Genomic DNA, 41,316 nt, shown 5'->3' with positions numbered 1-41,316 from the left:
AGGTACAATTGCCTTTCGTCATGGGCGTGATGAGCGATCTTGCCGGCAAATCAGAGGTCGAACAGCCTGCCGTCGCCGACCGCAAGTTCCTTGAGATCGACGTTGACAACTTTGACGACCGGATGAAATCGATTGCCCCGCGCGCCGCTTTTACCGTTCCCAACACCCTGACGGGTGAGGGTAATATGGCCGTTGATATTACGTTCGAGAGCATGGACGATTTCTCGCCCGCAGCGATTGCCGCAAAGGTGGAACCCTTGGCCGAATTGCTGGATGCACGTACGCAGCTTAGCAACCTTATGACATATATGGACGGCAAGACCGGTGCGGAGGATCTGATCAGCAAGATCATGCAGGATCCCGCATTGCTCAAGACTTTGGCAGCCCAGCCAAAGCCCGCCACCACAGAGGAGGAATAATTCATGGCTGAACAAGAAGCCCAAGTCGCAGAAGCCGGTGGCGCAACGGCATTCGGTTCCTCCGAATTCGAAAGCCTGCTGCAGAAAGAATTCCGCCCCAAGTCCGATCAGGCGAAAACGGCAGTTGAATCTGCCGTAAAAACACTGGCTGAGCAAGCGCTTAGTAACACTGCGTTGATTTCTGATGATGCATTGCGTTCAATCGAAGGGATCGTGGCCGAGATTGATAAGAAGCTGACGGAACAGGTAAACCTGATCCTGCACCACGAAGATTTCCAGCAAATGGAAAGCGCGTGGCGCGGTCTGCATTATCTGGTGAACAACACTGAATCCGATGAGATGCTGAAGATCCGCGTCATGAACATCGGCAAGAAAGAAATGCACAAGACCCTGCGCAAGTTCAAGGGCACCGCTTGGGATCAGTCGCCGATCTTCAAAAAGCTGTACACCGAGGAATTTTCACAGCTTGGTGGTGAACCCTATGGCACATTGGTCGCCGATTATCATTTCGATCATTCGCCTCAGGACGTTGAATTATTGGGCGAGATGGCAAAGATTGCGGCGGCGGGTCACGCCCCGTTGATCACGGGTGCCAAACCGGAATTGTTCCAGATGGACAGTTGGTCAGAACTCAGTAACCCACGTGATTTGACCAAGATTTTCCAGACGCCTGAATATGCATCCTGGAAATCGCTGCGCGAATCCGAGGACTCCAAATATGTCGGTCTTGCGATGCCGCGTTTCCTGGGACGTTTGCCTTATGGTGCCAAGACCGAACCGGTCGAGGCGTTTGCCTTTGAAGAGGACACTGACGGATCAGATCACAGCAAATACGGTTGGGTCAACGCCGCCTATGGCATGGCAGTGAACATCAACCGTTCCTTCAAAGAATACGGATGGTGTTCGCGTATTCGCGGCGTTGAATCCGGTGGTACGCTGGAAAGCCTGCCGTCGCACACCTTTCCGACGACCGATGGCGGCATTGACCAGAAATGCCCCACTGAAATTGCCATCGACGACCGGCGTGAAGCGGAGCTTGCCAAAAACGGCATGATGCCACTGATCCACCGGAAAAATACAGATCAAGCCACGTTTATGGGCGCTCAATCTCTGCACAAACCGGCAGAGTATGACGACCCGGATGCGACGGCTAACGCAAATCTCGCAGCCCGGTTGCCATATCTTTTCGCAACCTGTCGTTTCGCGCATTACCTGAAGTGTATGGTGCGCGACAAGATCGGTTCTTTCAAGAGCCGGCAGGATATGGAGCACTGGCTGCAAGAGTGGATCAACCATTATGTTGATTTCAATGCCGACGTTTCGTCGGAAGCTGAGAAGGCGCGGAAACCTCTGGCGGCGGCACAAGTCGTTGTCGAAGAGGTGGAAGGCAATCCTGGATACTACACTTCAAAGTTCTTCCTGCGACCACATTACCAGTTGGAAGGTCTTTCGATATCATTGCGGCTTGTTTCCAAGCTCCCTTCTGAAAAAGGTGCCTAATCCCTCGAATTACCTTGGGGTCGGCCCACTACTAAATGACGTCATAACGTAAACAACTTTTTGAAAGGAATAGCACAATGGCTGCTAATATGTTCTGCGAAATCTCGGATATTCCGGGCGATGCAACCGAAACGAACCACAAGGACTGGATTGTTCTCAACTCCATGAGCTTTGAAATGGAACGCGCCGTTGACATGACGGACCTGGGATCAAACCAGCGTGCCCACGCCAACACCAACTTCCAGAAAATCGAAGTGACAACCCAGATCGGCAAAGCGTCGAACGAACTGGCAAAATCAGTGGCAAACGGCACCGTCCGTCCCGAAATCAAGATCGAGATGTGTCGTTCCGGTGACAGCGCGTCAGAAGGCCTGAAGGCGTTTTCCATCTGGACACTCAAGCACGTGATCATCGACAAATATTCCATCTCCTATTCCGAGGACGGTATCCCCGAAGAGACATGGGCGATGGCCTATATCAACGTCGAGCATGAGTATAAGGCGACAGACCAGCAAACGGGTGTTCTGGGCACAGAGAACGTGTTCAAATGGAACCTGCGCGAAGGCAACGTCAGCTAAGCGATCAGATTTTGCCGTGCGCGGGACATCTGCGCACGGCATTTTATTTTATCATCATTGTATTCTGACCCGGCGGAGGCAGTCGTATGACGCCCGAAGAGCATCTGAAATCCGGCGATTTGACCGCCACTCTTACGGCCTTGCAGGACAAGGTACGCGCAGATCCGGCAGATTCAAAACTACGTATCTTCTTGTTCCAACTGCTATGTGTTTTGGGCGATTGGAAGCGCGCGATCACGCAGTTGAAACTGAGCGGTGAAATGGAACCCTTGGCCTTGATGATGGCACAAACCTACCGCGAGGGGATCATCTGCGAAGTTTATCGCGAAAAAGTCTTCAAGGGCGAAAAGGCCCCGATGATTTTTGGCGAGCCTGAACCATGGCTGGCCTTGCTGATTGAAGCCCAGAAAATGTTGGCGACCGGCAAGGCAAAAGAAGCTGCCGAACTGCGTGCCAAAGCCTTTGATGAGGCACCGATGTCGTCGGGGACTGTCAATGGCACTGCCTTTGAATGGATTGCAGATGCGGACATGCGCATGGGGCCAGTGCTGGAGATTGTTATCAACGGTCGCTATTTCTGGCTGCCTTTTGCGCAAATCTCCAAGCTGGTGATCGAGGAACCAGCCGATCTGCGCGATTATGTCTGGACCGCTGCGACCCTGACCCTGCGCAATGGCGGTGAGGTGGTGGCACTGATTCCGACACGCTATACCGATACCCCTGCCAATGGCGGTGATGCCGAAAAACTGTCGCGCGCGACCAACTGGGTTGATGCAGGCGACGAAACCTTTGTGGGTGTTGGTCAACGCCTGTTTGCCACCGACAAGGATGACATCGCTCTGCTGGACGTGCGCGAATTGATCTTTGATCACGGCGCGGACGACGTCGCTGGCGATACCCCGGACGAGGCTGCTGAAGATGGCTGACAATATGCTTGCCGAACGGTTGCAGCCATCTCTGCTTGACAGATTGACTGATGACGCACCAACCGAACGGCAAGAAACCCGTGCACACCGTGCCATCGACCTTGGACGGCTGCGCGAGATTATCCAGCGTGATCTTTCTTGGCTGTTAAATACGAATAACCTTGGGGCGATGCTGGATCACGAACGGTTTCCCAATGTCGCCCGGTCGGTTTTGAATTATGGCGTGCGTGAGGTTGCAGGCGAATTTTCAACATCAGGGCGCGCGGAATTCATCCGCAAGTCCATTCACAACGCCATTGCAATGCACGAACCGCGCATCATCACCGGATCAACTGCCGTTGAACTGCGTACCGAGGAAGCCCGCGGGGAAACCCAGATCGCATTCGATATACATGCCGACATGTGGGCGCAACCTGTTCCGCTCGAGCTGTATCTACGCAGCAAGGTTGATACAACCACGGGCGAAGTTACCCTCGACAGGGTGGGATAACCGCCATGGATACACGGCTTCTCAGACATTATGAAAACGAACTTGCCTATATGCGTGATATGGGTGCCGAGTTTGCCGATGCCTATCCGAAAATCGCAGCGCGCCTGGGTATGGAAGGCGTCGAGGTTCTTGACCCCTATGTCGAGCGTCTGCTGGAGGGTGTTGCCTTTCTGTCCGCGCGTGTGCAGCTCGAACTTGAGATGCAATTCCCGGTTTTCACTTCGCATCTACTTGAAATCGTATATCCGCACTATCTTGCCCCCACGCCGTCGATGATGATTGCCCAGTTCAAACCCGACCTCGCCAATGCTGGGCTGAAAAACGGTTATGTCCTGCCACGGCATACAACGATACGCAGTCGCTTGTTGGATGGCGAACAAACCGCATGTGAATTCCGCACCGCTCATGCCGTAAAAATGTGGCCGGTCGAAATTTCAGAAGCTGAATATATTGATAGCCGTGGGGGCCTGATCGCCGCGGGTGTCGGGGCCAATACGCCTGCCCGTGCCGGTATTCGCCTGCGATTGAAGCGGATGGATGGGGATCCGATTTCTGATTTGACCCTCGATGACTTGACTCTGTACCTGGATCGCCAGTCAGGTCGCAATTGGCAAATCCACGAACTATTATGCACTCAAACCGTCGGTCTTGCGGGGCGGTCTGCGAACCGGCGTGCGGATTGGACATTGTCGTTGCCTGATGGCGCGCTGACCCAGGTTGGTCTCAAACAGGATGAGGCCTTGTTGCCGACACCGCGCCGGTCCTTTGACGGTTATCGCTTGTTGCAGGAATATTTCGCGATGCCAGAAAGGTTCATGTTTGTGAATCTTGCCGGATTGAAACCCGCGATTAACAAGGCCGAAGGCGATGAAGTCGACATCTATATCCTGTTGGGAGATGGCAACAAAGACCTTGCTTCGGCCATCAGGCCTGACGCCTTTGGGTTGAATGCCACTCCTGCGGTAAACCTGTTCAGAAAACGCTGCGACCGGCTGCATGTGACCGCCCGCGACACCGAACAACATGTTGTTCCGAACCGGACAGCGGGCCTTGATTTCGAGATCTACAATATCGAATCCGTCACCGGCATAAGCGGGGATGGCGCAGATGATGTTGAATTCCGGCCGTTCTATTCCGCGACCGATTTCACTGCCGCTGGCGATGTTCATGCGACCTACTACACCCAAAGCCGCAAGATGCGACAGCGCAGCGAAAAGGAACGCCTGCGCGGGGTGCGCACCTCTTATCTTGGCTCAGAAGTCTATCTTTCGTTGGTAGATCGCAAGCAGGCACCCTATTCAGCGAAACTGGACCAACTGGCTGTGACAGCCCTCTGCACAAACCGCGATTTGCCGATGTTGTTGTCGGTGGGTGATGAAAATGTGTTTCAATTGCCTGACGGCGGTCCCGTTAAATCCATCCGTACACCGATTTCGCCAACGCGCCCGCATCCGACCCTTGCACAGGGTGACACGGCCTGGAGGCTGATAAGTCATTTATCCCTGAATTATCTGTCAATTGCCCAGACCGATGAGGGCAGTTCGGCCGAGGCGCTGCGCGAATTGATCGGCATTTATGCGCCTTTGGGCAACCGTGTCACCGAAAAGCAGCTTGAGGGCATCACAGAGGTCTCCTGTCGTCCGATTGTGCGCCGGATGAGCGACGAAGTGTTATCAACGGCGGTGCGCGGTTTGGAAATCACGATTGAGTTTGACGAGACATTTTTCGAAGGCACCAGCGTCTATGTCCTGGGTGCCGTGATGGAGCGGTTTTTCCGCAAATATGCCACCATCAACAGTTTTACTGAAACAGTTTTAAAGACCGAGCGACGGGGAGAAATCGCCAGATGGCGACCAACAAGCGGATTGGGCCAGATACTCTAGACCATTTCGCCAGACTGGCGGAAAGACCTGAAGAACATCATGTTTTTCAGGCGATGCGTGTTATCGATGCCGCCTATCCCGATGCTCCGCGACTGGGTGAATCGCGCCGCCCGCGCGAGGATACGGTGCGGCTGGGCCAAGAGGCTGAATTGGCGTTTCCGCCTTCGACGATCCGCAGTTTCAAACCCGGTACCGCCAAGGCGCCTGGCACATTGATCAGCCGTTTCTTTGGTCTGTTCGGGCCGCAAGGGCCGCTGCCGCTGCACCTCACCGAATATGCCCGCGACCGCCAGCGCAACCATCGCGACCATACAATCGTCGCATTTGCCAATATGCTGACCCACCGGATGATGAGTCTGTTGTATCGCGCATGGCGCAGCGGCAATCCGGCAGCCAGTTACGACCGTGGCAATGATCAGTTCGAAAAACGTGTTGCTGCGATTGCCGGCTATCGCGGCGAAGGCTTGCAAAACCGCGATGCAATGCCCGATGTCGCACGCCGACATTTCGCGGCCTATATGTCGCAGGGATCCAAGAATCCTGATGGTTTGATTTCATTGATCAGCCATTTCTTTGAAGTGCCGGTCGAGATCGATCAGTTTGTCGGTGCCTGGCTGCAGCTTGAGCCGGACGATTGTTGGGAACTTGGCGGCAAGGTCGGCCTCGGCCAGACCACCAGTGTCGGCAGCAAGGTCTGGAGCCGCGCCTCCAAATTCCGCATCCGGATCGGGCCGCTCAACCGCGAACGCTATGAACGGTTCTTGCCAGGCTCTGAAGGGTTTGACCGGCTTGAGGCAATTGTGCGCACCTATGTAGGTGAAAGTCTGGATTGGGACGTGCAACTGATCCTGAAAGGCGACGAAGTACCAAGATCCGTGCTCGGCGGTGCCACCCGACTGGGACAAACTTCTTGGGTAGACATGAAACGCAACGATGACGCGCCACGTGCCGACGCGAAGGATCTTTTCCTTACGCCTCGAAGCAGGTCAGCGTGAAATATGAATATTAAGGGGACATCAACATGAGCGAGATCAGCAGAATCGCATTGTTCGGCAAGCTGAACAGTCTGGGGTACAAGGCCGTCGAGGGGGCCACGGTCTTCTGTAAGATGAGAGGCAACCCCTATGTTGAGGTGGTGCATTGGATGCACCAGATTTTGCAAGGTCAAGACAGTGACCTGCACCGCATCGTCGATCACTATGATCTGGATGTGGGCAAGATCGCCGCCGAAATGACCCGCAATCTTGACGGGCTGCCCCGGGGTGCTACCGCCATCTCCGATCTGTCGGATCACTTGATGGATGCAATGGAACGGGGCTGGGTCTTTGGTTCATTGCTGTTCAGTTCTTCGAACGTGCGCACCGGCCACTTGTTGCTCGGAATGTTGAAAACACCTGCGCTGCGCAACATCCTAAGCAGTATTTCGCCGGAGCTGGCCAAGATCAAACATGATGATCTGGCCGAGAATTTTCATGACGCAACTGCCGGTTCTCCAGAAGAACGTATGGGCGCACAGGATGGGTCAAACACCGGCGGCGGGGCCGAACCGGGTGAAGCCTCCGGTGCGATGTCGCCTGCACAGATGGGTAAGGGCGAAGCCCTTGAACAATATTGCACCGACCTGACAGAACAGGCCCGAAACGGCGAAATCGACCCGATTGTCGGACGCGATGAAGAGATCCGTCAAATCGTTGATGTCTTGATGCGGCGGCGCCAGAATAACCCGATCTTGACCGGTGAGGCTGGTGTCGGCAAGACCGCTGTTGTCGAAGGTTTCGCACTGCGCATTGCGCGCGGCGATGTGCCACCGGCCTTGCATGACGTGCGTTTGCTGGTGTTGGATGTGGGCCTGCTTCAGGCGGGGGCAAGCATGAAGGGCGAGTTCGAGAACCGCCTTCGGTCAGTCATTGATGAGGTTCAGTCAAGCGAAACGCCAATTATCATGTTTGTCGACGAGACACATACGCTTGTCGGTGCAGGAGGTGCGGCGGGAACTGGGGATGCAGCGAACCTGCTCAAACCCGCGCTGGCACGGGGCACCTTGCGCACGATTGGCGCAACAACTTGGGCCGAATACAAGAAATACATCGAAAAAGACCCTGCTTTGACTCGGCGTTTCCAGGTTGTGCAGGTGGACGAACCCGATGTGCCCAAGGCGATCATGATGATGCGTGGCATCGCGTCAATGCTGGAACTGCACCACAAGGTACAGGTTCTGGATGAGGGGATCGAAGCGGCGGTGGCGCTTTCTGCGCGCTATATTCCTGCACGGCAGCTTCCGGATAAATCCGTAAGCGTGCTTGACACTGCCTGTGCCCGCGTCGCCGTCAGCCAGCATGCGGTCCCCGCTCAGGTTGACGACGCCCAACGCAAGATAGAAAGCCTGAATACGGAGCTGGAGATCATAGGTCGTGACGAAACCGCGGGTTTTGTGGTTGACGAACGCCGCGCCAAGGTCGAAGCGCAAAAGGCCGAAATCGAGGAGAGGCTCGCCGGGCTACAGGCCAGATGGGATGTCGAAAAGGAGATCGTCGCCGAAATTCTCGATCTGCGTGCACAATTGCGAGCAGGGGGCGCGCCGGTCGAAGAAGGATCGGATCTTGCCCCGGAAGGGGGCGAGGATGCTCTGGATGACGCCGCACGCGCCGAAGTCATGGGCAAGCTGCGCGCTGCCAATGCCAAGCTGAGCGAAGCCCAGGGCGAAAGCCCGTTGATCCTGCCGATTGTGGACGAGCAGGCGGTGGCAAGCGTTGTAGGCGACTGGACCGGTATCCCCGTCGGTCGCATGGTCAGTGACGAATTGGCGACCGTTCTCAGCCTCGAAGAACATCTGGGAAAGCGGGTGATTGGTCAGGATCACGCCATGGCGATGATCGCCAAGCGTATTCAAACCAGCCGCGCCGGGCTGGATAACCCCAACAAACCGATCGGCGTTTTCATGCTGGCCGGTACTTCGGGGGTTGGAAAGACCGAAACCGCACTCGCACTGGCCGAGGTGCTCTATGGTGGTGAGCAGAATGTTATCACAATCAACATGTCAGAATATCAAGAGGCACACTCTGTCAGCTCCCTGAAAGGGGCCCCTCCCGGTTATGTCGGCTATGGTGAGGGTGGTGTGTTGACCGAGGCCGTGCGGCGCAAGCCGTATTCCGTCGTCTTGCTGGACGAGGTCGAAAAGGCACACCCTGATGTGCATGAGATTTTTTTCCAGGTCTTTGACAAGGGCGTGATGGAAGACGGCGAAGGCCGTACCATCGATTTCAAGAATACGCTGATCCTGCTGACGTCAAATGCCGGTTCTGATCTGATCATGGACCTGTGCAGCGATCCTGACCTGCTGCCCGAACCCGACGGCATCGCCAAAGCCCTGCGCGAACCGCTGCTCAAGATCTTTCCTGCAGCGCTTCTGGGGCGTCTGGTCACAATTCCCTATTACCCGCTCAGCCCACATATGATTGCGGAAATCACCAAGTTGCAGCTGGGTCGGATCAAAAAACGCGTCGAAGCCACCCACGATGTACCCTTTACCTATTCTGATGCGGTGGTCGATCTGATCGTCGATCGTTGTCAGGAACTGGAAAGCGGTGGCCGGATGATCGACGCGATCGTCACCAACACCATGTTGCCCGATATTTCGGCGGAATTCCTGCGCAGGATGATGCAGGGCAAGCCGGTGAATTCGGTAAACATCGACGTCACCGACAGTACCTTTACTTATAATTTTGACTAAGCTCTGATCCCGTCGGAACAACCGACCTGCACAACAAGATGAACTTTGCAAGCAACCCCTAACTTGCCAAAGAAATAAAGAAGACCGCATGATGGTGAATGGGACGTAACTGGCAGAGGCCGAAAAACGATAGACAATTGAGGGTGCCGGATTGGCACCCCTACACAAAGACAAAGCGCTGAACGGAGAAACATACCTTGGAAGTTCTCGACAAAAGCCAAATGGATGCAAGCCGGGCTTGGGTGTTCAATCTGGTTGAAAGCAACTGGTTCAAGAACGCCATTCTGGGTGTCATCATCTTCAACGCGGTCACATTGGGGATGTCGACATCCGGTTATCTCATGTCACGGATCGGCGGTGTTTTGTCGGTTGTGGACAACGTGGTCCTGACGATTTTTGTTGGCGAACTCCTGTTGAAATTTTACGCTTATCGCATGGCCTTTTTCAAAAGTGCCTGGAACATCTTTGACCTTTTGGTGGTCGGGCTTGGCCTGATGCCACGACAGGAAGGCCTGTCAGCGCTGCGCGGACTGCGTGTGATCCGTGCAATGCGCCTGCTTTCGGTGGTGCCGCAAATGCGGGCGGTTGTTCAGGCGCTTCTGGACGCCTTGCCGGGTATGGGTGCGGTGATTGTCATGATCTCGATCGTTTTCTACGTCTTTGGTGTCATGGCAACATTGATGTATGGCGCGGCTTTCCCCGAGTGGTTCGGTACTTTGGGTCGTTCGCTTTATTCACTGTTCCAGATCATGACCCTCGAAAGTTGGTCAATGGGAATAGTACGTCCCGTGATGATTGAATTCCCATCGGCCTGGGCCTTTTTTGTACCCTTTATCATCATCACCGCCTTTTCGGTTCTCAACCTGTTCATCGGTTTGTTGGTCAACACCATGCAGGACGCTGTTGAAGAAGAGACCGAAGCCGAATTTGACAACCTGCGCCAATTGGTGCGCGATGAAACTGACACAGTGGACCGCAATGTACTGGCCCTCATGGAAGAGGTCAGGGCAATGCGTGCCGAATTAAACGCAATCAACGGCAAGGGAGGCTCCTGACACCATGGCTGGCAGTTCCCAGAAATTCATCGCCCGAAACCGGGCCCCTCGCGTTCAAATCGAATATGATGTGGAATTGTACGGTGCCGAAAAGAAGGTACAATTGCCTTTCGTCATGGGCGTGATGAGCGATCTTGCCGGCAAATCAGAGGTCGAACAGCCTGCCGTCGCCGACCGCAAGTTCCTTGAAATCGACGTTGACAACTTTGACGACCGGATGAAGTCGATTGCCCCGCGCGCCGCTTTTACCGTTCCCAACACCCTGACGGGTGAGGGTAACATGGCAATCGATCTTACGTTCGAAAAGATGTCGGATTTTGAACCCGGTGCCATTGCCGCACGCGTCGACAGCTTGCGCCCGCTGTTGAAAGCGCGCCAGGAACTGTCCAATCTCATGACCTATATGGATGGCAAGGCGGGTGCAGAGGCCTTGCTTGAAAAGGTCCTGGGCGATCGCGCGCTTCTGGCCGCGCTGGCCGCCGCACCCAACACACAATCTGATGCACAAACCGACGCGCTTGATGCCCTGAGGGCGGTCGAAATACCCGAAACCGCCGAGCATGACTCTGCTGCGACAGCCCTCGATGCGCTGCGTGCAGTCAAGATTGATGAAATCCCAACAGATGACGGCAGTGCCACGCTGGATGCCTTGCGCGCAGTTGAGATTTCGCAAACGCCGCCACAGGACACCTCTCAAGCTGCGCTGGATGCGCTAAAGGCCATGGAAGTCTCCGCAACGGAGAACAGCAATGAAGATAATTCTGCGCAGACTCTTGATGCTTTGAGGGCCGTTGAAATTGTCGAAGAAGAAGATACTGACACAGCCCAGGCCCTCGACGCCCTGCGCAGCTCTGACGTTGCCGAGCCAGAGAGCATAGATCAGACTGACGACATCCTCGCTGGCATCCAGGCGGTTGAGGACATCGAAAAAGAAGATACCGCAGCCGCGGTTCTTGCCGGTATCGAAGCCGTTGAAGCCGTCGAAGAAACCGACACCGCTGATGACATCCTCGCCGGGCTGGAAGCTGTCGAAGAGGTCGAACAGACTGACGACGTCGCCCATGCCCTGGCCGGGCTGGAAACGCCCGAAGAAATCGAGGAGGGCGAAAACCCTGACGACATCCTCGCTGGCATCCAGGCGGTTGAGGACATCGAAAAAGAAGATACCGCAGCCGCGGTTCTTGCCGGTATCGAAGCCGTTGAAGCCGTCGAAGAAACCGACGCCGCTGATGACATCCTCGCCGGGCTGGAAGCTGTCGAGGAGGTCGAACAGACTGACGACGTCGCCCATGCCCTGGCCGGGCTGGAAGCACCCGAAGAAATCGAGGAGGGCAATGCCGCCGAAGATGTCCTTGCCGGCCTTGACGCTTTACCCGTCAAAGAAAATGCGCAGGACGATGTCGTTGCCGCCACTCTGGCTGGATTGGAGGCCGCCGAAGACGTCGAGGAGGGCAATGATGCTGATGATATTCTCGCAGCGCTTGAAGATGTCGTAGAGGTCGGCGAAGACAACAGGATTGATGACGCGCTCTCGGGTCTGGAAGCACCGACAAACATCGCGGCAGCCGACGACGTAACTGACACTCTGAACGATCTTGAACAACCGGATCAGAATGGCCCTGTTGCCAAAGAACCGGATGATCTTGACGCGCTGCTTGATGACATTGGCGGGGCCGATGATGACGATCTTGACAGCCTGTTGGGTGATCTGGAGCCTGAGGCACCGCAAGCCCCGGAACATGTGGTCGAACCGTCACCTATCGCCGATACGTCCGAGAACGAGGACGATCTGGAAACCCTGCTTGACGATTTGACGGTAACGGATGATGCCGATGACCTTGACGCTCTGTTGGCGGATCTGGAACCGGAAACCGCGCCTGTTGCGCCAGAGACGGCAGCGCCGGAGGCGGAAAGCGATAGCGCCGGATATAGCAATGACGATCTGGATGACCTGCTTGCTGGCTTGGAAGATGATCCAGCCCCGCAAATCGCAACAGATGAAAATGACACCCCTTCGGACAAGACAGTGGCCCCGTCTCCGGAAGATGCGGAGGACGATTTGGATGCTTTGCTCGCGGGTCTGGACGATGACGATGCAACAGCGTCGGCCGCGACGGAAGAGAGCCTTGATGCACTACTGGGCGGACTCGACGACGAGGGAGAACTGGCGCAGGCAAACACACAGACGTCAAGTGAACCAAAGCAGGCCAAGCTGAGCGAAGAGCCAGAGCTTGCCTATGGTACGATGACCGGAGAACGGCCCGCTGCACAAAAGCTCGAACGGCGTCGGTTCCGAATTGCGATCATGGGCGATTTTACAGGACGTTCGGCCCATGGTCAGATTGAAGTAGGTGACTCTCTTGCAAACCGCGCAGCTGTCGTTCTGGATCCCGACACCGTCGAAGATGTGATCGAAAGCTTCGCCACCACGCTGGTCTTGCCGATTGGCAAGGATGGTGCCGGGGTTGAAGTGAAACTGGGCGGCCTCGATGATTTGCATCCTGACGAATTATACGAAAATGTTGAGCTGTTCTCGGCGCTCAAGAGTTTGAAATCACAGTTAAAAAATGGGGGTACCGCAGAAAGCGCAGGCAAGTCTCTGGTGGCCTGGGGTGAACAACATGGGCGGGCGGTCGCTCCTGCGCGGGCGGTGTCCGGTGGTAATACGGTACGCGCGGATCTGAAACTCAGTGATTTTCAAAAGCTGATTGGCGATACCGAACGAAAGCTGGCGCAACCATCGCCCGTCGATGATTTGCTGGCCCGTGTTGTTGGTCCGCATATTCGCAAATTGCCCGACCCAAATGTCACGGCCATGGCCGATGCAGTAGATGCGGCACTTTCTGACGCGATGCGGATGGTCCTGCATCATCCCGAATTCCAATCGGTTGAATCGCAATGGCGTGCCCTTGATCTGATTGCCCGCAGCATCGAGGTCGATGATACGCTGGAAGTCATGTTATATGACATCTCTGCCGAGGAAATTGCGGCAGACCTCACTCAATCGGATGATCTTTCATCCAGTGGCCTTGTCCGCTTGCTGACCGAAGATCCGATGGACGAAGAGTTCGGGCGCGGCGGCTATTCGGCGTTGATCGGCATGTATACCTTCGAGGAAACACCGCCTCATGCGCAGCTGCTGGGCCGCATTGCGCGGGTTGCCGCCCATGTTGATGCGCCGTTCTTTGCCGCGATAACACCTGGTTTCATCGACGTTGCCAAACAGGACCGTCATCCGTTGGTTGCCAATGAATGGGATACCCTGCGGGCCATGCCTGAGGCAGGACATCTGGCTCTGGCCACGCCGCGGTTTCTCATGCGCCGGCCATATGGTGCAAAGACCGAGCCCATTTATGAATTTGATTTTGAAGAATTCACCCAAAGTGTCGGATTGTCTGGTATGCTTTGGGCGAACCCAGTGGTTTTGGTCGCTATTTTGCTGGCCAGATCCTTCAAGGAAAACGGTCCCTCGATGGAGTTGGGGAAAATCATGTCGCTTGGCGATATGCCCTATCACTTTGTGCTGGACCGGTACGGCGATCAGGTTGCACTACCGTGCACTGAACGAAACCTGACGTTGGACAAGGTCGAAACTGTATTGGGGCGGGGGTATCTGCCTGTGGTATCGATCAAAGGACGTGATGAAATTCGGCTGGGTTCTTTCCAGTCGCTTGCGGGGGGCGAAATTTTGGGCCCTTGGAGCGGTGTCGCACCGCCGCCGCCATCACCTCCCAAGCCGCCTCAAGCCGCGTCAGCGGCTTTGGGTACTGACGACGAAAACGCTGCAACGAATGACGATGATCTGGACGATTTGCTGTCAGGTTTTGATTTGGATGCAGATGATAATGAAGAAGACATTGATAATGATGAGGACATGGATGCCGAACTGGCAGCGCTGCTGGCCGATCTTTGAGCAAGGGAAATTACGCCCTGCGACGGCCGCGCCATATTTGAGGAACATTAGATGACGCTTAGTAAACCAAGAGAAGATGCCTCGACCTGGATGTCAGGCACATATTCAACCGACAAACTACAACTGAACAAGGCTGTAGTGCGTGAAAAACTTTCAACCTTAACAGAAACCACAATCGAATTTGTTGCCGACAACACCGACGTCAAGCTCAACGATATCGTTGGTGAGATCATGACATTGCACATTCGTAACGACGGACCGGGGCCAGAGGAACGATTGTTCACCGGGACCTGCATTTCCGTTGAAGCGCTGGGACTGCGGGACGGGAAGGATTTGTTCGCCGCCCAGGTCAGGCCATGGTTCTGGATGGCAACCCTGACACGCGAAACCCGCGTGTTCCAGGAAAAGACGGTCAAACAGATCATTGACGAAGTGTTGAAGGAAGGTCTGGGGTTTTCAGACTATAAATTCAAAACGTCTGGCAGTTTCGAGACTCGGGAATATTGTGTACAATATCGTGAGTCCGATTTCGATTTCCTGTCACGCCTGATGGAAGAAGAAGGGCTTTATTACTTCTTCGATCATACTGATGCGAATATGAAAAACGAACAGATGATCATTGGTGACAGTCTCTCTGCCCATTCGAATGTCGAAGGGGACAGTGAGATCAAGTTCAAGGCGCGAGATGGCAAGGATACCAAGTCCGGCGGCACAATCGGTGAATGGTCCGCCGCGAATAATATCACCCGTGGTAAGGTCAGCCTCGCAGATTATGATTTTGAAAAGCCGTCTGTGCGCCAAATGGCAAGTACCAATACCAGCAATACCAAATACGGCGACAAGAAACACGAATTCTATGATCATCCCGGACACTATCGCGGAAAACAGGATCTTGGTAACACCCGCACCCGTATTCGCATGGAAGCCGATGAGGTACGCCATGTCATGCACCGTGGGGCAGGGGATGCACGCCATTTTGGAACCGGCTCTCTTTTCAAATTGCTTGAGCATCCCGAAGCCAAGAACAACATCGAATATCTGATCTGCGAAACGGTGCATTATATCCGCGACGCAGAAGAACAGAAAGACAACGGCACCTGGCTGGCATTGCAGCCACAAAATATCGAAATTCCCGACGAGGTAACAAATGACTATTCGTTTACCTTTGGCGCGATCCCCAAGAAGGTCCAGTTTCGCGCACCATTTGTGACGCCTTGGCCTGAGATCCCCGGCATCCAGATTGGTGAGGTCGTGGGGCCGGATGGTGAGGAAATCCATACCGACGAATATGGCCGTGTAAGGGTTCGGTTTCGCTGGGACCGCGACGAAAAACATACTGACGAGACTTCATCCTGCTGGATCAGGGTTGTAACGCAATGGTCCGGCAAAAACTGGGGCTTGCTGTCAATCCCGCGTATCGGGCAGGAAGTTGTCGTTCAATTTGAAGACGGCGATCCCGACAGACCGATTGTGACAGGCATGATGTATAACAAGGACACCATGCCGCCCTATGTCGATCCTGACCAGCCAACGCGCACGGGAATCATGACCCGGTCTTCGCCTGATGGCAAAGCCAAGGATTACAACGCCATTGTCTTTGAGGATAAGGCCGGTGATGAATATGTGAATATTCAGAGCCAAAAAGACTATCAGATGGTGATCAAGGACAGTGCCGAGATCATCATAGGTAATGATGCGATTACGGTTGATCCCCAAGCGCAAAGCGTCGATCCACAAAGTCTCAAACAGACGGTCAGAAAGCATGTGACCGAAATGGTGGAGGAAGGCGACAAATCCGAAACCGTCGATCAGGGAAAGCTGGACCTGACAGTTGAAAAGAACATGAGCGAGACGGTTCGATCAGGTGACAAAAGCGTTGATGTCCAATCCGGCAAGAGCACGACAACCGTCGCGCAGAACATCGATGTAACCTCTGGTGCGTCAATCAATGCTACGGCCACGCAATCGATCACTCTTGAAGCCAACCAATCGATCACGCTCAAGGTACCTGGCAGTTCCATTGAGCTGGGTCCTTCCGGCATAACGATCAAGACCGCGGGCATGATGACGGTCGAAGGCACAATGACACAGGTTAAGGGCAGCGCTGTGGCGATCCTGAAGGCACCTGTGGTCACTATTAACTAAGGCGATATTATGAGCGAACGTTTCAAAAATATGGTCAAAGTGCCAAAGGAGCCGGTGGCAAAAATGTTGTCACTGACAAACACGCGCCTGAAAACACCCATAGAATCTCCGGTTGCTGCATTAGCCGAAGAGGTTCTGACTGAGTTGGATGGCAAGGGCGCACTGATCGATGTCCTGCGACTTTTGGCAGTTGTTTTGCCGCCGCGCGAACGGGTCTGGTGGGCCTGTTTGGCGGCACGGGACTACATTGGCCCTAAATCCGATAAGGATCCCAAATCGCTGGTTGCATCAGAAGACTGGGTATTCAAACCGACTGAGGAAAACCGCGAGCGAGCCCGTCTGTCGATGGATGATGCTTATATTGACGATGACACTGTAAACATCGCCATGTCGGTACTTTACTCAGACGGGACGTTGGGGCCTGCTGATCTGGCGGAATACCCTGCACCTGCGGGTGGTGCTGAAACCTTTGCATTTGCTATGAATCTCGTGGCGTTGGACAAAAACTCTGATAGGTTTGAGGAATATAGCCAAATGTTGATCGATCGCGCTGTCGATATAGCGCGGGGTGGCAACGGCAAAATGGAAAACAAGGATAAGATGAAGGAGGTGACATAATGCCATTTGCAGCCCGAATGACCGATTTGCATGGGTGTTTGCTTCCTGCAACGCCCCCTGGCGTACCAGTTCCGCCCCCAGGCGTTCCGTTGCCGATTATGTTTCCCTGCGCTGTTGTGCAGCCCGTGCTTATCGGCAAACTACCGGCGGCGCGGGCCACAGATATGACGCTATCCGTACCTCCGCACCCTGTCGTGAAAGGGTCCACAAGTGTCCTGATTGGAAAATTACCTGCAGCACGGGCATTTGATTCCTGTTTGTGCGGCGGGTTTGTCCTTCCCCCCTGCTGCCCAAATGTCATGATCGGAGGATAGGCGCATCTATGCCTGTTAAACTGTCATTCCAATCTTCAGGAACCATGCCCGGTGATGTTGGCAATATGCAGATGCCCGCAGGTGGGAGCCTCAGCCTCGGGCGGGGGCCGGCCAATGACATCGTCTTGCCCGATCCAGAAAGGCAGCTGTCCAAGAGCCATTGTGTAATCGAAGATCACAACGGCAATGTTGTTGTTGTTGATTTTTCAACCAACGGCACCTTCTTGAACTATTCCAAAGTGCCTCTGGGTCGTACACCTACACCGATCAACAACGGTGATATTCTTTCAGTGGGTGGGTATGAACTGCTGGTCGAAATATCCGAAGCGATCGCCCCGCCCATTGCCGACCCCCTTGGTCATAACCAGGTTTCGCACGGGGATGCCAACAATTCGCTTGATCCAATGGATTTGCTAAATGATGTCGGGCCAGGCGGTGATTTCCTTGATGATCTTTTAGGATCGCCCGAAGGGCCGAAAGGCCCAGGTCAAATCAAAACGGCGGATCCGATCGACGATCTCTTGCCGCCGTTAGGTGAGGAGGAAGACGAATTTTTTGCCAAACCTGCGGATAGGTTGAACGAAGATCTCGGACCCAGTCAGGGTATGCACAACCCCAGTGCAAGTGACAGCTTTAGACCTGCGCAATCCTCTGGCCCGGCGATGATACCCGACGATTGGGACGATGATTTGTTGTCTCCCTCCAGTCCACCATCACAACCGGATCCGGCACCCACGCCACAGCAGGTCGCGGATACAGATCCGACCCAACAACCCGCAGAGATCAAAAAACCACGGCCTAAAACCAAGGTTCCGACTCCAAAAGCCAAAAAACCACCTGCCGAAACCGCGCCAGAGCCTGAACCGGCGGCGCAGGGTGGTGCCGATGCAACGGCCACGCCGACCACGATCCAAACCCCGGTTCCAGCACATGGCAATCAGGATGCGGCACGCGCCTTTTTCGCAGCTCTCGATGTTGAAGACCTTGAGATTCCTGATGAGGATTTACACACTTCGATGGCACGTATGGGCCGGGTGATGCGCACCATGATTACTGGTCTGCGCGAAATCCTGATGACGCGCACCTCGATCAAATCAGAGTTCCGCATTGAGCAGACAATGATCAGCGCCGGTGGCAATAATCCATTGAAATTCTCGATCAGCGCGGATCAGGCGATCGAAGCACTGATCAAACCGAAATCGCGCGGCTATCTGGGGTCAGAGACAGCAACAGAACAGGCATTGGACGACATCAAGGCGCATGAAGTGGCAATGGTGACGGGGATGGAAGCTGCCCTGAAGGGTATTTTGGCCAAACTTGACCCTGAAGTGCTGGGCGCACAAATTGAATCGGGTGGCAGCTTCAGCTCTTTGTTGAAGGGCAAGAAGGCGCGTTATTGGGAAGTATACGAAAAAATGTATGGCCAGATTGCCGATCAGGCCGAGAATGATTTTCACGAGCTCTTTAGCCGCGAATTTGCGCGAGCCTATAAAGATCAGCTTGAAAAGTTAAAATAACCTCACGCACCGATTGGTGCACTGGGGCGACACAGGGAGAATTATGTGTCCTGGGACAGTAAAGTGCTTTGGACGGAGGGGTTGTTTTTGCAGCCTCACCATTTCCAACAGTCGGACCGCCACAAGGAAGCGCTCATCGCGGGGCTTGCGCGCCGCATCCGGCCCTATGGTTGGGGAGTCAATGCCCTCGAGATCGACGAAGAAGTGCTTAAGGTGGGCCAATTCGCGCTAAAGGGCTGTTCGGGTCTGACCCATGACGGCATGGTATTCCGGGTGCCACAGACCGAAGATCATCCACCCGCCCTGGAAGTGCCGGAGACCATCAAGGATTGCGTGGTCTATCTAACGGTCCCGCAACGCCGGCAAGGTGCCGTAGAAGTCGACCTGAGCGGCGCGGAGCAATCAGTCAGCCGCCTGCGCCCGGCAGAGCTTGAAATCACCGACACCATGGGGCGCGATCAAAAACCGGTGACGATCGGCGTCGGCAAGATGCGGTTGCAATTTGCTTTGGCCGTTGATGAACTGGCCGACATGCTGGCGATTCCGATTGCACGGATCATCGAGGTACGCCCGGACAAGGAAATAATCCTTGACCGCAGCTTTATTCCCAGCTGCATCGACGTGCGTGCCGCCAGTCCCTTGGAAGGGTTCATCCGCGAGATCGAAGGACTGTTGTCGCACCGGATGACCGCGCTTGCGGGACGTCTATCCGAAGGGGGTGCCGCCAAGGCGGTCGCGGAAGTGTCGGACTTTCTGTTGCTGACCGTCATCAACCGGATGATCCCCGTGTTCCGTCATCTGACCACGTTGGAAAACCTGCACCCCGAAGATGCCTATCGCCATTGTGTCGCTTTGGCCGGTGAATTGTCGGTGTTCATGACGACCAGCAAACAACCTCCTGAATTTCCTGCCTATCAGCATGACAACCTTTCAGTCACCTTTGCGCCCGTAATCCGTACCCTGCGCCAATATCTAAGTTCGGTTCTGGAACAAACGGCAATTTCGATACCCTTGGAGGCGCGCAAGTACGGCGTTTACGTCGGTGTCATTTCGGACCGCAAGCTGATCAATACAGCCGGTTTTGTGCTGGCCGTACAGGCGGAAATTCCTGCAGAAGACGTCAGACGCCATTTTGCCGGTCAGGCCAAGATCGGCCCTGTCGAAGAAATTCGCCAACTTGTCAATTCCGCCCTGCCGGGGATCACGTTACGCCCCATGCCGGTTGCGCCACGCCAAATTCCCTATCATGCAGGAGTAGTATATTTCGAGCTCGCCGCCGACAGCCCATATTGGGGCAAAATGACCACATCTGGCGGCATCGCGGTGCATGTATCAGGACAATATCCCGGTCTGAACATGGAGCTTTGGGCGATCCGCAATTCGTAGCATTAAGTAGAAGAGGCAAGCCATGTCATCCGACGACCCGTTTGCAGAAGACGATGATACTGACAAGACAGTAATCCGCCCCAATCCGGGCGGTCGTCGCACGGCTGCGGCTACGCCACCACCCCGCGCCATACCGCATGAACCAATGGAAGCCCCCACGCCGTCGCCAGGATTTGACGCTATGGGCATTCCACCTGCTGCTGCAGCGCCGCAGGCGACAAAACGTGATGGGCCGCAAGAGGCCGAAATGGTTCTTACGGGCATGAACCAGCTCACTGCCTGTGCGGCCCCGTTGTTTTCCTTGATCAGCCGGATCCGCAACCGCGCCCAGCATATGGACCCTGACAAGCTGCGGTCCTCTGTCGTTGCCGAGGTTCGCGCCTTTGAAAACCGCGCCTTGCAGGCAGGGGTGCCTGCGCAAACCGTGAAAATTGCACGGTACGCCCTTTGCGCGACGCTGGATGATGTGGTTCTGAATACGCCCTGGGGCGGACAATCAAGCTGGGGCCTGCAATCAATGGTCGGCACCTTCCACCGCGAAACAGTTGGTGGTGACCGGTTTTATGACCTTCTTGCGCGGCTAGAAAAGGAACCGGGCAATAACCTCGATGTCCTCGAATTCATTTATATGTGTCTTTCGCTCGGCTTTGAAGGCCGTCTGCGTGTTGAGCAGGGCGGGTCCGACAAGCATCTGCAAATCCGGCAAGGTCTGGCGCGGATCATTCGCGGCCAGCGCGGTGATGTTGAACGTGACCTGTCGCCGCATTGGGAAGGCGAGGATAAACCGTTTCGCGTTTTATCTGCCTGGCGTCTGGTCTGGATTGCACTTGCAACAACCGCCGCGCTGCTGGCAATTCAATTCACCAGCCTCTCCTATCTGCTTGGGACCAAGACAGAACGGTTGATCGGCCAGCTCTCGGTTATCGACAACGGACCACCAGCCGAACTGCAACGCCGCGCGCCGCCGCCGCCACCCACACCGCCCGCCTCGTCAGAGGAAGTGCGGCTGAAGAAAGTGGTTAACTTTCTGCAAAAAGAAATCGATGACGGCATCGTCAATGTCTTTCAAAAGGGCAACACATTGGTCATTCGCATTGCAGGTTCTGGCATGTTTGGCTCTGGCTCCGACCAGCTGACGAAAAAGTTCATAGACCCCATCGCCCGTGTAGCAAATTCGCTGAATGATGAACCGGGGCCGGTAATTATCACCGGACATTCCGACAATGTCCCGATCAAATCGTCACGCTTTCCTTCCAACATGCATCTCAGTCTGGCACGCGCGAAATCCGTCATGGCGTCGATGGCGGGCACGATCACGGACCCCAGCCGACTTTCTGCCGAAGGTCGGGCAGAAAAAGAACCGATCGCAGACAATGGCACACGTGAAGGCCGCGCCAAAAACCGGCGCATCGAAGTGTTGCTGGTGCAGGAGGCCTCATAATGTACGGACGCCGCATACTCCGCTTTTTCTTCAAGTCGATTTATACAATCTTCATACTGGTCGCGATCTGTCTGTCGCTTTGCGTCTGGTTCCTTGCCCCATTCATCGGTGGTGACACATGGCGCCCCTTTGACAGCATGACATCCCGCATCATCCTGATCTGCGGGATCTGGTTCTTCTTCTTTGGCTTGATGTTGTTTGTCTTCTTGCGCCGCCGTCGCAAAGACAAGGCGATGACAGATGAAATTGCCGAACAGATGGATGATTCTGGTGATGACGTCACCGCTGCGGAATTGGGCGAACTTCGTGACAAGCTCAAACTCGCGATGGCGGAACTGCGCAAATCCAAAAATGGGCGCAAACATCTGAACGAACTGCCTTGGTACGTCATGATCGGCCCGCCCGGCGCGGGCAAGACGACGGCGATTGTGAACTCCGGCCTGAAATTTCCGCTGGCTGACAGCATGGGCAAGACAGCGATTGGCGGCGTTGGGGGAACCCGGAACTGTGACTGGTGGTTCACCAATGATGCGGTGCTGATCGACACCGCGGGGCGTTATACAACACAGGAAAGTGACCAGGAGACTGACAACGCCGGTTGGATCGGCTTTCTTGGACTGCTCAAGAAATATCGCAAACGCCAACCGATCAATGGCGCAATGATTGCCATTTCCCTCAGCGATCTGTTGCAACAGGACGAGGTGACACAGGCCAGCCATGCCATGGCCGTGCGGCGGCGCCTGAATGAACTGCGCGAAAAACTGGGGGTGCGTTTCCCTGTTTATGTTCTGTTCACCAAAGCAGATTTGATTGCAGGCTTCTCCGAATTTTATGACAATCTGGGTAAGGAAGACCGGGAACAGGTCTGGGGTTTTACCCTCCCGTTGGACACATCCAAGGGCGAAACCTCTCCAGTTGCCGCTTTCGACACTGAATTTGCGCTGCTTCTGGGCCAACTCAACGCGCAATGCCTTGAACGTATGCAGACCGAAATTGATCCGCAACGCCGCTCTCTCGTTGCGGGCTTTCCCAGTCAGGTTGCAGCAATGCGCACGGTTGCGCACAGCTTTCTCTCTGAAGTATTTCAGGACAACCGGTATGAACAACGTCATATGTTGCGCGGCATTTACTTTACCTCCGGCACCCAGGAAGGCACACCAATTGACCGTTTGATGCTGGGGATGGCACGCACTTTTGGTATCGGGCGCCAGGCAATTGGCACAGGCCAGGGGCAGGGGCGTTCCTATTTTCTTACGCGCTTGTTCGAACAGGTGATCTTTCCCGAAGCTGGGCTTGTCTCTGCAGATGACAAGGTTGAACGTCGATATCGCTGGACCAAGCGGGCGGCGATCGCTGCAACAATCATCGTCGCCTTGTTGACGGGCACGCTGTTCACCCGCAGCTATCTGGGCAATCAGGACTTGATCGAACAGGCCTCTACCTATGTCGACAGCTATCAACAACTCAGCTCGATCTTGCCCGGTAGCCCCTTGGGCGACACGGATCTGCCGCCGGTGGTTGACGCCTTGAACGTCTTACGCGACATGCCGACAAATCCCGCCCTGGGTGATCCTGATCCCGAAAGGCGCCTGACCTACGGGCTTTATCAGGGAGAGGTTATCGGGACGCAGGCGGCACAAACCTATCGCGCAGCGCTTAACCAGCGCCTTTTGCCACGTTTGTTGTTGCGCCTCGAAGAACAGATCAGCGGCAATGTGAACAATCCCGACCTTCTGTACGAAGCATTGAAGATCTATTTGATGCTGGGCCTTGAAGGACCGATGAACGCCGATCTCGTGCGCGAATGGATGGACATTGATTGGGGTATCACCTTTGCCGGTGCCAGCCGCGCCGATCTGCGCGAAGATCTGAAGTTTCACCTGAATGCGATGCTGTCTCAACCGATGGAGAAGATTTCGCTCAACGGACCGCTGGTCGAACAGGTACAGGGCATATTGTCCGAGATGCCCCTGGCCCAACGGGTGTACAACGGCATCATCAACAGCCCGTCGGCGGCAAGCCTGCCGGAATGGCGCATCACCGAAGCAGGCGGCCCTGCCGTCACAAGGGTATTGGTACGATCTTCGGGCAAGCCATTGAATGTCGGTGTCGAGGGAATTTTTACCTATGACGGTTTTAACGACGTGTTTCTGGGCGAGGCGCTGGGTGTTGCCAAACGTATCCAGGGCGAAAGCTGGGTGCTTGGCCCGCGCGGCGAGGCAGAACAATCTGATGCTGCGTTAACAGCCCTCAGCCGGGATGTGTTGGATCTTTACTATAATGACTATATCGCACGTTATGACGCAATCCTCGGTGATATTGACGTGATCCCGCTTGAATCTCTCAGCCATGCTGTAGAGGTCACCAATGTCCTTTCAGGTCCGACCTCACCTTTGGTGAATATCCTGACCGAAATCGCCAAAGAAACCAAACTGACGGAAAAGCGCGGCGGTTTACTGGGAAGCGACGAGGTCTCTGACGGCTTGGGCCGGATCGCCCAGATCGAAGCCCGCTCAAGCCTCAGCATCCAGGGTGAAATCCTTCTGGAGGCATTACAACGTTCTGCCGGGAACCAGGCCAACGGTGCCCCGCCGAAACCGCCTGGATCCTATGTCGAGGACCGGTTTGAATGGTTACACACTTTGGTTGAACGCCCGGAAGGGCAGGACAGCCAGCTGGATTTACTGATTGCAACCTTGCAAGAAGTCTATCAGGAACTGAACAAGATGTCCTTTAGCGGGGTGGCCGCGACTGCCGCCGAAGGCGGCACCGCGACGCAACGCTTTCAACAGATGGCCGGCCGCATTCCCGGCCCCCTGGAACGCTGGGCTAGCCAGATCACCAGCAGTTCAACAGGCATCACTGCGGATGGCACACGCTCGTCAATCAACGCCAAATGGCAATCATCTGTATTGCCCTTTTGCACACAGGCGCTGGAAAACCGTTATCCCTTCAACCGCCGCGCTCGTGCGGATGTGGCAATGGCAGACTTTCAGAAGGTATTCGCCCCTGGCGGGATGATCGACACGTTTTTTGCCGAGAACCTGTCGAAATTCGTGGACATAGGGACCCGTCCCTGGACCTGGAAAAAAGTCAATGATGTCGATTTGGGCATTTCTCCTGCGGTCTTGCTCCAAATGCAATATGCCGCAGAAATACGCGACGCCTTCTTCGCCGGTGCACCCAATCCGCAGGTGAATTTCCAGATCACACCTGAAGCTCTGGATCCCAAGGCAGAGTCGGTGCAATTGACCATAGGTTCCCAGAACGTATTGTTTGAAACCCGCCGGCCCAACAACACCCCCGTTGCCATTACCTGGCCCGGCACCGTCGGACTTGCCGGTGTCGTCTTTCAGCCCAACCTTAGCAACGGTGAAAGCCAACTTGCCAAAGACGGCCCCTGGGCATGGTTCCGGCTGCTGGATGCGGCTGAAATCCGACGCACCAATGTATCCGACCGCAAGCGCGTGATCTTTAACGTTTCGGGACGCATCGCGATCTTCCAACTTCAATCAGGGTCGGTGATCAATCCGTTTGCGCTTCCTGCGCTTACGAAATTCAGCTGCCCCAAGACATTTTGATGCGGTGGGGATCAACAACATGAGCGGTGGTTTCGGTGCATTTGGCAAAACACCAGCCTTGGGCGATTTTTTCCACATCAATGCACCGCAGGGGTTTGTACGGGTGTGGGATGAATGGCTGCAAACCACCATGATGACCGCCGCATCTGCCGCCGGTGACGAATGGGATGATCAATATATGTCGTCGCCAATCTGGCGTTTCACCTTGGCTGCCGGGCTCGCAGGACCGGCAAAGGTCCATGGGGTGTTGATGCCATCGGTCGACCGCGTCGGGCGCCGCTTTCCACTGTCCCTCATGGCAACGATAGCAGGGGACATCCCGGCGTCCTTTGATCATTTCACCAACGATGACACGTTCGAGCAACTCGAAGATCTTGCTCTGGCGACCTTGGAAGACGACATGGATCGTGACCGATTGGCAACCTTGTTGACCGAAATCACGCCCCCCCCGACACTTGCGGACGCACCACTGCGCCGGGCCGGCAAGACGCTGGTGCTCAGCAGCACGCAGCAACAAGGCATCGCGCCATCTTTTGCCACGGAACTGATCAATGGTGTCATCGCGATGCCCAGTTTGTGGAGCACTTTGGTAGACAAAGACTGCTACGCTATGGTGTGTGACGGACTACCCGATGCGCATCAGGCACGCGCCCTTTTTGACTTGAATGCCCCCTTGTGGGTTGAAGCGAGGCCCACCTCATGACCCTGCGAACCCGTTTTTCCGTACAGACCCACGTGGGTTTGAAACGCAAAGTCAACGAAGACGCGGTTCTGTCTTTGCCAGAGTTGAACATCTGGCTGGTGTCTGACGGCATGGGGGGCCACGCCGCAGGCGATTATGCCAGCCGGCTGATCGTCGACATGGTTGCCGCAATCCCGCTTGATCTGGATCCAAGTGACAGAATGCGAGCTTTGCGCGACACCATTCAAGAAGCTCATCGTGTCATCCGCGCCGAAGCAGCCGAACAGGGGTTTGATGTCATCGGTGCCACAGTCGTTGCATTGCTATTGGCAGAAGGCCACTTTGCCGCGCTTTGGGCTGGTGACAGCAGGCTATACCGTTTGCGCGATGGCGAAATCGAGATGCTGACGACGGATCATTCGGTCGTCGCCGTACTTGTCGATGCAGGGCAAATGACTTGGGACGAAGCAGAAAACCATCCACAGTCGAATGCCATCACCCGTGCCGTTGGCGTGGGCGAGGAAGAACTGGAACTCGACAAGGTCAGAGGCGAGATTGCGCCGGGTGACCGTTTTCTCATTTGTTCCGACGGGCTCACCAAATATGCCACCTTTGAAATGCTGCGCCATTCCTTGAGCACCCAACCAATCGAAATGATTTGCGAACACCTGACACAAATCGCATTGGCGGGCGGCGGAGGCGATAACATCACCTCGGCGGTGATCGACATCATCTGACGATTAAGCAGGCAGGCACCTGATCCTCAGGTCCAGAACCGTTACTTTTCAGCCGAAATCAGGATGCGCGTGTCCAGCGATTCAACCAGATCGTCTGCAGCGCGCTCGCTCAGGGCTTCGGTGTAACCCAGGGCGGATTCCGTTCCGGGACGCATTTGGCGAAACAGCGGCGCATAGGAATGCAAAACAATAATCTTGCTCTTGCCCAATGCCGAAGAATCAATTGAAAATGCGATCTTGCCCTCGGCCCGCTCATTGGTCGGGAAAGCCACCCTAAGTGGCACGCGCCCATTGCGCCCTTCCCTCAACGCCTCAACAGAATTGTTCACCCGGCCCAGATTGGGCATCAGGTGATAGACCACTCCGGATACATCCAGAATAGACACTGAAATATACCCCGTGGTCAGCCCTGCCGGTATCACGACGTCAATCACAGGGTTCTGATTAACCAGGAACCGACCTGAGGGAACTTCCTGTCCGGTAGCACCATCGCTGAACTTGATCTCGATCTCACTGGAAGGAGCCTGTGGCAGATAATTTTCCACAAGACAAAGTGTTGAATTCAGTATCTCTGCATCGATTACCACGATGCGATCATCCGCAATATCTTCGATCGCATCCTGCAATGATTCTACAGAATCTGCAGTGGCCAGCGTCCCGGTAATCAGGATCGGTTCCTCTGGACCATAGCCAACGGGGCCGGGGCTGTTGGCCTGGATCAAGGGACCACAATCGGCATATTGCGCCAAAAGAAAATCAACCTCAGCCGCATCCAGGAACAGTGAGGTCAGCGTCAATTCAATATCGCCCGTCAGCCCCCCGGGCCAGTCGCCGGAATATTTGGCAGTCAGCGATGCAAGCAGTTCTGAATCTGTGGTGCTGCCGGTGATCTGCGCGTCATTACCGGTCAAGGCCAGACGCCACTCATCAAGTGGCACGACATCATCCAGGACCGCCATCACATCTGTTTGCCAGCTTGGAACGATGTCGCCAGTAGCCAACGTCAGGTCAGTTGTACCACCCAAATCGTTCATCCGTGCGGTCAATTCTTCCTTCATCTTGGCGTTAGGCACAAAACCATTCGCCGAAGCAGGAACTGTTTCTGGGTTGTCAATGACCAGCACAAACGGATCTACGGGCGGGAACTTTGGGGTGCCTTCCCCAAATAGCCCGCCGAACCACGCTGCGGCACCGCCACCGATCAAGACAATAGCCAACGCCACCACCATCAACCCGCCCGATCGTTTTCCCGCTTGGGGCGTCGGCGCGGATGTGACCGGCGGTGCGGGCGCTGGTTTCGCTTCGGTAACCGGCTTTGGCGTCGGCGCGGTTTTTGGCGGTGGTACAATAATTGTTTCTTCTGAGAGAGATTCGTCGTTCCCCCCGTTTCGAATAAAGGCAAGAACCTCATTCATGTTCTGGAACCGATCGCCCGGCACCGGTGCCGTCATCTTGTCCAACAATGATTTTAATGGTTCTGGAACATCAGCCGTGTCTAAGGGTTTGTTCTTGTTCTGCACCACCTCCATCGGATTGGCCCCGATGTCAGGGGATTTACCCCGGAAATTCGCCAGAATCAGCGCACCAAGGGAATAAATATCAGATCGCGCATCCGTGTTACCGCTTAGCTGCTCAGGGGCGGCATAGGCATATTTACCGGCAAACTCATTGCCCACGATCGTTTCCGCACCGGGGTTGGTATCCTTGGCAATGCCGAAATCAATGACGACGGCCTCGGCCGGGTTGCCATTACGCAGAATGATATTGTCGGGAGACAGGTCGCGGTGGACGATGCTTCGGTCATGGGCGGCTTTCAGCCCTTCGGAGACTCGTTTGCACAGGATCAACAGGTCCTCTGCCGACATCGGCCCCTCATCGAGTTTCTGATCAAGGCCGGGCCCTTCGATATAGTCCATCAACAGATAGACAAGCCCCTCGGATGTACGGTTGTTTTCGGCATAGCGTACAATCGCATCATGCCTGACCTCGCGAATTTCCTCTTCACGGGTCATCAGTACCAGATAATCGTCGTTGCCTGAAAATTCGGCCTTGAGCACCTTTACAGCAACCAAGCGGCCCGAAATTTCATTCCGGGCGCGATAGACGTCGGAAGTGCCGCCTCGCCCCAACAACGCCTCTATCCGGTACGTATTGTTCAGCACGTCACCGATTTGGAACGCATCGCCGGGGCGGGGGTCAGACATGGTTCAATCCATTTAGCACAAGATGTCGCGCGGGGCGCTTAGCCAAGCGCCTGGAACTCGACCCGGCGGTTGGCGTCTGCACGTGGATTGTCGGCATCAAACGGCACGGTTTCACCCATCCCGATGGCGCGCAAACGGCTTCCATCAATACCGCAACTTGTCACCATGTGTCGCTTGACTTCTTCGGCACGAAGCAACGACAGGTTTTGGTTATAAGTAGCGGTTCCGGAACTGTCGGTATGGCCGATAATCTGAAACACTGCCACATCGACCGCCTTCATCGCTTCACACAGGCTTGCCAACTTGGGCTTCTCGTCCTCCCGCAGGGCTGCGCTGTCGAAATCAAAACTGATTTTGACATTAACCTGATCGGCTTTGTCCACAGCGACATATTTATCGTCTACGACAACCTCAGTCGGCGCAGAAGAATCGGTCTGTTCCGTTGGGACAATCACCAAACCGCGTGTCTTTTGCTTGTTAAAGGCGTTCTTGATCTCATCTGCGGTCAATTCTGACTGGGCCAAAGCCGCCTGGCCAACCAAAGTCAGCAATGCAGCCGAAGCGACTGCGGTGAGGGCACGTAGAAATAACATATCTCCTCCTTTCAAAAAGTAGTTCATCAAATGTATGATACACAGAGTATACGACAGCGGCCCCGGTCACAACGGTTTTGACGCAACCCTTACACTTGTCCTAAGCTGTGCCAGGCGACCACCTAAGTCATTTTCAGAAAGAACATTTTCATGCGGGTCATTCCAGCGATCATTATTGCCGTTGCCATCATCTTGGCCCCGATCCTCTGGTTCGTCATTCCCATGGTGTTCGGCTTGAACGATACGGGCCGTGGCCCCGCCATAGACAGCCAGGCGAGAATCGAAATTGAGGTTCTGAATCAACAGGTTGAAGACATTCGCCTGCGTCTCGAAGACATCCGCGAGGGCATGTCTGCCCTGGGTCAGGAAGTGCGCAATCGCCCAGCGTTCCAACGCCAGATGCCCGCCACCGGACTGGGCGGATCAGCAGGGGTCAATCAGGGTGCCGAGGTCTTTCAGCAAAACGGTACCAACGACATTATTGACGCTTACGCCCAAGTCGTTTTGATCGCGGATCGCCGAAATGTGAATAAAGGACTGAAAACCGCCGGTCCGAGCTACCTGGCGGAGAAACTGGGCAGACCGCGCGAGGTGCTCTCGGACAAATGCGAACCGATGACGAATCCGCGGCTGAAGCCAAAATTGAAAACCCAGCGGGTAGGTCCAATTCGCGTGACAATGTTGCAGCCTGCGCTCGATTCGTTAACCCGCGTGTTTGAAAATGTACGCATCACTGATCCGGATCTCTATGCCCGTATCAACACCGCTGGTGCCCTTTGTGTACGCCGCATCAGAGGCACCAGAAACAGCATCTCGACCCATGCTTTCGGACTGGCTGTTGATCTTAATATTGATGGCAAGCTCGACACGCTCGGGGATGGCAGAACCCAGCTCGGCCTGACCATCCTCGCCGATTTTTTCCGTACCGAAGGCTGGGTATGGGGCGCATCCTGGCGGCGCGAGGACAGCATGCATTTTGAGGTCAGCCGCAAACAACTGGACGCCTGGATCGCCGAGGGGAAGCTTTAGTTGCGGAATCTCAAGGGTCGTTGCGACCTAAAACCACCATAACCCTAATTATGTTATATTAAAAGAAAGACTTTGCAGCTACAGTCTTTTCATCTCTTGTCGGTCTCTACAGTCAGTCGGAACTCTGTACCTGAATCCATATCGCTTGACCAATTCAGGCTGAACCCATGAGCGCAAGCCATACTTTGCGCAATCGAAAGACCAAGCCCGTATCCTTCAGATGATTCTCCTTTCACGAAAGGAACAAACATTTGTTCGACGTCAAAACCTTCTGGTAAAGGTGCAGAATTCCTGACGCTAAATATGTAACGGGCTACATCCCCTGCCCCGGCAAGCGTGACCTTGCCGGAAGAGGTGTGTTTTACTGCGTTCGACAAGAGATTGCTGAGTATGCGCGTGACCACCAGAGGCTGAACTCGCAGATCGATTTCTTCAACAGTTACCGAAAAGATCAGCCCTTTTGCTTCGGCTTCCTTGCGGAACATGCGGCCCAGCGTATCGCAAAGCATCCGGGTTGAGACGACTTCAGTTCCGTCTTGTGCGGCACTTGCGTCACGCAAAGGGGCATTCTCGGCATTTTCCGTTTCAAGGTAACTCGCCGCAAGACTGTCGAGATAGTCAAAGGCCGCTGCCAACTGGTTCTTGATCTCTTGAGGTTGGTCCTGGGTCACGGCAGCCATGGTTCCGCGCAAGGAAACAATGGGCTGCCGAATGTCATGAGATGCCGTGGCGAGACGCATCGTATGTCTTTTGGCGATTTCTTGGGCGCGGGAATAGTTTTTTTCCGCCTCCAGCAGCGCCATTGATTGTTCCGCTTCCCGCTTTGCAGCGGCCAGCGACTGGCGGACAGAAGCATCACGTTCGCGCAGAATGGCAATCACCTGTTGGACCAGTAACAGTGTAGACAATGCGACAATCGCCACAAAGGCAAGCCGAACAGCAAAGCTGGCATCAAACCCTTCGTCCAGTTCTCCTAGTGTCGCAATCCCAATCAACAACAAAGCCGCTGCAATCGCGACATAGTTCCGACGGCGGAAAAAGGAAGAACCGGAACGTGCCGAGATGACCACCGCGTGACAGAGATAAGCCAACCCACCAAGCAGCGCCATCACGATCGGCATGGTGCCATCGGTGATGGGCCACTTGAGCCCCAGCACGACCCATGGCAGGGCGCTGGCGGCAATCAAGACAGGCCGCAAGATTGACAACCGGCTGCCCGGCGCAATGGCGACAGCCGTTTGCAGGAAATGCAAGCTGACAAGAACCAGTCCCGCAATCACAAGACTGGTGTACCCTACTGCCAAACCGATCCAGAACTGGCTGGTTGTATATTGCTCGTAAAACGCAAACCAAATCAGGCTTGCCATCGTCAAAAAGATAAAGCGCAGCCAGTGGCTCAGTTTCATCGACAGCGCCAGCGCCAACAAGATCAACAGAACCGACATCAAAGATGCATATGTTGCGACGGTTTCAACGACCTCGTCAAAGTTCAGGATCAAGGCTTCGATCTGTTCCTGCGTGCGGCCGGGCAATGGGTCATAGTCATCTACATCACCATCGGACCTGTCCGCCAAAGCCACCAGAGCATTGCAGTGATACATCAAAAAGGTGCATGCTGCCTGCCACCGGATACGCCTGCAGCGTTCTCTTGTCTGAATTTGCGACATGTGGCACCTTTCTTTGCAAAAGTAATGTGCCATGTCCGACCACAGTACAAAACAATTTCGCGCCGTCATAGCCGACGATCACCAGATTGTTCGCGATGGTCTGCGGGTTGCCCTTGAAACCGCAGGTGTAGTCGGGATTCGCCCGATCCGTGTTGTGACAGAAGCACAGAACGGTTTGGAAGCCATCGAAATCGTAAAACGGGAAACCCCAGACCTGCTGTTGCTCGACATCTCGATGCCCCTGGCGTCGGGTGCCGAAATTCTGGCAGACATCAAACGGTGGAGCCCTGATACTCGCATTGTGGTCCTGACAGCTGTTACCTCTGTCGGTTTACTCAGTAGTATTGTGCAAAGCGGTGTAGACGGATTGTTTTCCAAAGCCTCGGACAATGCAGAACTCTTTGCCAAGCTGCCGGTGATTCTGGCAGGCGGGCGTCACATCGAAACATCTTTGGTGGCTCTGCTGCGCGATACGGAACCACTGGGCCAACTCACCTTGCGCGAGCGTCAATCACTGAACATGATCGTTGCAGGACGCACCAATGCCGAGATTGCGGCCAGGATGGGTGTCAGCCCGAAAACCGCAGAAAAGCACCGGTCTTCTTTGATGCAGAAGTTGGGCGTGAAATCGGTGGTCGAACTGATGTCAAAAGCCTTGCGTGAAGGGTTGATCGAAGAACAAGGTCATTTGGAGTAGCCGCATCGGTCGTCAACTGTGTAAACAGAATACGACCGTCGCATTCAAACAAAAGGATCGCGTCATGCCAGCCATTCTGTGCCGCATTTTTCTCATCGCCGCCGTAATGCTGCAACCCCACTTTGCCCGCGCTGATGATACGACGGCCGACAAGCGATTCATTATCTCAGCAGAACTTGAACTGGGCGTCGAGGCCAACGTGAAGGCTGATGATACCGACAGCGAGGTGCGCGATGTCTTTCTCAGCGGTGAACTGGAACTGGCTTTTGCCCTGACGGAACGCATCACCTTGTTCTCAGAACTCTCGTTGGAAAGTGTGACAGATGCCGAACAGAACCGTGCCTTTGATGACATTGCGCTTTTTGTGGGTACGCTGGGGCTTTCGTTTGACCTTGATCCGGTCACACTCAGCATTGGCAAGATCAGTCCCGCCTTCGGGTCCGCATGGGACACGGCGCCGGGATATTTCGGCACAGCATTCGCAGAAGACTACGAATTGGAAGAAATGATCGGCCTGTCGGCGGAATTGGAACTGGGTGCGGCCACATTGACCCTGTCGGCCTTCTATCCCGATGATACGCGACTCAGCGACAGCTTTGGCACCCGGCGGGGTCGTAATGATCCACGCGGGGGGGATGTGGGCAACACCGGCAAACTGAATAATTTTGCCCTGCAATATGATCGCGAAATAAACGACACCACTCTGCATTTTGGCCTGCGACATCTTGCACGGGGTGAAGAAGACAACGACGAAAACGCCATCGCTTTGGGTCTGAGCCACAACTTTGGCGATGAGATTGAGGTGATCGCGGAACTTGCCCATTTCAACGGCTGGGAAGGATCGGAAGCAAAGGCAAACATTGCCACGCTCGGTGCCAGCCTGAGGCGGGGTGCCTACACATGGAGCGCAGCAGTGTCCAAACGCGGCATTTCCGATACGCCCAGTGATCATATGATCGCGCTAGGGGTGGATTATCAATTCGACAACGGCATGACCCTGTCTGCGGGTTATGCGCGGATTCGGGAGGAAGAAGAGAACAATAACCTCGTGGCCCTGTCCATTGTGATCCCGATCGATTGATATGAAACGGCGGTGAACAAAATGGGGGGTTTCCCCCATATCCAGGTTTACGGTTGAAGGGTAACGTTGATCCAAGCTTTATTTAGGAGAGATCAAATGGCCGCAATGGAAGCAGTTTCACTCGCTATCGGTGTCGTTGGATTGGCGTTATCAGCCGCAGGGCTTGTCGGCGGCAACGACAGTGATGAGGCCCGTCAGGACACGCTGGAATCTGTCAAGAACCAGATTGGTGATATCGAAAAACTGGTCGAAGCCGGCATTGATGCGCAGATCGCAGAGTCGATTTCAGAGTCGCAGACGGCGTTAAACGAATTGACTCGCTTTATGGAAACCGAAAACGCAGGGCTGCGTCAGGACATCGGCCAGGCGGCCATCCGGCTGGCCAACGAAGGGCTGAACGGCGTCGTCGGTCAGGTGATGGCGATCAAGGATGCAGGCCTGTCGATCGAGGCGCTTGCGCATTATTATTCTTCGCTCAGCTATGCGATTGCAGCGCGCCAATCGGTAGCGATCACGGTTGAAAATGGCCCGCTTGGATCGCGCGGCCTTCATGAACAGATCAAGACGGCGATGGATGTCCTCTTTGACGCAAACAATTATTCGAATGGACTCGGACCCGGAAACAGTATTGTTGGCGCAATGGAAGCCAATATTTTCGCCCAGACAACGGCCTTTTCCGATGTCCCGGCCGGAGAGCAGGCCGATGAGCAAACCTCGGTTACCTATACTCTTTTCAACTACACCGACCGCAGCCCCTTAAACCCGATCCGAGATTCTGTGACGGTAACCAGGGAATTCAGCGGCAGTGTTTTCACGGGCGATTTTCAGGTCGAGAGCAACGAGAGTTTTGGGCAGCGTCTGAATAGCGCGTTCAAGGAACTGAAACGGGACCTGGTCGAAACTGTAAAACTCGATCTCGGAATCACGGCGCTGGAAAACATTGTAAAGAATGCATCTGAGTTTCTGGCGCAGACGCCTGGCAACATCGAAAACACCTACGAATTTTCCCTATCCGCAAATGACGATGTCCAAGTCGGCACATCCAAGTCGGATTATATGGACGGCAACCGGGGCGATGATGTTTTGAATGGCAGGAACGGCCCGGACGCCATTGAAGGCGGGCTGGGCAACGACATCCTTTATGGTGGAGAGGGAAAGGATTTTCTTAACGGAGGTGCGGGAGATGATGTGATCATGGGTGGTGCTGCATTCGGAGAACACGACACAGATGACACTGCACGCTTTGACGGACTCTCAGCGGATTACCGGATCGAAGGCGGGGTTGATTATGCGCTTGTTACCAATCTTCTGGACGGGTCCCGCGATAAGGTCTTTGGTGTCGACTACCTGCGCTTTGACGACGGTGTCCAGACCCTCGGCGCAGGCTCGGCATTGGATGATGCCGGCGATCCAGCTGACTTCGTCACTGCTGAACGCGTGGCACTGCTATACGAGGCTGCCCTGAACCGCGATGGCGACATCGACACACCGGGCCTGAATTTTTATATTCAGGTGACCGAACGGGACAATCTAAGCGACGAGTTCCTCGCTGCTGATCTGATGACCAGCCCCGAATTCACCGCAAGTTTTGGTGATGTGAACATGCTGAGCAATAGTGATTTCCTTGAACAGATTTATCTCAATGTGCTCGACCGCGCATCGGATGCCGCTGGCCGCCAATTCTATCTTGACCTGTTGAATGACAACACGATCACCAAGGCGCTTGCCCTCGCCGACATCGCCATCAGCCCCGAAAACACCACGGAATCCGTTGATGTACTGATGGGCCTCTATGAAAACTCTGCAGGTGAATGGAGCTTTATCTAGAGCCGGGCAGAGATTGGCGGAAAAAAATCCGCAGCTTAATCAGTGACACCTCAAACAGTATCACTGCCAGATCTACCAACTACTTTGATATATCCCGGTTTTGGGAATGACTGCTCAGCTCTCGCCAAGCATCAAACTGTGAAAGGAAGACCTTTCCATTCAGTTCATGGATGAGATGGGATTTCTTAAGTCTATCCATCACCGGGCCTTTTACTTCGGACAAATGCAAACCCACGTCAAAATCCTTTAGCCTTTGGTTGACCGCCTCCAGACTTTCGAGCGCGGAGTAATCCACTTCGTTCACGGCGGAGAACATCAGGACGACATTTTTGATCTCGCTTCCCTCGCTTACGCGGGCCTGAATAAGATCTTGTAAAAAACGGGAATTGATGAAGTAAAGGCTTTCATCGACACGCAACGAGAGCACAGACGGGTCTGTCTCTACTTTATGGCGGTGAATATTTCGGAAATGCTGGCTGTTCGGTACCAACCCTACTTCGGCAACGTGAGGGCGCGAGGTCTTGTAAAGATGCAGCAAAATTGAGATCGTGACACCGCTTGCCACACCCACCTCGACGCCCATCGTCAGGGTCAACAAAATGGTGGCGAGCACGGCAAGGAAATCGTCCCTGTTGTAGCCCCAAGTTTTCCGCAGGATCGATAAATCAACGAGGCTGAGAACCGCTACGATGATTGTGGCTGCAAGCGTCGCTTTTGGCAGAAAATACACCAAGGGAGTCAGAAACAAAGCCGCGATGGCCAAACCAATCGCGGTATAGATGCCCGCTGCTGGCGTTTCAGAACCGGAATCAAAATTAACCACAGAGCGGGAAAACCCCCCCGTGACGGGAAAGCCACCTGTGAATGCCGCACCAAGGTTTGCGGCACCAAGCCCGATTAATTCCTGGTTCGGGTCGATCTGTTGACGCTTCTTTGCAGCAAGCGTTTGCGCAACTGAAATGCTTTCGACGAAACCAATGATCGAAATCAGGATAGCGGGCACCAACAACGATCCGACAAGTTCTGGGGAAACACCGGGCAAGGTCAAGGGTGGCAAACTCTGTGGAACCTCACCGACAATTTTCACACCTTTGTCAGCTAACCCAAAAATCCAGACCGTAACCGTTGTCGCAACAACGGCGGCAACAGGTCCAGCCTTGGTCAGGACGTCAGCCATCAGCAGGGATAACCCCATCCTTTTCAGGACAGGTTTAAGATTCTTGCGAACCCAAAACAGAAACGCAGTCGTCGATACGCCAATAATCACTGTGATCAAGTTGATTTGGTCCAGATTTCCAAAAAACGAACGCAACATTTGGGGCAAGGTATGACCATCTGCATTGATACCTAAAATATGCGGGAGTTGGCTGACGGCGATAAGAATACCCGAAGCGGTAATAAAGCCAGCAATGACGGGATGGCTAAGAAAATTTGCCAGAAAGCCCAAACGTAAAATGCCCAGAAGAACCAGAAATCCACCCGACAAAAAGGCCAAGGTCAGGGCGGCAATGGCGTATCCTGCGGTTCCGGTCTCAGCAACTTGTCCCACCGCAGATGCGGTCAGAAGCGACACCACCGCCACAGGTCCAACTGCCAAAGCACGGCTTGTCCCAAAGATTGCATAGAGTACGATTGGCGCAATGGATGCATAAATCCCCGCTTCTGGAGGTAACCCAGCCAAAAGCGCATAGGCCAGCGATTGTGGGATCAGCATGATTGTTACGATCACAGCCGCGATCAAGTCATTGGAGAAAGTATTGCGATCGTAACGGTGGCCCCAGTCAAGGATCGGAAGGTATTGGCGAAGGTAATGCATGGTAAAGGATCCAGGATAACCGACAGTCAAAGCGACATACTCAGACTGCCGCGATTGGGTCTGTGGGCAACGTATCAGCGGATTGAACGGCAAATGCCAGAGCGGTATCCGCAAATCAAGTGCAGCCCGCGCTGGTGGTTATCTAGATTTCCCTGATCTTTTCACGGTTACAGGCTGTTAATCGGAACTTTGAGCATTGGGTTGCCGTCTTTGTCTTTTGGCACCTCGCCTGCCCGCATGTTCACCTGCAATGATGGAATGATAAGTGTGGGCATCGCCAACTGCGCATCCCGTTCCCTGCGGAATTTGACGAAATCATCTTTCGTTTTGTCACCGCCCACGTGGATGTTGTTGGCCTTCTCTTCGGCCACGGATGTTTCCCAGGCGATGTCGCGGCCATTCGGTCCGTAATCATGGCACATGAACAGCCGCATTTCATCGGGCAAACTTAGCACTTTCATGATTGAATCGTACAGGACACCTGCATCCCCGCCTGGGAAGTCAGCCCGCGCGGACCCACCGTCCGGCATGAATAATGTATCGCCCGTAAAGGTCGCGTTGCCCAGGACGTGGACCATGCAGGCAGGTGTATGGCCGGGCGTGAACATCGCGAAGGCCTGCAAATTGCCTATCTCGTAGGTATCACCGTCCTTGAACAATGCATCAAACTGCGACCCGTCGCGCTGAAACTCAGTCCCTTCGTTAAAGATTTTACCGAAAGTTTCCTGTACGATCATGATGCCTTCGCCAACACCAATCTTGCCGCCCAATTCCTGCTGAATATAGGGGGCGGCACTGAGGTGATCTGCGTGGACATGGGTTTCGATGATCCATTCAAGGTTCAAACCGCGCTCCTTGATGTGGGCGATCATGCGATCTGCGCTGTCATGAGTGATGCGGGCGGCGGCATAGTCCAGATCCATTACACTGTCTATGACCGCGCAGGCATCAGAAGTAGGGTCTTTTACAACGTAGCTGATCGTGTTCGTGGCTTCATCAAAGAAGGCTTCGACTTCGGGTATAATGTTCATATTCACCGGATAATTCATCATGGTGTACTCCTTGGAAAACCCACTTCGGGCGGTATTAAGGGATTGGTGTGCCTCGGGATATTTAGAAACTATAACTTTGCAATACATGCATCAGAGTCTTCCTTGCGGCGGGAAATAAGGCTGAACACACCAAATTATTGGTACTCCGTCCACCTCATCAGGTGCAACAGCACCGGTTTTTTTCTGAACAACATCAATCAAGGCCCGGTATCCTGTTTAAATGCCATCCAGAAAAAGGGCTTTGCAGCTCAGTGGCTATCACCTTTGCCTTTGTCATTTCGTGCACGCTTGCCCGCTGCCATCAAAATGAAATTAGAATCCCTCTCAGGCCGACTTTACCTTGGATTGCTCAGCTGACATCAGACGGCGCGCATAGAACCCTGTCGTCACCGCGGCAAGAAAAAGAACAACTTCCCAGCGGCCCGTGCCAAGAGCAGGAATAGCTGCACCAGGGCAAAAACCAGCAATGCCCCAACCAATTCCAAATATCGCGGAACCACCAACAAGGCGCGCATCTATGCTAGAATTGTTCGGTATCTGAAACGCATCATCAAATAATGGGGCTTGGCGGCGCCAAACCAGACGGTAACCGAGAAAAGTGACAATAACCGCACCCCCCATCACAAAGGCAAGGCTCGGGTCCCAGGTGCCCGCGATGTCGAAGAAATTGAAAACCTTCGCCGGGTTGATCATCCCCGAAATCGAAATACCGACGCCAAAAACAAGGCCGGTCAATAGTGCATACAACAGTTTCATTGGCTTCATGCTCCAAACACGTGACGGATCAAATAGACGGTGATGGCGGCAGTTATCATGAAGGTCGGCACAGCCACGATTGAACGCACCGAAAGGCGCGACAGACCGCAGACACCGTGGCCCGAGGTACACCCCGACCCGAGGCTCGCGCCAAATCCAACGATAACGCCACCAATCGCAATCATTAAGGGGCTGACGGGCACTGATAGCTCAGGCATCTGTCCGGTAATCAGAAAAATCAGAACAGGCGACAGGATCATGCCGACCACCATCGCAGCCCGCCATGAAAACTCTGAGCTGTTTTCAGCAAAAACGAGACCGGACATAATGCCGGTTGCGCCAAGAATTCGTCCCAGACCAAGCATGAGAAGAACGGCACCAAGGCCGATCAGCGCGCCACCGCCAAGGGATGCGAAAGGCGTAAACAACGTCTCCATCTCAGCAATCCTTGCAGGTCTTGAGCCCAAGGATCGTGTAGATCGGGCACATCTTCAGTGTTGACGTAGCGAGCATCACAACGCCGATTATTGCGCCACCGTATTTGAATAGTGGGGTGGCAAACAGCGACAGGCCACTGAAAAACGCAAGATAGAGCAATACCGCACCCAAAGCGGCACGCAGGTTTCGGTCTGTAGTTCCGACGTTAACAGTCATTCAATCCTCCAAGGGCTAAGCTGACTACGACGTATTGGTTATTACGCTCCACTTCAGTGATATAGTCACCTAACGATCCAAAAAGACCTGTCTGCCTAGTCACTATTCGCAATGCTGCGCAAAACGGACTTGTTCGATAGTGTGATACGCCCACGGGATTGCACGACCAGGCTGCGTTTCTGAAAATCATGCAAAACGCGAGAGATCACTTCGCGCGCTGTCCCAAGTTCGCTTGCGATTTCTTGATGTGTCGCTGCTATTTCTCTGTCATCACCTGCCAGCGCCAACAGGCGTTCGGCAAGACGTACATCGATACGCCCAAAGGCGACATCGTCAACCACCCGTAAAAGATCAATCAATCGGCGCGAATAGGCGGCGAACACAAACGACCGGAAAGCTGGTTCTTCTGCGACCAACCGATCAAACGACATCTTGGGAAGCACCACCACCTTGATGTCGTTTTCTGCGGTTCCCTCGGCATTGTATGCTTCTTCCGCTAGCATGCAGGCGGTGGTCAGAACGCAGCTTTCGCCAGCATCGACGCGATACAAAACGATATTTCTTCCATTGCCGGAGGTCTGCGAAACCCGGATCGTGCCAGCATACAGAAAGATCAGACTGTCTGGCACATTTTCCGGTCCGAATACCTGATACCCCTTCTTGTGGTCGCGTATGAGGGCAACCTTAAGAAGCCGGTCACGTACCGGTCGTGGCAGGGCCTTTGTCCCTTGAAACCGTTCGGTCCAGTCAATTCCACTCATCGATGTCACGATACCCTCCTCATTCGGCGCATGCCTTGCCCGCAATTCACGCGCGCAGGACGCAATATCCGCAAGTCCCAGATTGTCGAGAATTTCCATACGCCCACTAAAAATCCACCACCACATCCACGCAGCCTGTCCAAATCTCAAGCAGGACCAAGTTCATGCACAAGCTTCACGATGTTGTACTGCCCAAGCCCATGAACCTTGACAACATCATCAACCATATTCCGAATGAGGACCTTGAGCACGGCAAGATGTGGT

Annotated in this window: 32 protein-coding genes and 1 pseudogene; 24 read left to right on the top strand and 9 right to left on the bottom strand. The window is 54.4% G+C overall.

Going from position 1 to position 41,316, the window contains the following annotated elements:
* The 20 genes and pseudogenes from tssB (OS190_RS17365) to OS190_RS17270 form a co-directional block, all read left to right on the top strand.
* Positions 1–419 (top strand): type VI secretion system contractile sheath small subunit (gene tssB / locus OS190_RS17365; RefSeq protein ID WP_267159988.1); only part of this gene is annotated, 419 nt, incomplete at its 5' end.
* A gap of 3 nt (positions 420–422) precedes the next feature.
* Positions 423–1,919: a type VI secretion system contractile sheath large subunit gene (gene tssC, locus OS190_RS17360; protein ID WP_267159987.1), complete on the top strand. Its 1,497-nt coding sequence runs from the start codon at positions 423–425 to the stop codon at positions 1,917–1,919.
* A 77-nt stretch (positions 1,920–1,996) separates the two neighbouring features.
* On the top strand, positions 1,997–2,497 hold the full coding sequence (locus OS190_RS17355; RefSeq protein ID WP_267159986.1) for an Hcp family type VI secretion system effector: 501 nt from the start codon (positions 1,997–1,999) through the stop codon (positions 2,495–2,497).
* An 86-nt stretch (positions 2,498–2,583) separates the two neighbouring features.
* Positions 2,584–3,423, top strand: coding sequence for a type VI secretion system accessory protein TagJ (locus OS190_RS17350; RefSeq protein ID WP_267159985.1), 840 nt, complete (start codon positions 2,584–2,586; stop codon positions 3,421–3,423).
* Complete coding sequence (gene tssE / locus OS190_RS17345) at positions 3,416–3,913, top strand: type VI secretion system baseplate subunit TssE (RefSeq protein ID WP_267159984.1); 498 nt, start codon at positions 3,416–3,418, stop codon at positions 3,911–3,913. Before OS190_RS17350 ends, tssE begins: the two co-directional genes overlap by 8 nt.
* 5 nt (positions 3,914–3,918) lie before the next feature.
* Positions 3,919–5,796: a type VI secretion system baseplate subunit TssF gene (tssF, locus tag OS190_RS17340; protein WP_267159983.1), complete on the top strand. Its 1,878-nt coding sequence runs from the start codon at positions 3,919–3,921 to the stop codon at positions 5,794–5,796.
* Positions 5,760–6,791, top strand: a complete 1,032-nt coding sequence (gene tssG, locus OS190_RS17335) for a type VI secretion system baseplate subunit TssG (protein WP_267159982.1) — start codon at positions 5,760–5,762, stop codon at positions 6,789–6,791. The genes tssF and tssG overlap by 37 nt, the downstream gene beginning before the upstream one ends.
* Before the next feature lie 26 nt (positions 6,792–6,817).
* Positions 6,818–9,526, top strand: a complete 2,709-nt coding sequence (gene tssH / locus OS190_RS17330; RefSeq protein WP_267159981.1) for a type VI secretion system ATPase TssH — start codon at positions 6,818–6,820, stop codon at positions 9,524–9,526.
* A 221-nt stretch (positions 9,527–9,747) separates the two neighbouring features.
* Positions 9,748–10,581, top strand: a complete 834-nt coding sequence (locus OS190_RS17325; RefSeq protein WP_267159994.1) for an ion transporter — start codon at positions 9,748–9,750, stop codon at positions 10,579–10,581.
* A gap of 4 nt (positions 10,582–10,585) precedes the next feature.
* A pseudogene (gene tssB / locus OS190_RS17320) lies at positions 10,586–11,086 on the top strand (type VI secretion system contractile sheath small subunit); the annotation flags it as partial.
* 216 nt (positions 11,087–11,302) lie between these two features.
* Positions 11,303–14,494: a type VI secretion system contractile sheath domain-containing protein gene (locus tag OS190_RS20515; protein ID WP_323370734.1), complete on the top strand. Its 3,192-nt coding sequence runs from the start codon at positions 11,303–11,305 to the stop codon at positions 14,492–14,494.
* 51 nt (positions 14,495–14,545) lie between these two features.
* Positions 14,546–16,639, top strand: a complete 2,094-nt coding sequence (locus OS190_RS17310; protein ID WP_267159980.1) for a type VI secretion system Vgr family protein — start codon at positions 14,546–14,548, stop codon at positions 16,637–16,639.
* 9 nt (positions 16,640–16,648) lie between these two features.
* Positions 16,649–17,257 carry a DUF6931 family protein gene (locus OS190_RS17305; RefSeq protein ID WP_267159979.1) on the top strand — a complete coding sequence of 203 codons (609 nt, stop codon included), beginning with the start codon at positions 16,649–16,651 and terminating at the stop codon, positions 17,255–17,257.
* Complete coding sequence (locus OS190_RS17300; protein ID WP_323370733.1) at positions 17,257–17,571, top strand: PAAR domain-containing protein; 315 nt, start codon at positions 17,257–17,259, stop codon at positions 17,569–17,571. Before OS190_RS17305 ends, OS190_RS17300 begins: the two co-directional genes overlap by 1 nt.
* An 8-nt stretch (positions 17,572–17,579) precedes the next feature.
* Positions 17,580–19,088 (top strand): type VI secretion system-associated FHA domain protein TagH, encoded by a 1,509-nt coding sequence (gene tagH / locus OS190_RS17295; protein WP_267159978.1) that lies wholly within the window; start codon positions 17,580–17,582, stop codon positions 19,086–19,088.
* 45 nt (positions 19,089–19,133) lie between these two features.
* Positions 19,134–20,474, top strand: coding sequence for a type VI secretion system baseplate subunit TssK (tssK, locus tag OS190_RS17290; RefSeq protein WP_267159977.1), 1,341 nt, complete (start codon positions 19,134–19,136; stop codon positions 20,472–20,474).
* A gap of 22 nt (positions 20,475–20,496) precedes the next feature.
* A complete protein-coding gene (icmH, locus tag OS190_RS17285) occupies positions 20,497–21,915 on the top strand; it encodes a type IVB secretion system protein IcmH/DotU (protein WP_267159976.1) in 1,419 nt (472 codons plus the stop codon).
* A complete protein-coding gene (gene tssM / locus OS190_RS17280) occupies positions 21,915–25,496 on the top strand; it encodes a type VI secretion system membrane subunit TssM (protein ID WP_267159975.1) in 3,582 nt (1,193 codons plus the stop codon). The genes icmH and tssM overlap by 1 nt, the downstream gene beginning before the upstream one ends.
* A 19-nt stretch (positions 25,497–25,515) precedes the next feature.
* Positions 25,516–26,199 carry a type VI secretion system-associated protein TagF gene (gene tagF, locus OS190_RS17275; protein ID WP_267159974.1) on the top strand — a complete coding sequence of 228 codons (684 nt, stop codon included), beginning with the start codon at positions 25,516–25,518 and terminating at the stop codon, positions 26,197–26,199.
* Positions 26,196–26,915, top strand: coding sequence for a PP2C family protein-serine/threonine phosphatase (locus OS190_RS17270; RefSeq protein WP_267159973.1), 720 nt, complete (start codon positions 26,196–26,198; stop codon positions 26,913–26,915). Before tagF ends, OS190_RS17270 begins: the two co-directional genes overlap by 4 nt.
* 41 nt (positions 26,916–26,956) lie before the next feature.
* Here OS190_RS17270 and OS190_RS17265 read toward each other — a convergent pair whose 3' ends face one another.
* Positions 26,957–29,119: a serine/threonine-protein kinase gene (locus OS190_RS17265; protein ID WP_267159972.1), complete on the bottom strand. Its 2,163-nt coding sequence runs from the start codon at positions 29,117–29,119 to the stop codon at positions 26,957–26,959.
* Positions 29,120–29,157: 38 nt separating this feature from the next.
* Positions 29,158–29,712, bottom strand: a complete 555-nt coding sequence (locus OS190_RS17260; RefSeq protein ID WP_267159971.1) for an OmpA family protein — start codon at positions 29,710–29,712, stop codon at positions 29,158–29,160.
* A gap of 150 nt (positions 29,713–29,862) precedes the next feature.
* On the opposite strand from OS190_RS17260, the gene OS190_RS17255 reads away from it, so the two are divergent.
* Entirely contained in the window at positions 29,863–30,741 is an 879-nt protein-coding gene (locus OS190_RS17255; RefSeq protein ID WP_267159970.1) for a M15 family metallopeptidase, read from the top strand.
* A gap of 89 nt (positions 30,742–30,830) precedes the next feature.
* Here the strand turns inward: OS190_RS17255 and OS190_RS17250 are convergent, their stop codons facing one another.
* The gene (locus OS190_RS17250; protein WP_267159969.1) at positions 30,831–32,342 is read right to left on the bottom strand and encodes a sensor histidine kinase; all 1,512 of its coding nucleotides are present in this window, start codon (positions 32,340–32,342) and stop codon (positions 30,831–30,833) included.
* 97 nt (positions 32,343–32,439) lie between these two features.
* On the opposite strand from OS190_RS17250, the gene OS190_RS17245 reads away from it, so the two are divergent.
* From OS190_RS17245 to OS190_RS17235, 3 genes are all read left to right on the top strand, one after another.
* Positions 32,440–33,105 (top strand): response regulator, encoded by a 666-nt coding sequence (locus tag OS190_RS17245; RefSeq protein ID WP_267159968.1) that lies wholly within the window; start codon positions 32,440–32,442, stop codon positions 33,103–33,105.
* A gap of 64 nt (positions 33,106–33,169) precedes the next feature.
* Positions 33,170–34,186 carry a porin gene (locus OS190_RS17240; protein WP_267159967.1) on the top strand — a complete coding sequence of 339 codons (1,017 nt, stop codon included), beginning with the start codon at positions 33,170–33,172 and terminating at the stop codon, positions 34,184–34,186.
* Between the two features lie 96 nt (positions 34,187–34,282).
* Entirely contained in the window at positions 34,283–36,013 is a 1,731-nt protein-coding gene (locus OS190_RS17235; RefSeq protein ID WP_267159966.1) for a DUF4214 domain-containing protein, read from the top strand.
* Between the two features lie 79 nt (positions 36,014–36,092).
* Here OS190_RS17235 and OS190_RS17230 read toward each other — a convergent pair whose 3' ends face one another.
* From OS190_RS17230 to OS190_RS17205, 6 genes are all read right to left on the bottom strand, one after another.
* Positions 36,093–37,829 carry a SulP family inorganic anion transporter gene (locus tag OS190_RS17230; protein ID WP_267159965.1) on the bottom strand — a complete coding sequence of 579 codons (1,737 nt, stop codon included), beginning with the start codon at positions 37,827–37,829 and terminating at the stop codon, positions 36,093–36,095.
* A 167-nt stretch (positions 37,830–37,996) separates the two neighbouring features.
* Positions 37,997–38,881, bottom strand: coding sequence for an MBL fold metallo-hydrolase (locus OS190_RS17225; protein WP_267159964.1), 885 nt, complete (start codon positions 38,879–38,881; stop codon positions 37,997–37,999).
* Positions 38,882–39,205: 324 nt separating this feature from the next.
* The gene (locus tag OS190_RS17220) at positions 39,206–39,637 is read right to left on the bottom strand and encodes a DUF6691 family protein (protein WP_267159963.1); all 432 of its coding nucleotides are present in this window, start codon (positions 39,635–39,637) and stop codon (positions 39,206–39,208) included.
* Positions 39,638–39,642: 5 nt separating this feature from the next.
* Positions 39,643–40,074 carry a YeeE/YedE family protein gene (locus OS190_RS17215; RefSeq protein ID WP_267159962.1) on the bottom strand — a complete coding sequence of 144 codons (432 nt, stop codon included), beginning with the start codon at positions 40,072–40,074 and terminating at the stop codon, positions 39,643–39,645.
* Between the two features lies 1 nt (position 40,075).
* Positions 40,076–40,291: a YgaP family membrane protein gene (locus OS190_RS17210; protein WP_267159961.1), complete on the bottom strand. Its 216-nt coding sequence runs from the start codon at positions 40,289–40,291 to the stop codon at positions 40,076–40,078.
* A 95-nt stretch (positions 40,292–40,386) separates the two neighbouring features.
* Positions 40,387–41,052, bottom strand: a complete 666-nt coding sequence (locus tag OS190_RS17205; protein ID WP_267159991.1) for a Crp/Fnr family transcriptional regulator — start codon at positions 41,050–41,052, stop codon at positions 40,387–40,389.
* Positions 41,053–41,316 lie beyond the last annotated feature (264 nt).

The organism is Sulfitobacter sp. F26204, from assembly GCF_026410305.1.
Classification (GTDB): Bacteria; Pseudomonadota; Alphaproteobacteria; order Rhodobacterales; family Rhodobacteraceae; genus Sulfitobacter.
Note: the sequence above shows the minus strand (reverse complement) of the source record. Positions and strands in the feature narration are given on the sequence as shown.

Excerpts from the sequence above, each read along its gene's own strand:
- tssC (WP_267159987.1), top strand. The coding sequence starts at position 423 with ATGGCTGAACAAGAAGCCCAAGTCGCAGAAGCCGGTGGCGCAACGGCA.
- OS190_RS17355 (WP_267159986.1), top strand. The coding sequence starts at position 1,997 with ATGGCTGCTAATATGTTCTGCGAAATCTCGGATATTCCGGGCGATGCA.
- OS190_RS17350 (WP_267159985.1), top strand. The coding sequence starts at position 2,584 with ATGACGCCCGAAGAGCATCTGAAATCCGGCGATTTGACCGCCACTCTT.
- tssE (WP_267159984.1), top strand. The coding sequence starts at position 3,416 with ATGGCTGACAATATGCTTGCCGAACGGTTGCAGCCATCTCTGCTTGAC.
- tssF (WP_267159983.1), top strand. The coding sequence starts at position 3,919 with ATGGATACACGGCTTCTCAGACATTATGAAAACGAACTTGCCTATATG.
- tssG (WP_267159982.1), top strand. The coding sequence starts at position 5,760 with ATGGCGACCAACAAGCGGATTGGGCCAGATACTCTAGACCATTTCGCC.
- tssH (WP_267159981.1), top strand. The coding sequence starts at position 6,818 with ATGAGCGAGATCAGCAGAATCGCATTGTTCGGCAAGCTGAACAGTCTG.
- OS190_RS17325 (WP_267159994.1), top strand. The coding sequence starts at position 9,748 with ATGGATGCAAGCCGGGCTTGGGTGTTCAATCTGGTTGAAAGCAACTGG.
- OS190_RS20515 (WP_323370734.1), top strand. The coding sequence starts at position 11,303 with ATGGAAGTCTCCGCAACGGAGAACAGCAATGAAGATAATTCTGCGCAG.
- OS190_RS17310 (WP_267159980.1), top strand. The coding sequence starts at position 14,546 with ATGACGCTTAGTAAACCAAGAGAAGATGCCTCGACCTGGATGTCAGGC.
- OS190_RS17305 (WP_267159979.1), top strand. The coding sequence starts at position 16,649 with ATGAGCGAACGTTTCAAAAATATGGTCAAAGTGCCAAAGGAGCCGGTG.
- OS190_RS17300 (WP_323370733.1), top strand. The coding sequence starts at position 17,257 with ATGCCATTTGCAGCCCGAATGACCGATTTGCATGGGTGTTTGCTTCCT.
- tagH (WP_267159978.1), top strand. The coding sequence starts at position 17,580 with ATGCCTGTTAAACTGTCATTCCAATCTTCAGGAACCATGCCCGGTGAT.
- icmH (WP_267159976.1), top strand. The coding sequence starts at position 20,497 with ATGTCATCCGACGACCCGTTTGCAGAAGACGATGATACTGACAAGACA.
- tssM (WP_267159975.1), top strand. The coding sequence starts at position 21,915 with ATGTACGGACGCCGCATACTCCGCTTTTTCTTCAAGTCGATTTATACA.
- tagF (WP_267159974.1), top strand. The coding sequence starts at position 25,516 with ATGAGCGGTGGTTTCGGTGCATTTGGCAAAACACCAGCCTTGGGCGAT.
- OS190_RS17270 (WP_267159973.1), top strand. The coding sequence starts at position 26,196 with ATGACCCTGCGAACCCGTTTTTCCGTACAGACCCACGTGGGTTTGAAA.
- OS190_RS17265 (WP_267159972.1), bottom strand. The coding sequence starts at position 29,119 with ATGTCTGACCCCCGCCCCGGCGATGCGTTCCAAATCGGTGACGTGCTG.
- OS190_RS17260 (WP_267159971.1), bottom strand. The coding sequence starts at position 29,712 with ATGTTATTTCTACGTGCCCTCACCGCAGTCGCTTCGGCTGCATTGCTG.
- OS190_RS17255 (WP_267159970.1), top strand. The coding sequence starts at position 29,863 with ATGCGGGTCATTCCAGCGATCATTATTGCCGTTGCCATCATCTTGGCC.
- OS190_RS17250 (WP_267159969.1), bottom strand. The coding sequence starts at position 32,342 with ATGTATCACTGCAATGCTCTGGTGGCTTTGGCGGACAGGTCCGATGGT.
- OS190_RS17245 (WP_267159968.1), top strand. The coding sequence starts at position 32,440 with ATGTCCGACCACAGTACAAAACAATTTCGCGCCGTCATAGCCGACGAT.
- OS190_RS17240 (WP_267159967.1), top strand. The coding sequence starts at position 33,170 with ATGCCAGCCATTCTGTGCCGCATTTTTCTCATCGCCGCCGTAATGCTG.
- OS190_RS17235 (WP_267159966.1), top strand. The coding sequence starts at position 34,283 with ATGGCCGCAATGGAAGCAGTTTCACTCGCTATCGGTGTCGTTGGATTG.
- OS190_RS17230 (WP_267159965.1), bottom strand. The coding sequence starts at position 37,829 with ATGCATTACCTTCGCCAATACCTTCCGATCCTTGACTGGGGCCACCGT.
- OS190_RS17225 (WP_267159964.1), bottom strand. The coding sequence starts at position 38,881 with ATGATGAATTATCCGGTGAATATGAACATTATACCCGAAGTCGAAGCC.
- OS190_RS17220 (WP_267159963.1), bottom strand. The coding sequence starts at position 39,637 with ATGAAACTGTTGTATGCACTATTGACCGGCCTTGTTTTTGGCGTCGGT.
- OS190_RS17215 (WP_267159962.1), bottom strand. The coding sequence starts at position 40,074 with ATGGAGACGTTGTTTACGCCTTTCGCATCCCTTGGCGGTGGCGCGCTG.
- OS190_RS17210 (WP_267159961.1), bottom strand. The coding sequence starts at position 40,291 with ATGACTGTTAACGTCGGAACTACAGACCGAAACCTGCGTGCCGCTTTG.
- OS190_RS17205 (WP_267159991.1), bottom strand. The coding sequence starts at position 41,052 with ATGAGTGGAATTGACTGGACCGAACGGTTTCAAGGGACAAAGGCCCTG.